Genomic DNA, 55,756 nt, shown 5'->3' on the forward strand with positions numbered 1-55,756 from the left:
AACATGCAGAGCGCCCCCCGCGTGTGTGGGGCGCGGCGGGGGCCGGATCATTTGGTAGCGGGGACAGGATTTGAACCTGCGACCTCTGGGTTATGAGCCCAGCGAGCTACCGAGCTGCTCCACCCCGCGTCGGTAAACCCAACTGTACGCGACGCGCGGCCCGCCTCACACCAATGTCGCGGCGCGGGTCCGGGTGGAGGTCCGGGAAGAAGCCCCGGAGGGAGCCCGGGAGGGAGCGGAGCCGGTCAGTTCGCTCGCGGATTGGGCTTGAGCAGGGCGAAGACCGCCCCGCTCGGGTCCGCCAGCCATGCGATCCGCCCGACGTCCGGCACGTCCGCCCCGGGCATCAGCACGCTCCCGCCGCTGGTCCGCGCGGTGTCCACCACGGCATCCACGTCGGCGACGGCGAAGTACGGGACCCAGCGCGCGTTCGTCTCCCCCTCCATCAGCGGCGCCACCCCGCCGAAGGAGCCCTCCTGCTGGTCCCCGTCGGCGATGCTGAGCACCCGGTAGGTCATGCCGGGGGCGTCCATGTCCTGCGAGCGCAGCCCGAAGAGACCGCCGTAGAACTCGACCGCCGCCAGCGGGTCCGGCACGTGCAGTTCGACCCAGCACAGGGTGTTGTCGGCGGACGTCAGCCCCAGGCCGGGCGTCTTGGCCGGCTTCCAGATGGCGAAGTCGGCGCCCTGCTGGTCGGTGTACTGGGCGAGCCACCCCTCCCCCATGACGTCCATCGGCTCGACGCGGACGGTTCCGCCACCGTCCCGCACGCCCCGGGTGGTCGCGTCCACGTCGTCGGACTGGAAGTACACCGTCCACGCGGAGCTCGCCCCCGGATCCAGCTGCCCCACCGCCCCGACGGTCTTGCCGTCGATCTGGAAGAACCCGTACCCGCCCGTCTCGGGTCCCAGCAGGTGGAACTCCCAGCCGAACACGGCCCGGTAGAAGGCCGCGGCCCGAGGGATGTCGGGGCTGCCGAGGTCGATCCAGTTGGGCGAGCCGGTGCGGTAGTCGGTGCCGAGCATGCGTTCCTCCTGCGATGCGGTTCCGGGCGCGAGGTACCCGCGTAGGAGCCCCTCACGTGTACCTCCATGGGTACACGTACGGGGCCCCCCACCACACCGCATTCGGCGGGCCCGGGGCCGCGCGGTTCACCCGTACGGGGGTACGGGTGCCACATCGGCCAGGAGGTTCCGGGCCTGGCCCCAGCGGCACGGCGAACCGCCGCACGATCAACACCGGCTGGGCCGGCCGGTGGTACGCGGTCTCCTGTACGGCGCCGGCCCGGACGCAGGTCCCGTGCCTTGACCTTGACGGAGGCCTCGCTCGGGCGAGCGTCGTAGGGTCGGACCCATGACGACGACGCTGATGACGTACGCGGGACCTGGCGAGCCCGATGCCCCGGTCACGCGTACCGGGGGGAATCCGCTGGCCCCGGCGGGGACGGCCTGGCCCGGCTGCGCGACGTGCGGGGGGCCGATGCGGTTCCTGGCCCAGATCGTGCTGGACGAGGAGGGCCGCCCGGTAGCGGCCGAAGGCCTCGCTCAGGGCGGCCGCGCCCAAGGCCGCGTCATGGCGGTCTTCATGTGCTGCAACAACCCCGGCATGTGCGAGGAGTGGAGCCCGACGGCGGGCGGCAACCGCGCCCTGCTGTTCCCCGCCGAAGCCCTGCGGCCGATGCCCGTGCCCGAGCCGGAGAAGGACGGGGACGGGGGCTCCCTCGTCCTCGGGGCCGTCAACTCCGTGGCCCTGGTGGTCATGGATTGTGCCGACTACGGGAGCGCGCGCGAGGAATGGGCCACCCGCGGCGGGAACAGCCCGGCGAACGTCCTGGGGCAGTTGGGCGGAGAGCCCGACTGGCTCCAGGGCGACGAAACCCCCTCGTGCCCGGCCTGCACCCGCCCCATGGACCTGATCGCCCAGCTGGAGGAGGGCCCCGACTACGCCACGGCCATGAACTTCGGCGGCGGGGGCAGCGCGTACTCCTTCGCCTGCGCCCCCTGCGCCCGGGCCGTCTTCCTGTGGCAGTGCTGACCGGACCTAGCTCGACCGGTCCCGCAGCTCCCGCTCCAGCCTGTCCACGGTGTGCGCGAAGGCACGCGGCCGGACCAGGGCCACCGGGGACCGCTTGGCCAGGAGCGTCCAGACCGCCGAACCGTCCTTGCGGACGATCCACAGGACGTCCCCCCGGACCGTCCCCCCGCTCCACGCGTGCAGCGGCCGCTCCTCGACACCCTTGACCTCGTCCCAAGGGACGACGGTCACGCGGGGGTTGATCACCTTGATCCCCGCGTCACCGAGGTATATCCCGACCCGGGTCAGCCTCCAGAGCAGGGTCCAGAGCTTGAGGAGCACGACCGCCACCAGAGGCATGATCACGTACCCCCAGGGTCCCGGTCGGCCGTGGACCGCCATGACCACGGGAACGACCAGGCAGCCCACCGGGAGCGCCAGCAAGGGTACGAAGAACACCCGCATGACGATCGCGGCAGGGTCGCGGTACACCCGCTCCCACTGCTCGGCTGTCATCCAGAACATCCAATCCCACAGATTCGGAGAGATGCCGGGCCGCATTCGTGTCGCTCTCCCCAGCGTGCCGGACATGGTGCCATGACTCGAACGGCATCTCGAACTCGGGTCCTCACCTGTCAGTTCACCCGCCGGCGAGTTCGCGCACCGTGGCCATATCGCTGAACGGGATGAGTTCCTCGCCGACGATCTGGTGCGGTTCGCTGCCCTTCCCCGCGACCAGGACGATGTCGTCCGGCCCGGCGGAGGCCAGGGCGAAGGCGATGGCGAGGCGGCGGTCGGCGAGGCGTTCGAAGGGTGTGCCGGTCGCGGTGAGGCCGGGGGTGATCTGGTCGAGGATCGCCTCGGGGTCCTCGGTACGCGGGTTGTCCGAGGTGAGGACGCAGAGATCGGAGTGGGTTCCGGCGATCTCGCCCATCTCGGCGCGCTTGGTCGTGTCGCGGTCCCCGCCGCAGCCGAAGACCGTGATGACCCGGCCGGTGGCGAAGCCCCGGATCGTGGTGAGGACGTTGCGCAGGGAGTCGGGAGAGTGCGCGTAGTCCACGATCACGGAGGTCTTGTCGGGGGTTTCGAAGCGTTCGAAACGGCCCGGGATCGGGGGCATCCGCTCCAGCGCCGCGACGAGCCCGGCCAGGTCGTGGCCCAGGGTGTGGCAAGCCGCCACGGTGGCGAGCGCGTTGGCCACCGAGTACCGGCCGGGGACGGGGATCGAGGCCGGGTACGCGCGGCCGCCGTGGTGCAGGGTGAACCGGGTGCCCGAGGCGTCCATGACGATGCCGGTCGCCCGGTAGTCCGCCTCGGCGTCGAGGGCGTACGTGGTCACCGCGCCCGGCATCATCGCCGGGATCGTGGCGCCGACCGGATCATCGGCGTTGACCACGGCGCGGCGGCACAGCCCCTGGAACAGACGGAGTTTCGCGTCCCGGTAGTTCGCCATCGTGCCGTGGTCGTCCAGATGGTCCTGGGTGAGGTTGGTGAAGACCCCGACATCGATGAACGCGCGGTCCACCCGGTGGGTCAGCAGGGCCATGGAGGTCGCCTCCAGCACCACGCCGGCGACCTCCCGGTCCCGCATGCACGCCAGCAGGTACTGGAGGTCGGGTGATTCCGGGGTGGTCAGGACCGAGGGCGGCATCGGGATCAGCTCGTCGCCGATCCGGCTACCGGCCGTGCCGATGACCCCGACCCGCGCGCCTTCGGCGATCCGGAGCACCGATTCGACCATGTACGAGACCGAGGTCTTCCCGTTCGTGCCGGTGATCGCCACCATGTCCATCCGGCGGCCCGGTTCACCGTAGTAGCGGGAGGAGGCGATCGCGGCCGCCTTCCGGGCGTCCGGCACCCGGACCACGCAGACCTCGGGGTTCGACGCCCGTACCGGTGCCGGGAGTTGCGGCGTTTCGCTCTCGACGAGGACCGCTACGGCGCCTCGTGCGATGGCCGCCGCGACGGACTCGGGACCACCCTCCCGGTGGCCCGGTACCGCGATGAACAGGGAGCCCGAGCTCACCCGGTGGACGTCGAAGGTCGTTCCGGCGGTGACGAGCACCTCGCCGTCGCCCCGGAGCACTTCGTGGTCGTGCCCGGCCAGCATGTCGCTGAGCTTCACAGTGATCCCTTCGAACATGGCGCGCGGCCCGGTCGCGCGACCGTCGCCGGACTGCAGCGGCGGCGGCGTGCCGGCGGCTGCGGTGGTGACGTGGAGCAGGCTGCCCGGCGAGCCGGACGCGAAAGGTCGCGCCCGGCGCGCGGAGCCGTGGTGCCTTTGGGGAAGGGAGGAGGAGAGACGGACCCACCGGGATCCCGGTGGTCACGGGCCGGTGCGTGCGATGCGCGAGGGCGGGCACCCGTGGACGGCGCCGGGGTTCGACGATCCGTCACACGGGGCGAATGCCCCAGCTAGCCGTGGCCGTGCAGGGCGCAGAGGCAGGGCTTCGGCGCCTCGGCCACGGCGGCGGCGGCCGGACCGGAACCGAGCACCGGAACCGGACCCGCCATGACGGCGGCCGGACGCGGCGCCGAGGCGGCCCGCAGGCTCTCGCTCTCAGCACCCAGGTGACTCATGCCGCCCAGTGTACGGCCCCGGACCCGCCGTCCCGGGCGCCTTGCGGACGGCCGCCGAATGACTGGTAGGAAAGTTTCCTGTTTGCTAGCATCCCGCACGGCGGCTTGGCGCGGTGCCCCGATCCCGTGGGCGTGACGCGCTCAGCGAGAGCTCTGACCCGGCCGCTGTGACTCCGTCCCGTCCTGCCCTGCCCGCACGCGGGGCCCGGTCGCGGGGCCACGTACCGGTGCCAGCTCTCGCCACCCCCAAGGCCAGGGAGTCAGGAATGCGCCTGAACACCCAAGCTCCACCCCGTACCGCCACATCGCCCCGCACCGTGGGCGTGGTCATCGCCGCCGTACTCCTCCTCGTCGGCGGCCTGCTGCTCGCCTACCCCGAGCGGGCCGGCGCCGCCGCCGACCCCCTCATCTCCCGCGGCAAGCCCGCCACCGCCTCCTCCACCGAAGGTTCCGACTTCGGCGCGCAGAACGCCTTCGACGGCGACGCCGCCACTCGCTGGGCGAGCGTGGAGGGCAAAGACCCGCAGTGGATCCGAGTGGACCTCGGTGCAACCGCCAACGTGACGCGCGTGCGGCTGAGTTGGGAGGCCGCGTACGCGAAGGCGTACCGGGTCGAGATTTCCGCCGACGGCACCGCCTGGACCCGGCTCGCCAACGAGACCGCCGGGAACGGCGGTTCGGACGACTGGACGGCCCTGTCCGGCAAGGGCCGCTACCTGCGCGTGTACGGAACCGCGCGCGGCACCGCCTACGGCTACTCGCTGCACGAGGTCGAGGTGTACGGCACCCTCGACGGCGGTCCGCCCCCGCAGACCGGCGCCTTCACCGTGGTGGCGGCCGGGGACATCGCCGCCCAGTGCACGGCCTCCGACAGTGCCTGCGCCCACCCCAAGACCGCCGTACAGGCCCAGAAGATCAACCCGAAGTTCTATCTGACGATGGGTGACAACCAGTACGACGACGCCCGGATCGCCGACTACCGCGCCTACTACGACAAGAGCTGGGGCGCCTTCAAGGACAAGACGCACCCGGTTCCGGGCAACCACGAGACGTACGACCCGGCGGGTTCCCTGGTCGGCTACAAGTCCTACTTCGGGGCCGTCGCCTACCCGCAGGGCAAGAGCTACTACAGCTTCGACGAAGGCAATTGGCACTTCATCGCCCTCGACTCCAACTCCTTCGACCAGAAGGCCCAGATCGACTGGCTGAAGGCCGACCTCGCCGCGAACGGCAAGTCCTGCATCGCCGCGTACTGGCACCACCCGCTGTACTCCTCGGGCGGTCACGGCAACGACCCGGTCAGCAAGCCGGTCTGGAACATCCTGTACGGCGCCAAGGCCGACCTCGTGCTGAACGGGCACGACCACCACTACGAGCGGTTCGCCCCGCAGAACCCCGAGGGCAAGGCGGCCTCCGACGGGATCGTCGAGATCGTCGGCGGCATGGGCGGCGCCGAGCCGTACCCCATCGAGAACGTCCAGCCCAACAGCCAGAAGCGGATCAGCGGTCAATACGGCGTCCTGAAGCTGGACTTCACGGACACCGGCTACAGCTGGAGCTACGTCGACACCGACGGCAAGACCCAGGACACCAGCCCGAAGTACACCTGCCACTGATGTACCTGGCGACCACAGGCCGCCGGGACACGTCGGTCCCGCCCCTTTCCCCAGGGGCGGGCCGGCGCATCCCCGGCACCGTCCTGGCACTCGGCGCGGTCAGCCTCGTCACCGACGTCTCCTCCGAGATGGTCACCGCCGTGCTACCGCTCTACCTCGTCCTCGGACTTGGTCTCTCCCCCCTCCAATTCGGCTTCCTGGACGGCCTGCTGAACGGCTCCGCCTCCCTCGTGCGGCTGCTCGGCGGGCACTTCGCCGACCGCGGCCAGCGGCACAAACGGGTGGCCGGCCTCGGCTACGCCCTCTCGGCCTGCTCCCGGCTCGGCCTGCTGCTCGCGGGCGGCGCCACCGGCGGGATCGCGGCGGCGCTGGCCGCCGACCGGGTCGGCAAGGGCATCCGGACGGCTCCCCGCGACGCCCTGATCACCCTGAGCAGCCACCCCGACGCCCTCGGCCGGTCCTTCGGCGTGCACCGGGCCATGGACACCACCGGCGCCCTGCTCGGCCCGCTGGCCGCGTTCGCCCTGCTCTGGGCGACCGCGGGCGCGTACGACACGGTGTTCGTCGTCAGCTTCTGCGTCGGCCTGCTCGGCGTACTGCTCCTCGTGCTCTACGTTCCCGGGCACCGGCATCCCGCTTCGCCGCCCCCGGGCCCGGTCCCCCGTACCGGGACACCGCTGCGCGCGCTGCGCGACCCCGCCTTCCGGCGGATCCTCGCGGCCGCCGCGCTGCTCGGCGCCGCCACCATCGGCGACGCCTTCGTCTACCTCCTGCTCCAGCGGCGCCTCGGCCTGTCCACCGCCTGGTTCCCGCTGCTCCCGCTCGGCGCGGCGGCCACGTACCTGCTGCTCGCCGTCCCGGCCGGCCGGATCGCGGACCGGATCGGGCGCAGGCTGCCGTTCCTGTACGGCCACCTCGCCCTGCTCGGCGCCTACGGGGCCCTGCTCGCCCCGGACCGGGGCCCGGCCGCGCTGCTCCTGGTGCCCGTCCTGGTGCTGCTCGGAGTCTTCTACGCCACCACCGACGGGGTGCTGATGGCCCTGGCCGGGCCCGTGCTGCCGGCCGAGGGCAGGGCGGGCGGACTCGCCCTGCTCCAGACCGGCCAGGCGCTGGCCCGGATGCTCGCCGCGGCGGGCTTCGGGGCCGCCTGGACGGCCTGGGGGCCGGGCCACGCGCTGTGGGCGGCGGTGGCTGCGCTGCTCGCCGCGCTCGCGGGCGGCTGGGCCCTGCTCCCCCGTGTTCCGTCGGGCGGCCCGGGTGCCGGCCCCGGCCCGGCAGCCGCCCCCGTACCCACACCCCTGAGAGGCGGACCGGATGACTGACAGGTTCCCGGGATCCATGCGCCGCCCGACCGGCCCGTGGACCCGTAGCGCCGTCGTGGCGGCCGCGGTGGTGCTCCTCACCGGCGGCTCCATCGGCTACGCCCTGCACGCGGGACACCGCTCGGACGTCACGCGCGCCGCCGCCTCCGACACCTCCTTCGTGCTCGGCGAACCCGCCCTGTACTTCCGGGACTCCGCCACGGGGCGCGTCGCACACCAGCCGCTGTCGGCAGGCTCACCGGCCCCCGTCCCCGGCGAGTCCCGGGTCTCCGGCGGCCCCGTCTGCGACCGGTTCCACGCCGCCGGGCCCACCGCCCTGTGCCTGCGCGCGGAGCCGGGGGTGCTGCCGAAGACGTACGCGATCGTTCTCGACCAGCGGCTGCGCGAGGTGCGCCGGATCACCGTGCCGGGCATCCCGACCAGGGCCCGGGTGTCCGCCTCCGGGCAGATGCTGGCGTGGACGGTGTTCGCGACGGGCGACTCCTACGCCACCACCGCGTTCTCCACCAGGACGGCCGTGCTCGACCTGCGTACCGGATACCTCGTCAAATCCCTGGAGGAGATCCCCCTCACCGTCGACGGGGTCCGCTACCACGCCCCCGACCTCAACTACTGGGGGGTGAGCTTCGCCCGCGACGACAGCCGCTTCTACGCGACGGTCTCCAGCAAGGGGCGTACGTACCTGGTCGAGGGGAACATGAAGGACTGGTCGGCGAAGGCCCTGCGGCAGAACGTCGAATGCCCGTCCCTGTCTCCCGACAACACCCGGATCGCCTTCAAGAAGAAGGTGTCCGAGGACCCGGCCGCGCCGTGGCGGCTGTACGTCCTGGACCTGGGAACCATGCGCGAGACCCCGCTCGCCGAGACGCGGAGCGTGGACGACCAGGCCGCCTGGACGGACGACGGCACGGTCGCCTACGCCCTCCCGGGCACGGACGGCCGCGCGAGCGACGTCTGGACCGTCCCGGCGGACGGCACCGGCGCACCCCGGCTCGCGGTCGCGGGCGGGTCGTCCCCCGTGGCCCGGTGAGGGCAGGCCGGCTCAGCGGCGGTAACCCGGCTTGGGGCGGCCCCGGTCGTCGCAGGGCAGTTGGTCCGCCTTGTAGTCGGCCAGGAAGTCTCGGGTCGACTCCTGCTCGATCTCCGCCATCTGCGTGGCCTTCACGATGATCACACCGCTGAAGGGGCGGTCCACATCACGGATGATGAGCAGGGTCGTGGTCAGCAGCGCGGTGACGACGATCAGGGCGGCGAGCGGGCCCCTGTTGTTGGCGCGGGGCAGGCACAGACCGAGGCCGATCACCGTCACGGCCATGGTCACCAGCATGAACCAGTAGATCAGGCCCGGGATCGTCGGGGTGGACTCGGCCATCCTCGCCTGCCGGCCCAGCGAGCGCTGGTTGTCCGCGTTGACCAGCAGCCCGAAGAGGGGACTGTTGTTGCCGAGCTCCTTGAAACCGGCCCGGAAGTCCCCGCTCCACACGCTGGGCACCGGGGAGCCCTTGCCCTCGGCCATGGCCGGCCATTCCTCGTGCTGGACGGCCCGCGCGTAGCAGACCGCGTCGGCGCGCAGTCGCTGGCGCAGCGCCGTGGGCGCGAAGTCGGCCACTTCGGCGAGGTGGTCCAGCGCGTGGGCCTCCGAGCGCGCCGCGTCGTCGGCCCTCCCGTTGGAGGCGGAGGCGGTGACGAGCATGAAGGCGAGGATGAGGATCGTCAGCGTCATCAGGGGCCCGACGAGGTCGCGTACGCCCATGCCCTCGTCGTCGGCCATCAACCTCGGGCGCAGGTACCGGTTCGCGGCGACGCCCGCGCCGAGCGCGAGGACTGCGACGACCAGGGTGACGATCATGGAGCAGGCTCCCAACCCTTGTGATGGGTGTGATCCTGGTGAGGCCCGCGTCCGGGCGCGGCATCGACCCGCGCGCGGCGCCCGGACACCACCCGTGCGGGCGAGCCGCGCGGCCGCGTCCGGCCCGTCCGGCGTTCAGCCGGTGGGACGGGCCGTGAGCCCTACGATCTCGACGCAGCGCAGCAGCTTGGCCTGGGCACGGGGCGAGTCGGCGGCGGGTACGACGATCTCGCACACGGCGAGGCCGCCGCTGTCGGCGGCCCTGTAGGACAGCGCCCTGACGGACATGTTGTTGAGCATCGCGGAGATGCGCGTGAGGGCGTGGCCCCCGTCCCGGACGGTGACGGTCAGCGTGTGGCAGCCGGTGGAGGTGGCCTCGGCGGGGAGAACGGCGCTGAGGGTCATGGGTGGGGGCTCCTGTCCTGGGCGGGGCGGGGCCCCGAAAAACAAGAAGACCCCTCGCGGGTGCGAGAGGTCTGCGTGCGGGCGGTGGACTGACGGGCGATCGCCCGGTCAGCTCGGGGCCGGCACGCCGGCGCTAATAATCAGCTGGCGCAGCATGCGGAGGATTCTGGCACGGGGCCGCCGGTCCGTGGAATCGCATCTCAGCATGCGGATGCACCACCCCAAGACGCGTCCAGCCGGGCGAAGCCCCGGTCGCCCAATGGCGCACCCGGGTCGCGAGGGGCCCTGGGCGGTGGTGGGCTGGCGGGGTGACCGTGCGGCCGACCGGGGCCGGGGCGGCCGGGCTGAGGAGACACGTCGTGGCGAAGGCCTATCTGGTGGGTGCGGGGATCGCTTCTCTGTCGGCGGCCGCGCTGCTGATCCGGGAGGGGAAGTTCGCGGGCGCGGACATCACCTTCCTGGAGGCCCAGGACCGTACCGGCGGCAGTCTGGACGCCTCCGGAGACCCCGAGAAGGGGTACACCATGCGCGGCGGGCGGATGTTCGAGCTGCACTTCGAGTGCACCTACGACCTGCTCCGCTCCATCCCCTCCCTGGACGCGCCGGGCACCTCGGTCACCGAGGACACCTTCGCCTTCCACGAGGACTTCGCCTGGAACGACAAGGCCCGCCTGGTCGACGCGGCCGGGCGCCGGGTCGACACCCGTTCCATGGGGTTCTCCGAGCGCGACCGGCTCGACCTCGTCGCGTGCGTGGCCACCCCCGAGTCCCGCCTCGACGGCAAGCGCATCTCGGACTGCTTCGCCCCGGAGTTCTTCACCACCAACTTCTGGTACATGTGGTGTACGACCTTCGCCTTCGAGCCGTGGCATTCGGCGATCGAGTTCCGCCGCTACCTCAACCGGTTCGTCCACCTGTTCAAGACCTTCGACACCATGTCGGGCATCTACCGCACCCGCTTCAACCAGTACGACTCGATCGTGCGCCCCCTCCAGTCGTGGCTGCGCGACCAGGGCGTGTCGTTCTCGATGAACACCACGGTGACCGACGTGGAGCTGGCCGAGGGCGACGGGATCACCGTCAGCGCCCTGGCCTGCACGCGCGAGGGCGCCGCCGAGCGGATCCCCGTGGCCCCCGAGGACCTGGTGTTCGTCACCAACGGTTCGATGACCGCGAACTCCACGCTGGGCACCACCGACACCCCCGCCGTACTGGACACCTCCGCGCCCGACGCCTCGTGGCGCCTGTGGCAGACCCTGGCGGCCAAACGCCCGGGACGGCTCGGCGACCCTTCCGTGTTCGACTCCTCCGTCGCGGACTCCACGTGGGGCTCCTTCACCGTGACCAGCCAGGACCCGGTGTTCTTCAAGGCCATGGAGGAGTTCTCCGGGAGCGAGGCCGGGAAGGGCGGGCTGATCACCTTCAAGGACTCCGGCTGGCTGCTGACCATCGTGCTCAACCACCAGCCGCACTTCCACGAGCAGCCCGACGGCACCTTCGTCTGGTGGGGCTACGCGCTGTTCCCCGACAAGCCGGGTGACCACGTCGGCAAGACGATGGCCGAGTGCACGGGCCGCGAGATCCTGACGGAGGTGCTCGGGCACCTGCGCCTCGCGCAGAGCGAGCAGATCCTCGAATCCTCCGTCGTACGGCCGGCGCTGATGCCCTACATCACCAGCCAGTTCCTGGTCCGCAAGGGCGGGGACCGGCCCGAGGTCGTCCCGGCGGGGTCCACCAACCTGGCCTTCATCGGGCAGTACGCCGAGGTCCCGGACGACGTGGTGTTCACCGTCGAGTACTCGGTCCGCACCGCCTGGACCGCCGTGGCGGGGCTGCTCCACCTGGACCGGCAGCCGCCGCCGGTCTACAAGGGCGGCCACGACCCCCGGGTTCTCCTGGAGGCCCTGCACACCATGCACCGCCGCTGAACCGGAGCCGGCGCGGCCGGGGTACCGTACGGCCTTCACCGACAGAGAGGTACGGCCATCGTGACCCGAATCCCGGCCGTGGGCGAAGTCGTGGGCGATTTCTCGCTCCCCGGCGGTCAGCTCACCGAAGACACCTTCGTCCGAGGCGAGTACACGCTCGGCGGGCAGCGCGGCAACCCGGTCGTTCTCGCCTTCTACCCCGGCGACAACACCCCCGTGTGCACGGCGCAGTTGTGCTCCTACTCCGACGGGCTCGAAGCGCTCGGCGCGTGCGGGGCGCAGGTGTGGGGCATCAGCCCGCAGGACGTCGACAGCCACGAGACCTTCGCACGGGCGCGCGGTCTGCGGATGCCGCTGCTCGCCGACACCGACCGCGAGGTGGCCCGCGCGCTGGGCATCGCGGCGCCCGTGATCGGCCTGCGCCGGGCCGTCTTCGTCATCGCGCCGGACGGCACCCTGCACTGGAAGCACGTCTCCACGCTGGGCATGAGGTTCCCCTCCGCCGAGGTGATCGCGGAGCAGCTCGCCGGAGTCACCGCCGTCGGCTGAGCCGGTGTCCAGTTCAGGCGGCGGGGGTCTTGGTGCCCTCGCCGTCGGGCGCGGGCATGAGGCGGCCGACCGATTTCACCATCTGACGGCGGGTCAGGAGGCGGCCGCCGACGGCCATCATCCGGTTGAGGGCGCCGGGGATCACGCTCGGGCCCGGGTTCTTGCGGTCGAGGGTCCTGAGCGTGGTGCGGACCACTTCCTCGCAGGTCTGGAAACTGGTGCCGCCGTTCACCTCGCGCGTGCCGATGACGTCGAAGAACTCGGTGGTCGTCGCGCCGGGAGAGAGCGCGAGCACGCGCAGCCCGGTGCCCTGGGATTCGTACCAGAGCGCCTCGGTGAAGCTCAGCACGAAGGCCTTGGTGGCGCCGTAGACGGCCATGTGGGGAACGGGCTGGTAGGCGCCCATGCTCGCGACGTTGACGAGGATCCCCTTGCCGTGGGCGCGCAGCGGCCCGATGAAGGCGCGGCTGATGTCGACCACCGCGCCCACGTTGACGGCGAGTTCCTGGCGCAGCCGCTCGGGATCCTCCAGGTGGAGCGGCCCGAGGGTGCCGAACCCGGCGTTGTTGATCACGCCGGTGACCGTGATGCCGCGCCGGGCGAGCTCCTCGGAGAGCACCTCTCCGACCCGGTCCACGCCGAGGTCCATCGGTACGGCGGTGGCCTTGATCCCGTGGGCCGCCGAGAGCTCCTCGGCCAGGCTGCGCAGGCGGTCCTCGCGGCGGGCGACCAGGACGAGGTCGGAGCCCCGTGCGGCGAGGCGGCGGGCGAACTCCTCGCCGAGACCGGAGCTGGCTCCGGTGATCAGCGTGGTCTGGCCCCGGTAGTCGACCGCGTTCATGGCGGGTCTCCCGATCGTGTGGTGGTGTACGTCCCCGTGCGGGGCCACCGTACGCGCACCTGGCCGAACAGGCCCCGGAGTCGGCCCGCGCGGGCGGGACCGCGGTGGGTGCGCGCGGACGCGTACGGGCGCACCCACCGCGGTCCCCGGATCAGCGGAGGTCGAAGCTGACGGAGGTGGCCTTGTCGTTCATGCCGTCACCGACATAGGCGTTGTAGCCGTAGTACGTCTGGTGGGCGCCGCGGAAGTCCTTGTGCTCCCAGAGGGTGATGGGGCAGGTGATGCCCTCGGCCGAGCTCACGGTGTCGTTCCAGCCCCACTTGGAGAGGTCGTTGAACTCCGGGTAGCGCCAGTTGCAGCCGACGCTCCCGCGGAAGGTGAACTCGCTGCCGCCGGAGTTGGCGTCGCTCCAGATCCGCCCCAGGTCCTTGTAATCGGCCTGCGCGCCCAGTTCGGCGGCCTGGGCCTTGGTGGCGAAGCAGCCGCCCTCGCCGGTGTCGACCACGTACGTGCAGAAGGTGGGCGCCTTGGGAGCGGGGGCGGGCAGGGGTTCGGCGGCCGATGCCGGGCCTGCGGCGGCCATCGCGAGTGCGGTGGCCGCGAGGGCGAGGGCGGGTCGGATCATGCGCATGGAGTCTCCTCGGAATCGTTGAGAGGGAGCTCGGTCCGCGTACGGCGCCGAGCTCCGGCTCGACTCAACAAGTCCGTCCGGGTCTCCGTCGAGGGGGCGAAAGTGACCGTGGCAAGTTCGGTGCACCTACCACCGATCCCGGGCCCGGCCGCCGACTGGCCCGATCGGGGCGCCACCCCGCCGGGTGGCCCCGTGCCTTGCGCGGATCCGCCGGCGGCGGTGCACGCGGCCGGCAACATACCTGGCCGAAGAGGCACGCACCGGGGCAGGCGGTCACCGGGTCGGCGTTTGTCGCATTCTCCGCGTCCGCCGAGGCGCTACCGCCTGGCGGCCACCGCTTGGGCGAGGGCGTCGGTGACGAGGCGGACGCCCCGGGCCAGGCGGGCCAGTTGTTCGAGCTCGACGGCGTACATCCGGATCGAGTTCTCGATGACCGCGTCGCCCACCCCGAGGGCGGGGAGTTCGGCCCGGCTGGTCTGCAGCGCCACCCGTACGGCCCGCATCTCGTGCTGCACCTGGAGCTGGGCGTGGCGGGCGAGGAGTACGGGGCTGCGGGTCAAGGTCACGTAGCCGGCGTAGCGGGCCGGCAGCAGGTCGCGCAGCCAGCGGACGGCGGTGCGTTCCCAGTCGTGGTTCCCGGGGCGTTTGACCTGGAGGGGCCAGTCCGGGCTGCGCGTGATGAGTGCCGTCTGAGACATTCTTGCCGCTTCCACAGGGTGTAGAGCTCTGGCTCTGATCGGGAGGGAGGTGTTCATGAGGGGTCTGCGGCGGCCTCGGCCCAGGGGTTGGCCGAGGCCGCAAAGGCGCTACGGAATCCGGAAGCCGGACGTGACACCTGGCGGGGCGTGAGGAGGAGGAACGTCACGCCGGGTGTCTGTTCTGGGAGGGCTTGGGGTCGCTCTCCCTGGCATCTTGACGGATGACCGCGCCGCCATCAGTAAACATATATACCGCAGAGTAGGCAAGGGTATGAAAATATTCATGCCTGGACATGGCGTGAATATATTGGCCGGATCGGCCCCACAAACAGCCCTAGAGGAAGAATCCGTGCTGGTCAGCGGCCTGCTCGTAGCCTTCGAGCCGCGCCTGTGTCCGCTCGGGATCGGCGTCCGCCATCGCCTGGAGCAGCGCCGCCGACAGGATGCCCGGCGCCGCGTAGGAGTCGAAGACCAGCCGCGACCCCGTACCGGCCGTCAGCGCCACGTCGGCCTCGTCCACCAGCGGCCCCAGCGTGCGGTCCGTGATCAGCGCGACGCGCAGTCCGGCGCTGCGGGCGGCCCGCAGGGCGGCCAGGGTCTCCTTGGCGTGCCGGGGCATGGCGAAGGCCAGTACCCAGCTGCCGCCCGCCGCACGGGCCTGCAACAGCGCGTCGTAGGCGACGCTGCCGCCGCCGGTCACCAGGCGTACGTCGGGGTGGATGCGGCGGGCCGCGTACGCGAAGTACTCCGCCAGGGAGACCGAGATCCGCAGTCCCAGAACCGTCAACGGCACCGAACGGGCCAGCTCACGGCCGATGTCGAGCACCTGGTTGGTGTCGGCGAAGAGCCTGCGCACGTTCTCCAGGTTCTCGATCTCGGCGTCGACGGCGGCCTGGAGCTCATTGCGGCGGGTCTGCTCGCGGCCGTCCGGGGCGCCGGCCACCGCGCTGAGCGCGATCGGCTGGAGCACCTCGCGCAGGGCCGGATAGCCGCTGAACCCGAGGGAGGCCGCGAACCGGGTCACCGACGGCTGGCTCACACCGGCCCGCTCGGCGAGTTCGGTGATCGAGAGGAACGCGGCCTCGGTGAGGTGGTCGACCAGGTACTGGGCGATCCGGCGCTGCCCCGGGGAGAGGGGATGTCCGTCGAAGAGAGCCTGGACCCGGTCGACCGGGACCCGCTCGTGATCGGCCGCTTGCCCGCTCGGCGTGATCGCGGCCGCCTGTGCGCGCGCCTGCTGCCCCGATGACACCGAAGGTCCTCCCTCTCGCACCCATCCCGTTCCAACATAGCTCACAGCACCCGGATGACCAGCGCTCTTACCGCCGGCCGACCCCCCGTCAGGCCCAGCGCCGGCGGGGCGGAGAGGAGGCCCCGTCAGCCGTCGTTGGCGTCACCCGCCCTTGGCCGCGAACGCGCCGCCGTCACCGAAGGCCAGCCGCGCGAAGCGCTCGCCGATCCGGCGGTGGGCGGCGGGGTCCGGATGCACGTCGTCGGGCAGCGGCAGTTCGGCGAAGTCCGCTTCGCCGTAGAGCGAGCGGCCGTCGAGGTAGTGGAGGTTCGGGTCCTGGGCCGCCCGCCGAGCCGTGATGCGGGAGAGTTCGTCGCGGATGACGGACAGGGTGAGCCGCCCGGCCGGAACCTCCGCCGGGTCGCCCAGGGCCCGGAAGCCCAGCTTCCCGCCGCTGAAGTCCGGCGCGATGGGCCCCGGGGTCTCCTCCTGGATGGGACACAGGACGGACGAGACCACCAGCAGCGGCGTGTCGGGGTGTCCTTCGCGCAGCGTGTCGAGGAATCCGTGGACCGCCGGCCCGAAGGCGCGCAGGCGCATCAGGTCGGTGTTGACCAGATTGATGCCGATCTTGACGCTGATCAGGTCGGCGGGCGTGTCCCGCATGGCGCGGGCCGTGAACGGGTCGAGCAGGGCGTTGCCGCCCAGTCCCAGGTTGATCAGCTCCACGCCGCCGAGCGCCGCGGCCAGCGCCGGCCAGGTCGTGGCCGGACTCACGGCGTTGGATCCGTGGCTGATCGAACTGCCGTGGTGCAGCCAGACCCTGCGACCGAGGTCCGGCGCGGGCTCGACCGGGGCGTCGGTGCGCAGGGCGATCAGCTCGGTGACCTCCGTGTGCGGGAGCCAGATCTCCACGTCCTTCATCTCGTCCGACAGGCCGTCGAACCGCAGGGTGCCGGGTGGGCCGGGCGTGAACTCCGAGGCCTGGGTGACCATGTCGACGACCGTACGGAGGTTGCCGCCGGGCACGCTGCCCCGCCCGGCCGGACGGCCGTCGACGAGCAGGTCGTACACCCCGTCCGGCCGCGCCGGCGCGCCCCGGTAGGCGGTCTTCGTGGGGAGCGCGTCCAGTTCGACGACGGTGGCGCGGGTGCGGAAGACCAGACGGACTCCGGAGGGCTGGGCCTCGACCATGGCGAGGTACGGGTCGGGGAACTGTGCGCGGGCCCGGGCGGGCAGCCGGTGGGGCAGCACGCCGTGCGCGGTGCGTTCCACGTCGAGCGCCCCGCGCAGGAGGCCGGGTTCCACGGGGGTGGTGATCAAGTCGGTCATGATCGTCCACCATACGGACCCAGACCCTCCGGCAGGCGCCCGGTGTGCACCACCCCGAGGGTCTGGGTGGCGCGCGTCAGGGCCACGTAGAGATCACTGGGCTCGTGGTCCGCCGGTTCCACGACGATCACGGTGTCGAACTCCAGCCCCTTGGCCTGGCGCGGCTCCAGCAGCACCACGGGGCGGGTGAGGTCGGGCTCCTCCCCCGCGCGCACGCCGGGCAGCGCGGCCGCCAGCGCCTCGTGCAGCGGGCGCGGGGCGATCACCGCGAGCCTGCCCTCGGCCGGGGTCCCCTCCCGTACCGCCTCGGCGACCGCGGCCGCCGGATCCCCGGTCGCGCGCACCCAGGGGCGCCGGCCCGTGGAGCGGATCGAGCGCGGCGGTTCGAAGCCGGGGTGGCGGGCCCGGAGCACGGCGGCCGCCACGTCCATGATCTCGGCGGGCGTGCGGTAGTTGACGCCCAGGCGCACGAGCTCCCAGCGGTCCTCGACGTAGGGGGCCAGGACCTGCTGCCAGGAGCCGCAGCCGGCCTCGTCGCCGGTCTGGGCCGGGTCGCCCACCAGGGTCATGGAGCGGGTCGGGCAGCGCCGCATCAGCAGGCGCCACGCCATCGCGGACAGCTCCTGCGCCTCGTCCACGATCACGTGCCCGAACGCCCAGGTCCGGTCAGCGGCGGCCCGCTCGGCGGCGCTGCGGTGGTCGTCCTCCTCCTGCCGCTCCGCCATCCGCTCGGCGTCGATGAGGTCGTGGGCCGCGAGGAACTCGTTCTCCATGTCCTCGAACTCGTACGACTCCGACCCCGCGGACAGGTCGAGGACGCCCTGCGCGTACGCGACGCGCTCCAGGCGCTCGCGCTCCTCGGCGGCGCGCCGCGCGGTGTCGTCGACCCCGAGCAGCTCGGCGGCCTCGTCGAGCAGCGGGACGTCGGCCGGTGTCCAGTCCGCGTCCCCCGTCGTCGTGCGGCGGATCAGCTCGGCTTCCCGTACCGGGAGGTGCGTGGGGTCGGCGAGGTAGTCGGAGATCAGCTGCCGCGGCGTGAGCGGCGGCCACAGCGTGTCGATGGCGGCGTGCACCTCGGCGCTGGTCGCGATCTCCTTGCCCAGCTGCGCGATGTCGTCCGGGCCCAGCAGGTTGGGGCCGCCGTAGGGGTCCGCGCCGAGCCGGTCGGCGAGCTGTTCGGTGAGCGCGTCGATGATCCGGAAGGCGAAGTAGGGGCGCGCCAGGTTGTGCGGCAGCCCGGTGGCGCGGGCCCGGTCCCGGGCCTCGTGGGCCATGGTCCGGTCGAGCAGCAGGGTCCCGTAGTCGTCGTGGTCGATCTCCAGGGCCGGTTCGGGCACCAGATCGGCTTCTTCGCCGCTGCCCGCCGGTACGGTCTCGGGCAGCGCCTGCCGGTCGCGCACGACCTGCGCGAGGACCTCCGCCATCGCGGCGCGGCCCTTGACCGCGGCGGCGCCGGGTCGGTCGGCGGCCGTCGCGCGGACGCCGGGGAAGAGTTCGCCGGGGGTGGCGAGCAGTACTCCGGTCTCGCCGAGGGCAGGGAGCACCTCGCCGATGTAGCCGAGGAAGGCCGGGTTCGGCCCGACGATCAGTACGCCGCGCTTGGCGAGCAGCTCGCGGTGCGCGTAGAGGAGGTACGCGGCCCGGTGCAGGGCCACGGCGGTCTTGCCGGTGCCCGGCCCGCCCTCCACGACCAGGATCCCGCGGTGGGTGGAGCGGATGATGCGGTCCTGTTCGGCCTGGATGGTTTGCACGATGTCGTGCATCCGGCCGGTGCGGGCGGCGTCGAGCGCGGAGAGCAGCACGGCGTCCGCGTCGGCCCCTTCGTGTCCCGTGCGCTCGGTGTCGGCGAGGTCGAGGATCTCGTCGTGCAGGGCCGTGACCTCGCGCCCCCGGGTGGTGATGTGGCGGCGCCGGCGCAGCCCCATGGGGTGATGGCCGGTCGCGAGATAGAAGGGGCGGGCGGCATCGGCCCGCCAGTCGAGTACGAGGGGCGTGCGCTCGGCGTCGTCCTGCCTGATCCCGATACGGCCGATGTGGTGGTCCTGCCCGTCGGAGAACTCCAGCCGGCCGAAGCAGAGGCCGTTCTCTCCGGAGTTCAGAGCGGAAAGCAGACCGGATTGCTCGGCGACCAGGACATCCCGCTCCAGCCGCGCCTGAAACCCGGTGCCGGCCGCGCCGAGGGCCGCTTGGACGGCATGTTCGGCCTGGTCACGCAGGTTGTCGAGGCGCGCGTAGAGGGCGGTGATGAATTGCTGCTCATTCCGGAATTCCTCGGTTGACAATTCCACTCCTGACGCGATATGGTGTCCTCATAAGCTTCTTCACGTCATCGCTCTGCGAGGATGTGAAACGTCAAATATACGCAGACGAACACCCCGGCCGTCAATCGGTCCGGGGTGTTTTTGCGTTAGTCCTGATGATCGGGCTTATTCGTGGCTTATTCGGTCCGCAGCATCCGGACCTTCTGATCGCGGAGGTCGTAGCGGGCCGCCACGACGGCCAGTCGGCCGGTGGCTATTCTGCGGGCGATGTCGGGCTCCGCCGCCAGCCGGGCCCGGGTGCTCCGCGCGTGGGCGTCGATGGTGGCGGCGATCCGGGCCGCGCCCTGAAGACCGTGGTCGATGGAGGGGCGGATCTGGTCGGCCAGGTACTGGATGTGGGCGGGCAGCCGGGCGCCGGTCTCATCGGCGTGCACGGCCGCGCCGACGGCCCCGCACGACTCGTGGCCGAGGACCAGGACCAGCGGGACGTCCAGCTCCAGGACCCCGTACGCGATGCTGCCGAGCACCGCCTCGTCCAGCACCTCTCCCGCCGCGCGCACGGTCAGCAGATCACCGAGCCCCTGGTCGAAGACCAGCTCCGGCGGCACCCTGGAGTCCACGCAGCCCAGCACGATCGCGAAGGGGTGCTGCTCCCGGGCCGCCCGGACACGTACCGAAGGCGACTCATCGGGGTGCCTCTGGCAGTACGCCGCCCAGCGGCGGTTTCCGGCCGTCAGGCGGCGCAACGCCTCGTCCGGGGTGGCGGGACGGGGACCGCCCCCGGATTCCGCGCCCGTGGCCGGTCCGCCGGAGGGGGCATCCGCGGAGGCCGGGAAGGCGGAGCCGAGGCCGAGGACGGATCCCGCGGCGGCGGTGCCGACCAGGGCCGTACGGAGGAGGGTCCGGCGGCTGGGCGGGGCCACGGGCGCGGCTACGGGTGAAGCGGCAGGTGAAGTGACGTATGACGTCCGTGTGTTCGAAGACATTGGGGGACGCTATCCGCGCGCTCCGCCATCTGGGGCCACACTGGCCGGATTTGGCGAATTTCCACCTGGATCCCGGCGCAGATCGGACCTCCGGCCCGGGGGCGGGTCCGGGTCCGGAGGCCGGGTCCGGAGGCCGGGTCCGAAGGCCGGGTCCGAAGGCTGGGTCCGAAGGCTGGTGGCACCCGGCTCGCCCCGCGATCGTCAGCCCGTGCCCAGCCGGTGCACGGCTTCCCGCCGGGCGACGGAGGCCGGGCCGACGGTGCCGGGCCCGTAGCGGGTGTTGAGGGCGTCCATGACGGGCTCCGCGCGCAGCCGGTTCTCCCGCTCGGCGTCCAGCGAGAGCTGGGTGGGGGCGTGGTGCCGGTCGCACAGGTCCTCGGCGGTCACCGTGACGCGGCGGATCCGGGCCCGCTGGAGGGCGAGGGCGTCCAGGCACTGGTAGACGGTCGCGCGCAGGTCCTCGGTGTGTGCGGAGGCGGCCGGAAGGGCGCGGGTGCACGTCACCTCGGCGCGGTCGGCGAGGCGCACCCGGACGGTGAGGGAGCGCGCGGCCTCGCCGCGGCCGCGCAGCCGCGTACCGAGCCCGGCGGCCAGCCCCAGCGCCTCGGCCCGCAGGCGGGGGCCGTCGAGGGTGTCGGCGGTGAAGTCCGTACGGGCGCTGGTGGACCTCGGGAGGAGTCCGGTGCGGGGTGTACGGGGGTCGGTGCCGCGGGCGCGTTCCTGGAGTTCGCGGCCGGCCCGGGCGCCGAGGATCCGGGCCACCGTGGCCCCGGGCGCGGCCGCCAGGAGTCCGACGGTCGACAGGCCCAGGCCCCGGAGGGCCGCCGCCTGGGCGCGGCGGATGCCGTACAGGTCCTCCACCGGCAGCGGGTCCAGGAACGTCGCGGTGCGAGACGGCGGAACGTAGAGCAGGCCGGTCGGACCGGGATGGGCGGAGGCCATCGCGGCGACCGCCCAGGACCGGCCGATGCCCACCGACAGCGGCATCCCGTACAGGGCCGCCGCCCGGAGCCGGAGCCGTTGCGCCAGCTCGACAGGTCCCACCCCGAAATAGCGCAGCGCGCCGGCGACCTCAGCGACCGCGGCGCGGGGCGGCAGGGCCTGGAAGACGGGGGTGAACCCGGGCAGCAGCTCCAGCAGTTCGGACAGTCCGGCGCCTCCGGCACCCCCGGCGGCTTCGCGGGACATGATCCGTACGTGCCACAGCGTCGCCGTGTCTGAGCACTTCACGGCGGTGGCCTCCTCGCTGCCTCTTGCTGTTCTCGGGTGCCCCGCCCTGCTTCCACTGTAGACCTGGTTCGAATGTTTGTGCGAATGATTTCGCCAGGCAAGGCCTCCTCGCCGTTCGGGAACGCGCGCGGGCTCGCGGCCGTCTCTACCCCCGGGTGGTGCGAGGAGAACCGGCCGCCGTCGACCGACCGACAGGAGCCCTCCATGCCCGCGCTACGCCGCCCGTCCCGCGTAACGGCGATCTACCTCACCCTGGCCGCCGTATTGCTGGCCGGCGTCTTCGCCGTTCGGCAGGGCACGGCGGCGGGCCTTCTCCCCGAAGCGACGTGGGGCGACCGGCAGTACCAGGACGTGCTGCACTGGTCGGCGTTCATCCGCGTCAACAATTGGTCGCACGCCGCCGAAGCGGATATCCAGATGGGCAAGGCCGAGTCGATCACACTCAAGGCGTACGGCGAGGACGCCCACGGCACCACGCACATGGACCCCACCACCTTCACCCTCACCCCCGACGGGAAGCTCACCGGGCGCCGACTCGCCGGCACTGACTGACACTTGACGCCGCTGAACAACACTTGACAGGTGACCGCTCGACCGCGGGGTGCTCCGGGGCGGCCAGGCGCTCTTCGTCCCCCGCCGCTCCACCTGCGCCCTGCTGCCCGAGCCCGGCTCCCGGCACGCGGTGCTGCGGATCTCGGCACCACGGGTACGTCTCAGCCCGGCGAACCGGGGCTGGTGTAGCCGAGGGACCTGAGGTCGGCGGAGCGGGTCCCGGCGGGCTGGAGGTCCGCGTAGGGGTGGAGGCGCGCCCCGCTGGTGCCGTTGGCGAGGGTGCGCGCCGGGGCGGCGCCCTGGGCGGGGGTGGGGGCCGGACCGGCGCGGCCGAGGAGGGCGAGGGCGGCCTCGGGGCCGTGGTCGCGGCGGGCGGCCGCGACCTCCTCCAGGTCCCAGACCATCCGGCCGACGACGGTACGGCGCGGGCCGCGGGCCTCGACCGTACCGCGGACCAGGAGCAGTCCGGAGTGGAAGACCGTGTGGGCGCAGGCTTCGTGGCTGTCTTCGAAGAAGGCGATGTCCACGAGGCCGTGGCCGTCCTCCAGGGTCACGAAGATGACGCGTTTCCCCGAGGGGATCGGGGGCGTCTGCGTAGAGGCCCGGACGCCCGCGACGAGCACCTGGCGTCCCGGGCCGAGCGCCGCGAGGTGGGCGGAGTCGGTGGCGCCGATCTCGCGGAGCAGCCGGTGGTGGTGGTCCATCAGGTGCTGGGAGACGTCGATGGACAGGACCTCGATCTCGGCGGCGAGGGCCTCGCGGCTGCTCATCTCCGGCAGTCCCGAGGATCCGGCGGTGACGAGTTCGCCACCGAGGGCGAGTTGGCCGTCGGTCGCGCGGGCCCGGGTGTGGCGGTGGAGCTCGGCGACCTGGAGCAGCAGGTCGCGGCGGGTGAGCGGGCCGCGCAGGGCGTCGAGGGCGCCGATCCGGATGAGGCGCTCGGCGATCGGCAGGGCCGGGCGGGCCCGCTCCCAGAAGTCCTGTAGTCCGGCGTACGGCCGCCCGGCCGCGATCCGGGCCACCTGTTCCTCGCTGATCCCCTTCACCGAGGACAGCGAGATGCGCACTCCCCACGCACCGTCCGGCACGCGCTCGACGTGGTAGCCGGGCTCGGAGCGGTTGACGTCCACGGGCAGGACCGGGACGCCGTGGCGGCGGGCGTCGGAGACGATCACCCGGGCGGGCCACATTCCGGGGTCGTGCTCCAGCAGGCCGGCGTAGAGGGCGGCGGGATGGTGGGCCTTGAGCCAGGCCGACTGCAGGGCGGGCACGGCGAAGGCGACGGCGTGCGCGCGGCAGAACCCGTACGCGCCGAACGCCGCGACGATCCCCCAGACCTCGTCGAGGACGGCCGGGCCGTAACCGCGGGCCCCGGCCTCGCGCCGGAACCACGCCTCCACCCGGGGCAGCCGGTCGGGGCCGGCGAGGGCGCGGCGGGCGAGCTCGCCCAGCGCCCGGTCGCAGCCGGTCATCACCGCGAAGATGTCGATGATCTGTTCGTGCCAGATGGTCACGCCGTAGGTGTCGGCGAGGACGGGCTCCAGGTCGCGGTGGGGGTAGCGGGGGGCGGCGCCGTGGCGGGCCGCGATGTAGAGGGCGGGCATGCCGCCCTGGACCGGGCCCGGCCGGAACAGGCTGATGTCGGCGATGACGTCCTGGACGCCGCGGGGCTGGAGGCGGCCCACGAGATCCTGCTGGCCGGGGCTCTCCAGCTGGAACATGCCCACGGTCCGGGCCTCCCGGATGAGCTCGAACGCCTCGGGGTCGTCCAGCGGGACGTGGTCGGGGTTGTCGAGGTCGAGCTGGCGGCCGGTGGTGCGGCGGATCTCGGCGACGGCGTGCGCCATCGCCGACTGCATCCGTACCCCCAGGACGTCCAGCTTGACGAGGCCGAGGGCTTCGACGTCGTACTTGTCCGCCTGGACCATCGGGTACCGGCCGCCCGGGGTGGGCTGCACGGGCAGCCGGTCCAGCAGGGCCGCGTCGGAGAGGATCACTCCGCACGGGTGCATGGCGTAGCCGCGCGGCAGGGCGTCCAGCCCCTCGGCGAGTTCCCACAGCGGGCCGAACCCGTCTGCCTCGGCGGCGAGTTGTCTGAGCTCGGGAAGTTCGGCGAGCGCGCCGCGGATGTCGCAGGCCCGGATGTGCGGGAACGATTTCGCGATCCGGTCCACCACCTGCGGGGCCAGTCCGAGGGCGAGACCGGTATCGCGCAGGGCGTGCCGGGCCCGGTACGTCTCCGGCATCGCGGCCACGGCCACGCGTGCGGGGCCGAAGCGTTCGATGATCCTGTCGTAGACCTCCAGCCGGCGGGCCGACTCCACGTCGAGATCGATGTCGGGGAGCGAGGCCCGCCGGACGCTGAGGAACCGTTCGAACAGCAGGTGGTGTTCGAGGGGGTTGGCCGTGGCGATGAAGAGCGCGTGGTTGACCATGCTGCCGGCGCCGGAGCCACGGGCGGCGACCCGGATGCCCAGGGCCCGGATGTCGGCGACGACCTGGGCGACCGCCAGGAAGTAGGACTCGAAGCCCATCTTCCCGATCACGGAGAGCTCGTACTCCAGCTGTTCGACCGCCCGCCGGTCGCGGTCCAGGCCGCGCGCGAACATCCCCTCCTCGCAGCGTCGGCGCAGGAAGGCCGCGGCGCCGCCCGGGCCGGGGTCCGCGCCCACCACCTCCGGCTCGGGGAAGCTGCGGCGCCCGAGCTTTCCGGGCCGCGCGATGCCGAGTCCGGCCACCGGATCGATCACGCACTGTTCCGCCGTACGCACGGTCTCCGCGAGCAGCTCCGCCGCCCGGCCCCGGCCCGCTCCGGCCGCCTCCGCGATCCGCTCGGCGGCCGTCGACATCGCGGCCGGGCCCTTCAGCCAGCGCTCGCCGCAGTCGAGCCGGCGGCGGTCGACGGGGCGCAGCAGCCGGGCCGCGTCCAGGACGTCGGCGAGCCGGTGCTGGGCGGGGTCGGCGTAGCGGACGGCGTTGGTGAGGACCGCGGGGATGCCGAGCCGGTCGGCGAGTCCGAGGGTACGGGCGGCCAGGCGCAACGAGCCCGGTCCGGTGCCGGGGAGTCCGTACCAGAGCACCTCCAGGCGCAGGCCGGGGCCGACGGTCTCGCGCCACGGGGCGAGGAGCCGCTCGGCCAGGTCGGTCCGGCCGGCCGCGAGGGCCCGTACGGGCTCGGACGCCGGGCCGAGCATGACCGTCAGCCCTTGGTCCGCGTACTGCCGCAGCGCGGGCCAGGAGACGACCGGCGGCCCGTCGGCGGTGCCCGCGTGGGCGGCGGAGACCAGCCGGCACAGCCGGGCCCAGCCGCCCGTGTCCCGCGCGAGGAGGGTGACCCGCAGCGGCGGCTCGACGACGTGCGCGCCGCCCCTGGCGGGCGTACGTGGTCGGGGGTGGGGGTGGTACTGGGCGTGGGGCTGGGCGTGGGCGGCGGATACGCCGATGGCGATGGCGGCGGATGCGAACGGGGCGACGGCCACGTCCACGCCGAAGACCGGCCGGATCCCGGCCCCGCCGGCGGCCTTCGCGAAGCGGACGGCACCGGCGACGGTGTCGCGGTCGGTGAGCGCGAGGGTGCCGACATCCCGCTCGGCAGCCCGTTTCACCAGGTCAGAGGGGTGCGATACGCCGTAGCGGGCGGAGTAGCCGCTCATGGCATGAAGGTGCACGCCGACGCCCATGCGCCACCTCCGATCGACTGGCCACCCCTTTCCAGCCACCCTGGCCAGATGCGTTCACCGTATCGAACAATAATCGAACAGTGCGACTCTGGTCGCCTGGGCGAATCAGCGGGCCGGCCTGATGAGACTTAGCGTTCTAGTCGGCATGCGAGGTGGACAACGCCCGCCTCTACCAGCGATGACTTCGACGAAATGCCTGTGCGGTCCGTCCCGGGTCTACTGTGCTGGCTGCATGGACTCAGCAGAGTCACGAGATCCCGGACTCCAGCCCGTGTGGTCGCACCTCTGCACCCTTGACGATCTTGTCTTGCATCATGGCGTTGATCCGGCTGCCTCCGGATGCCTGGATACGGGTCCGGGATGGGCACGGCGGTGGACGGCGAGGTGGAAGACCTCGGGCGCCGAGGTGATGTGTTCCGTTCGAGACCTCAGCAGCAGGCCTGCCTGGCCTTGGACTTCACCGGTGGGATGGGGGAGGTGCTGTCCCAACCGTTCAAGCTTCGGTTCTCCGTCGATGGCGGCTGGATGGAGCACACACCGGACTTCCTGGCGGTCCTCCCTGGGACGGCGATTCTCATCGATGTCCGGCCAGGCCATCTGATCAAGGACCGGGATGCGATGAAGTTCGCCGCGGCGGCGGTGGACGCGGCCGCAGCAGGGTGGCGCTACGGGGTGGTGGCGGGGTGGCGCCGTCAGGTGGGTGCGGGGCTCGACGCGCTGTCCGCGCGGCGTCGCCCGATGGCCGATCCCCTCGACCTCCAAGGCCAAGTCCTCGATCTGGTTGAGGAACGCCCTCGGCTGTTCGGGGACCTGGTCGCAGCGACGTCGGTGCCGGCGGCCGCCCGTGCGTACGCCATGCGTCTGCTGTGGCACCGACGGCTGGCCATGGACTTAGCCCAGCCGCTCGCAGACGCCACCTGGATCTATCCCGCCGGGAGGACGGTGTGAGCGCAGCACGGCAGCAACCTCGTCCCGAAGACCTGGACGGCATTCAGCTTGAGCAAGCGAGGCTTCGAGCGGCGCACCTGCTCGAAGTGGAGACGGGATACCGCAGCGGCAGCCGGTACTGGGCCCTACCAGGTGAGCCCCGACCTGCGTACGACCCGGCTCGTACGTCCTTGGGGAGCGTCGCCGGGCGAAGGTGGCCGAGCTGGAGGCGATGAGACGCCAGGAGGCCCGGCACCTGGGCCTTGTTTCGGTCAGCGAGCGCACCCTGCAGCGGATGGCCGCCCGGTACGCTGAGCATGGGCTGATCGGGATGGCGGACGGACGGTGGACCCCGACGCCGACCGGGCACCGGGTGATCACCAAGGAGGTCGCGGAGGCGATCCGGGCAGTGCACGCCGAGTCGTTGCACCGATCGAAGCTGAGCATGAAGACCCGGGAGCGGCTGGTCCACCGGTACGTGCGGGAGAAGTTCTCCGGGAAGGAGGTTGCGCGGCCGTAACAGCCGGCTTCCCGCGGTGAAGGGCCACCCGCTCTACGACCCCGTAGGTGGCCATGTAGCCACGATCACCTCGTTCGACCTGACTGGCCTGCCGCTCCTTGACCGCCCACTCAACGCGACCGCACCGCACATCGACGTGAAGGTGCCCTCTCCGGGAGACCAAGGCACCGCCCAGCTCAAGGTCGTCCTGTACGTACCTCCCCATTCAGGAGCAGTGACTCCAAGTGCTCCCAGTGGCCGGTGACGCCGGCCACTGGAGGGTGGTGTCGAGGTCGCGCGGGAACGGGTCCCGTGGCGGGCCGTGCAGCGGGCTCAGGGGTTGTCGTACCCCGCTCTTATGCTCGCCCGATGACGGCTTACGAAGGCACCCACCCCACCGTTCTTGTCCGAGTGGGCGACCAGCAGGCACAGATCGACGAGCAGCTCGCACCCGCCATCCAGGCCATGTGGGAATGCGGGTTCGACACTTACACCTGTTGCCAGGACGTGGGTGAGAGCAACGCGGACTGGCCGGCGAAGCTGCCGCACATGGCGGAGTGGGTGGAGTCCAGGCGCGGCTGGATACTCGTCGACTTCCCGGTCGACAGCGGCCTCGCCTTCCTCTCGGCCGTGGCGAACGCCGGCCCGCGGGACGCGTTCTACGTCCGGATGACGCACTGGGCGGCTCCGGACGCGTGGGACGTGACGGTCAAGCCGATGGACGTGGCGATGTTCGAGGAGGAGCTGCCATCGAGGTTTCGCCTACAGCTTCTCCAGGTGAGCTTGCCGGCGTACGATCTGCCGGAGCTGATCCGGCGCCTTCACGAGCACGCTGCGGACCGCTCGGTATCGCCCGCCCCCACCGACTGGAGCACCGTCGGCCGATAGGGCCCTTTTGTGAGAGTCCCGGTCCTGTGGGATCTGGCGTCGCCATGCCGATCACAAACCAGCAGGTAGCGGGACACGCGTTCCTGCGGCAGATGTACGACGACTCATATTTCCAGATCGTGTAGTCGACCAAGGTAAGGCGATCCTGCTGAGGCTGTGCGAACGAATGGAGACCGAGAAGCCGTCCGACCTGGGGATCTTGTATCCGCTCACCCAGGCCGCGACGGAGGAATTCAACCTGCTGGAGCGGGAGTTCGCGGCGGCCGGAAGCGGGATCGAGACGGCTGCACGTGAGTGGATCTGTGACGAGTTTCGTCGCGTCGCGTCGGCATACGGGTTCACGGATGCGGATTCGGAGATGCTGGCCGCTGGCCAGGGCTGGTGAACGATGGCGGGACCGCGCCCTCGACGTTCTGTGGGCCCTCATCCGCGACCAAATCCGATCGCCAGTCCAGCCACCGCGGCCGGGCGTGACACCCACCGCACGAACCCTGTCGGCCTGGTGAGGGTAGGTTGATCACCAGGTGGCCGGAGGCCCTGGGGAGGAGCTGCTGTGACAGAGATCGAGGTCCCGAGTCCTGAGCCCGACTGGCAGCCGGCAACGCAACCGCCCTACTACACCGGCAAGAACCCCGCCAACCAGTACAGCGTCTGGCAGCACTCCGCTCCACTGTTCCAGATGATCGGAGCGCTGGCGCTGTCGGTACAGTCCATTGCCCAGCGGCTACGTCTGCACGTGGAGCGGTCGTGGGACGGGCTCGACGAGCTGGACGTCGTTCTGTTCCGGCTGGACGGTTTCAGCTTCGCGATCAGCAAGCACGATGGCAATCCACTCGGCGTGTCGTACGTCTGGCTCACCCAACCGCACGAGCGGGCAGACACGGCCCTGGATGCCCTCCTGACGGTAGTCGGGATCGGCGAGGACGCCGTCGCGTTCCGCGGAGACGCTCATGATTTTCGGGCAGAGCGGATCGCCACAGCACCGGAGACCGACTCCCCTGACGCGGTTTCGGCCATCACTTTGCCGGCCTCGCTGTGGGCAAGGTTCCGCCGTGCCATCGGCACGACATCAGTCGCCCAAAAGACACCCTCAACACTTCAGTCACGGCTGTGACTCTGCGCTACAGTTGACCCCTGAGCCTCACTGCAAGCGGGATCGAGACGGCTGCACGTGAGTGGATCTGTGACGAGTTTCGTTTCGTCGCGTCGGCATCGGAATCCGAAACTCCTACGGCTTCCGCCCCCTGGCAGAAGATCGTGGCTTCCGGACGATGCCTCGGATGTGCTGCGCGGTGTGTTCGCCGGCTACGGCGGCCCCCACGATGTGCACGGGACCACCTGGCTAACCTGGGCCGAGCTGGACACCACGGACTGGCAGGAAACCAACGCCTCAGACACACGAACCCGCGCCTCAGCCGCAGGGATCGACACCGACTGGGGCCGGGTCTGGAGCGTCATGAGCATCCTCAGCGAAGTCCACGGAGCCGAGAACGTACGCCTCGTCGTCTGGTTCCACTGATCCATGGCTGAGCGCTGTACTCGGCCAGGCGGGCCAAGTACAGCGCTAAGTCACACCTCTTGATGTCCTGTGCCGGCGAAGGCTGCTCTTTGCCACCGAAGGCCGATGATCAGTAGGTTCGTGCCATCGAATTTTGAGCGGCGTCCGGCCTCCAGGCCGCCCTTCGACAACCAGGAGCCTGCATGTCGATCGCACTCGACTTCCCGGAATTTCCCTTTGAGGAGCCTCCCGGGTCGATCAACTGCCTGCAGAAGCCCTGGAATGGCGTCCTCGTCAAGGTGGACGGAATACCCTTCACGACCGGCGACAAGGTCACCTTCGAGGTCACGGTCTACAGCGACGCCACCGGGCAGACCTTGGCCGCGAAGACCCAGGGTGTCGTGAGCGTCACCGCTGACGCCACCTCCGTCAGCTACACCATCCCCTGGGACGGCGTCCTGGACGCCGTCACCGAGGGCTCCATCACGGTCTCCTACACCCTCAGCCCCGCCGACGGCACCACGCCATCGACCTCGCAGGAAGCCATGGTCCAGTACTCCCGCCAGCAGCCCGGCGGCACCGTCTGCGGTCCGGACAGCTGAGCCGCGTCGGGCAAGTCCTCGCGCCAGCGACCGCAGAACCCCCGCATCGCCATCTGCGCGGGCGACGGCGCAGCACCAGGACTGCCCTTCCCGACGTCGCCGTGACTGCTCAGGGCGCGGGCGAATCACGAATGCGCCCGGATCGGTCGAGTGCGAACATGCCGCATGAGCAGCTTCCTTCCCACCCTCACCGAACGCCGATCGCCCTGGGTCACCTTTACCTCCTCGGCCGATCCCTGGGTCACTACGGCCGTGGCCGAGCTGCGAGCCCGGGGTGGGATTGTGTTGCGGTTGGACGGCAAGGAGCTACACGAAAAGGGATGCATGTTCCGGGCATTCGCCCGTGAGCTGGGCTTCCCCGGCTACTTCGGGCACAACTGGAACGCCTTGGTGGACTGCCTCGGCGACTGGCACGGGCCCGGGCACGGCAAACAGGACGTGGCGGTGTTGATCGACGGCGCGGACACACTGCTGGACGTGGAGTTCCTCGGTGACCTCGTATCTGTCTTGTGTGACGGCGCCTGGCGGGCCAACTTCATGGTCGACCTTGATGGTGAGCCACACTTGTACGGTTCCCCTTTCGCGCTCCACTTCGTCTTCCTCCTCGACCACGTAGCACCCGCCGAGTTCACCGAGGCCGCCGCGACAGACGAGGACGTGTCCGCGGCCATGGTGGACGGCAGACTGGTCCTCACCCTGACCGCCTGGGCGGAGACCCTGTCTGGCCGCCGGCTGGTTACGGCTCCCGGACACCCTGAGCGGATCACCCCGCCGACGGCAGCGAGCCCTCGACCTCGGAGGCCGCCATGGTCTAGTGCTCCCGCCAGCGACCGAGGAAGCAACGCATCGCCATCTGCGCGGGCGCCGGCGCAGCCGCTCAACACTTGAGATTTAGCGTTCTAGTTGACGTTTTAGCGTCGTAGTTGGCCTCGATGCGCGTTCTAGTTGGCCTTGAGCGTCATGGTTGGCCCGACGTCTGCACGCTCGTTGGCACGTACTGCTCGGTGATGCTCAGTGGCCTGCCCGCGGCATGTGGGGCCGGTGCCTTCTGATGTCAGCGGCCCCGCGTACGGTCTGCGCATGGTTGATCAGCGGTTCTCCACGGCATCGATAGGCGACTTCGCGACCTGGGAGCCGGTGCTGCGGCTCCTTCTGGCCGAACAGGCGCGGGGGCGTGTTGCCAGGCCCGTTCGAGTAGCCGGGCGTATAGGGCGAGGGGGCTGGAGCCTGGCTCTGACGCGACGGATGCCGCCGCCGGGCCGGGCCGCGCAGGTGGAGGACATGCGGGAGGAGCTCGACGCGGTGGAGCGGGTGCAGGGCGCGCTCGCGGCCGCTGGAGTCGACGACGTCTCGTTCACGGCGGAGATACACCCGACCGGGAAGACCGTGCTCCGCCTGCTCGGTCCCAGCCCCGCCGTCGAACCCGGCATAGGTACCCCGCACCCGGGGGCGCTCATCCTGGTCGACGGCGCTCTCCCCGAGCCCTGGCGCCGCCTCCCCGAACCGGCTCCCGGGGCAGCGCCGGCCCCTTCGTCGGACCTGGCGTTGCTGGAGCGGACACTGCGTGAACGCCTGCCGCACGCCATCGGCGCGACGGAGGAAGAGATATCCGCCGCCGAATCGCGCCTGGGCGTCGCGCTCCCCGACGAGCTCAAGGCCCTCTACCGGGTGACACGGGCACGGTGGGAGGACCTGGGTGACGACTACGAGGCAGCGATAAGCGAGTGCGAAGCGGTCGGCTGCGAACTGTTCGATCTCGACAGCTTGTACGTCGCCGACGCGGCGTCGCGCGACTGTCGCTGGGAGTTCGCGGCGATGAAGGCGGTCGTCACCCGGCCCGACGCCATGGTGCAGGGCCTCGTCGGCTCACCGGGCTGGATCGCCTTCGGTGACAACGGGGGCGGAGACCGGCTGGCCGTCGATCTGACACCCGGCCCCCGCGGACACAAGGGCCAAGTCATCATGCTCTCCCACGAGGAAAGCATCGGCGCCGAACTCGTTGCCCCCTCCCTCACCGACCTGGTGCTGGGCCGACTCGGCGCGGAGCCCAGCGGACCCCGAGAGCAGCGGCCACCGGCCGTTGCCAGGGTCAACATCGCAAGCCTGACCAGCATCCAGGCCGCCGCGCACCCCGGCCTGGAGGCCCTGTCCATAGGCGTGTGGGACGATGCGCCGCTCAGCCTCGCCCCCGTCACCGGGCTGCCCCGCCTACGCACTCTCACCGCTTACCCCGGCACCCTGGCCGACCCGTTGGAGATCGCCGAGCTCACGGGGCTGGAGTTCCTGGAGCTCGGCCCGGAAGAGTGGAGGGTCCTCCTGGACGCTGGAGCCGTACCGCGCAGCCTGTCGGCCGCAGCCATCAAGGTGCACGGCGATCAGGACCCCCTGCCGATCGTGGCCATCGCGAACGAGATCCTGGCCCTTTGGGACCGGCCCAAGATCGTACGAACACTCCTCGTGGGAGACCTCGGCCCTCCGGCCTAGTGCTGTGACCGGCAAGGTTCGCCGGGTTGCTCGTGGCGCTGGTTGGAAATGAGTTCTCCAATCGGCGTGGGGAGGCGGGATGGCGCAACCGAAACGCCCGCCACCTCGACGTCCTCGCAGCACAACGACGCGAACGCGCCCGCATCCGTAGCGAGAGAGGCGTCCGCTTCGGCGGACGGACCGGTACTGAAGCGGCCTGACCTCACCGCGTGGACCACCGGAACTGCTCGTCCGGCTCTTCCCGCCGCCCCAACACTCCGGCGGCGGCCAGTTGCAGAAGTACCTCATGCAGAGCATTCCCCAACGGATTGTCCGTCCAGAACACTCCTTTGACCTGTGTGAACGTCTGGGACTCGCTGAAGATCCCCAGCGAGTGGCCTACCAGGAAGGCGGCACCGTCCCAGTCCGTCCACTCAGCCATCCCCTCAGAAAGGTCCACGGAATGATCCTGCCAGCACAGCATTAGAGCTGGTGAACCATTCCGGTCACAGCACCAGCCAGCGGGGCCCGACGATGATCGAGATCCTCGAAAACCTGGACCTGCTGTCCCGGCCGAACCTCGACCTCGCCGGCGTCGAGGTGAACGGCATCGCCCTGGGAGCGCCAGCCTCCAGCGTTCCACGGCAGCGCATCGTGGGCGGCCTGTCCTCCGTCATCGCCCGGTACCGGGGTGGGACCAACATCGAAAGTGAGTACTACGACGCTGTTGGACGGAGCCTGACGCTGGACGAGGTCATCGAAGACGTTGCCCGGTCGGACGGATTCCTCTACGGCGCCGACAAGATCAACTACAAAGTGTGCGCCGGAGCAGTGGTCGGCTTCGCGATCAGCGGCCCACATCTGTCCCACTTCGCACACTTGGCCTCGTACGAGGAGTTCCTGACGGTGTTCGGCCAACCTGATCGAATACACGAGAACGAGGCATATGGCGACCTCATGAGCTACGAGACCTACTACTGGGGTGCCCGGAAGCATGTGACGTGGGACGTCTGGGAGGACCGGGTGAGCTTCATCAACCTGGGCGACTTCGAGGGGAACCGTGGCCCCTGACCACACACCTTGAAGTAAACTCCTCGCTCTCCAGACCGGTCAGGATCACGCACGCGATCCTCTGAGACGTGTCATCGAGCTCACCGTGCGCCGGTTCAAGTGTCTGGGCAGCCGGTGCCCTGCCGTGACGTTCGCCGGGCAGACCGAGGGGCTGACCAGGCCGTATGCCCGGAAGACGCAGGTGCTGCGGTCGATGCTCACCTCGATCGTTCTGTGCCTGGCGGGCCGTCCCAGCGCCCGCTTGGCGGCGGCCCTCGGGATCCGCATCACCAAGGACGCACTGCTGGACCTCCTCCGCTCGGTTCCGCGGCCACCAGTTGGCTCAGATTGACGGCACGCTCGACGTCAGCGGCCAACCCCGGCGTCTGGTGGCCCGCACGACAGGAGATACACGGCGGTCCAGGCATTGCTGGACGAGGGAGAGTCCCTGGCTGCGATCGGCCGGACACTGCGGCTGGACCACTCCACCGCACAGGCCTGTCCTCGCCGATCCCGCCCGTTGCTACGCGGACTACACGCGCTTCCGCAGGGAGTTCTTGATCGCTTGGAGTTCACCCATCAGGCGATCCACTGCGGCGTCCAGGACGAGGACCGAGTCCCGTGCTGACCAGAACCGGAGCGTTCGCTCCAACTCCTCCTGCCAGAAGGTGGCATCGTCCTCAACCTTGAGCTTGAGGTGCCGGGCGAGGTCGGCGAATCCCGAGCCTGGCGCATGTGAGCTCTCGGACACAACCAGCGCCGAGAGCATCGGTCGACCGTGCTCGACCTCGTACATGCTGACGTGACCGAGGGCCGGGAACATCGTTCGGAAGGGTGGCCGGCTCATCCCAGTGTTGATCCCCTCCGGGTCAATCACGAGGCCGAGCGCCTTGTAGCTCAGACAGGCATCCAAGGGCTTCGCCGGGTCGGCAGCCCGGCTCCGGTCCAGTAGTACTCGGTGGATCGCCTTCTCATCTGGCGTAAGTGTGATCACGAAGACTCCTCGTGGGGAGGTGGCCCGTAGGCCAGTAGGCCCGGAGACGGTGCCGCCCGTGGGCGGTGGATCGACAGTAGGGCCTCAGGTCTGGCCGATGCCAGGGTTCGGACGAACGGAAGTTGGGCCCCCGGTTCGATGTGACTGCTCATCAGCTGCCCTCCTCCTGAACACGGTTGGCGTTAGCACGCCACCAGGGGAGGCAGGTCTGGTCAAGGACGTCGCCGACCTGTTCACGCTGACCCGCGAGCAGCTCCTCGGTCTGGAGCGGATGGGCGAGACCAGCGCAGCCAACCTCCTCGCCGAACGATCGAGACTTCCCGCGGGGCCGCATTGAGCCGCGTGTTCTGCGCCCTCGGTTTCCGCGGCACCGGGCGTACGATGTCCCGCCGGTTTGCCGCGCGCCTGGCGGACCCGCGACGTGTGCGCACGAGGCAATCTCGCATGCGGCTCTGGCGTGGTGTCCTGCACGGCCGGTCGGTCTGGCCGGTCACAAGCCTTGGCAATCGACCCGCAAAGCGGCCGCTTTCTACAAGACCCGGAATTTCGCCGCTGATCCCATGGCGGGGGCTGGCAGCACCATGCTCCGGCCCCAAGCGGCGCGCTGAGCGCTGCGACCAGACGGGGAAAGGGATCCACCATGCAGATCAAGAAGAGGGCGGCCGTCCTGGCGTCCACGATGCTGCTGCTCGGCAGCCTCGGAGCGCTACAAGCCCCGACCGCATCCGCCGCGGTCATCTGTACGACGCAGAACGCGATCACCGCGAAGTCCACCACCCTGGACGGGGTCCACATCGAGCTGCGGTACAGCACGTCGTGGCGGTGTGCCTGGGCTCGGATCACGAACGCTCACGTGGGTGACCAGGTGTGGCTCGACCAGTCCGCCGACAGCGGGAAGAACTGGGCGACCATGGAGGTGAACACCGTCACGAGCGGAACCGACGCCTTCACCAATCCCGACCCCGACAAGGGCATCGTATCGCGGGCATGCGTGTGGATCCGTAGCAGCAACCACCACAAGTGCACCGGGGCGTACTGATCCTTCCCTCGGGAATCCGGCGCTGGGGAGCGCAACCCCCGAGGAACGCCTGACCTGCTGTTTCATCCTCGGCTGTGGAGTCACGGCCGGGGGTGAACGGCCGCCCGGTCCCGCGAGCTACCTGGCCTTTGGGGAGGATCGGACCGGTCAGTAGTGGCTCCGCTACGAGTTGGTGGGCGGGGTCGTTGAGCGCTGGCGCAGGGCCGCGAAGTCGGCCTGGGCCGCCTCGACGGCTTCGGGGTGCGGTCGCCTCCGCGCGGCCCGGGCGGTCGCGCCCCACAGCAGGCCCCAGACCAGGAAGTAGGGGGACCAGAGCAGCAGATCCACGCGGGAGAGGTGGTGCGCGATCTCGGTGTCGGACGGGTCCACGTGCACGTTGCCCGTCAGCACCATGGCGTCGCCGACGAAGCCGAAGCCCAGCGCGCCGCAGGCTCGCAGCACCATGAGGGCGCCGATGATCCACATCGGCACGGTCAGGAGCCGGCGTGGCAGCAAGCGCCCCCAGGGCCGGACCGTGGCGAGCGCCGCCAAGGCCCCCAAGACGACCAGGCCGACCGATGTCCAGTGACCGGCCATCGCACCCGGGGTTTGCGCGACGAGCTCTTCACGGCCCGACCGGGGCAGAGGGGCGCTGGAGGTGAGCGCCGTGCCGCCCAGCGCCCAATAGAGTTTCAGCGCTCCGTAGCCGGCGAGGGTCCAGGCGCAGGTCGCGTAGGCGGCCCATCGGCGTACTGGCAGGGCGCGGCGTCGCGCGGTGGGCCGGCCATCCGTCACCTCTTTCATTCCGTGCCTCGCACCGTCTTCGCTGCGGCTGTGGCGCTCTGTCCCCGTCGGCGGGTGAAGAGCCAGGCCATGGCCAGCCACAGGCACAGGCCCACGACGCCCTGCACCGCGGCCCGCCCCGACCAGCCGGCGGGACCGGAGTCGGAGCCAGAGCCGGAGCCGAAAAGGGCTTCATGGACCACGTGGATCTGACTGACGGCTGCCAGGGCGGCCGTTCCCCACAACCCGAGGAGCAGCAGCGGGCGCGGCACCAGGCCGCCCCATCGCCGTACGGCGGCGAGCGCCATGACGGCGGACAACACGCCCAGTGAGGCCAGAGTCCACTGCGCGAGCGCGACGCTGGGGGTGTCCGCGTACTGCGAGGCGGTGACCTGCGGTCCACCGGGAACGCCGAGGCGTCCTTGGGTCGCGTAGTAGCCCTTCTCCGCCGCGTAGACCAGTTGGTCGAAGGCGGACAGGTACGCGGGCCAGGCCCATTTCAGAGGCACCACGGCCGGGCGGCGCGCCGGCCGCCATCGCCGGGCGGCGTGCACCGTTGCCATCGCGTTCATGCGCCCGGCACCTGGGTCGGATCAGGAGAACTCGTCATGCGTTCACGATCACGCGTCCACCCGCGTCAGGTCTTCGTACCCGAGAGTGATCCGCCTCCCCCGCACGGGGGAGGCGGACGGAGAAGGCGCCTGGACGTCCCGGCCCGGCCGCCGAATTCCTCTCCCGAGTAGCAGTTCTGACTGCCTGTCAGCCGGAGTGGAGGATTCGAAAGCGCTCGGGTTCCGACGGGTCCCGGTCGGCGACTTGGACCGGCGGCCAGGCCCATTGCCACACGCTGATGCCCTGCGTGCGGGCGAACCGGATCTGCCCGCGGGTGCCTTCGACCGCCACGCGCGACCAGGATTCGGCCGTGCTCGCCCGGTCCGTGCCGTGAGAGCGCAACAGCTCGGCGAGGACGGCGATCGTGTCGTAGCCCTCGAAGGCGACGAAGGACGGCGCTTCGGCCAGCCGCTCGCGGAGGGCCGCCTCGACTCGTGCGCCGAGTGGGCCCGGGCGCTCGGGCAGGTAGCGCAGGAACGGGATCCCGGCGCCGTCGGCGCCCAACAGCGTCGCCCATTCGGCGAACTCCGGCTGACCGGCCGGAGCGCCCATCATGATCTCGGCGAGGCGAGGGTCGCTGCGGACGGCCTTGACGATCGCCGCCGCCGGCTCCGGGAAGCCGGTCAGGAGGAGGAGGGCCGTCGCGCCGGTGTCGACGAGTGCGTCGCACGCCTCCGCGGGCGAGAGCGCGCTCATGTCGAGTTCGACGACGGTGCCGCCGCGCGGAGCGAGGTGGTCCCGCAGGATCCGGGTCCCCGATGCCCAGTAGACGCTCGGGTCGGCCGCTACGGCGATTCGGCTGTGGCCCGCGCCGAGGAGGAAGTCCGCGTAGATCCGCCAGCCGTGGGACTGCGCCGGGGCGAGGCGTGCGACCCATTCCGTCGGCTGTTCGGTGAGCGCGTCGAGAACCGCGGACGAGCAGAGGAACGGCAGGCCGAGGGCGTCGGCCCTGGCGGCGGCGGAGCGGGCGACGACGCTGTGGTACTCCCCCGCCAAGGCGGCCACGCCCAGGCCGGCCAGTTCGTCCACGGCCGCCGCGGCCTTCAACGGATCGGCCGCGGTGTCCCGGACCACCAGTTCGAGCGGCCTTCCGCCGATCCCGCCCGCCTCGTTGACTTCGCGGACGGCCAACTCAAGTCCAGCGAGCAAGTGCCGGCCCGCCCCGACCCAGCCGGGCCGGGTCAGCGGTACGAGAGCGCCGATCTGGATCGCAGATCCATCGGTTCGCTCCGCTCCAGATCCCGATGGTGGCGGCGTATTCATGGTTGGCGTCTCCCGAGCGACGATTTGGCTTTGCGGTGTGACCGGATCGAAAAATGATCATCGGTGCGCCGAGAGTAGCCGAGCCGGCTCCCGGCCCCTTCTCGACCAGGGGTTTCGCTTGATCGAGTCGCCCGTCCGGGAGGAGCGCCGTTAGCATCGGAACGGTTCGAGCCGTGTGGGGGAATCCGTTCCAGACGGGAGTCCGACCTGATGGCCGCACAACGCCGCATCGCCCGTATCGCCCGTTTCGTCGCCGCCGGCGCCCTGTCCGCAGCCCTGCTGATCGGCGGAGGCCTCGCGGCCGCCGCCACGTCCGCCGCCGCCGCGACCCCGACTCCGTCGGCCTCGAAGTCGGCCGCCGGGGAGATCACTCTCAAGGCCACGCCGACCGAGGTGAAGGCCGGCGAGAAGGTTACCTTCACCGGCCGCACCAAGGGCCTGCCGATCGGCACGAAGGTGGTCCTGCAGCACAAGAACGGGTCCAAGTGGACCACCCTGCACGCCAATACCCTGATCAAGCAGGGCTCCAGCTTCTCCTTCGACAACACCTTCAAGAACAAGGGCAAGGAAGAGCTACGCGTGACGGCCGGCGACTCGACCTCGCCCTCCGTGACCGTCACCGTCCGCTGACCACGACTCCCCCGGGCTCCGGTGGTCCTGCGGTCTAAAACCCCTGGCAGGGCCGGAGGCGGGGCGTTACGATCACCGCGATGACCACTTACTTCGTTATGAGATCGGGGGACCCGTCCGCGCAAGGTGAGTGCTGATGCTCACTCAGACCGCATACGGGGATTCCCGCCCTTCCTTCTGGCTGCGCGTGCGCGAGTTCGCAGTGCCGCCGTCCATGATCGAGACTGCTACCGCCCGCCGGCTCGCCGGCGACTGGGCGGGGGCTTGCGCCGCCGCAGCCGTCGACATCGATTTCAATCTACGTTTCGTCGCACGCGCCCACGGCCGGGAACTGGCGGCCCGGCTCCGCGCCGATCTCCGCCACCTGGCTCCCGACCTGCTGCGCTGGCACATGCCGAGGATCGCTCCCGACGGACTGTTGCGCCCGGGGCTGACCATCACCCTGGCCCGGTACGAGGCCGCGCGGCGCGAGGGCGAACGCCCCGTGCACCTCGTCGCCCGGACTCCACCGGCCTGGGCGGACGCGGGCCAGCGGATCAGCCTCGCGCTGTGGGACGGATCCCGCGCACTCCACGAGACCGGCGCCGGCCACCATCCGCACGCCCGTCCCGACCGGCGGTTCCGTCTGGATCTGCACCGCCACCTGTGGGACGCGCGCAGGGCCGATGAGCTCCGGATCCGCTCCGGGGCCGGTCCGCTGACGGATCCCGGCCCGGGTCCGCACCGCGCTCCGCACCGCGATCCGGACCCCGAGGGGCTGGTGCCGCCGGGGCTGCGCTGTGCCGTCGGCCGTTGGGCGGCCGAGGCGGGGATCGTGCTCCGCTCCGAGGGGGGTTCCGATACCCAACCCGGCGGGACCGTCACCGTACGGGTCGGGGCGCGGCGCCGGCTGGACCTGCGTCTGGTCCCGGCCGGGGACGGCACCGGGCCGCCGGAGCTGCGGATCACGGCTGCTTCCGCCGACGCCCGCTCCGCTCCGTTGCCGGTGCTGCCCGACGCGGCGACCTGGGTGCTGCCCGACCTGGAACTGCTCCGCGACGGGCTCATCGACGCCGAGCGGCTGCATCCGCTGGTCGCCTCGGCCCTGGTCGCGGACCATGCGCCGGCCGGACCGGCGCCGGCCGCCGGCCGGGCGGGTGCGCCACACCTCGTGGAGTGCCGGGGCGCCGTGCACCGGATCGGGCTGGCCGACGGGGTACTGGTCCCGCTGGACCACGATCCGGCCGAGATCCGGCGAGAGGAACTGCTGGTCTCGCTGACCGGAACTCCGCTGCCCTGCCTCCAGGCCATCGACGCGGCCCACCGCCGTCCGGACTGCCTCACCGGCGTCCGCGAACGCCTCGACCACGGCGACACCGCCGGTGCGCTGGCCGTCGTAGAGGGTTTGTTGGGCCCTGACGCGCTGCTGCGCACCGGAGCCCTGCTGGACGAACTGGAGAGGGCCGCGCAACGGCGGATCGCGTACGGACTGTTCAGGGCGGGCCTCGCCGGACGGGGACCCGACCGGCTGCCTCCGAGGTCTCCCCGTCCCCGTGGCCACCGCTCGCACCCCAGGCACACGAACTCCCGCTGACCGGGGCCTCCTCCCCGTCCCTCCCCCATCGGCGCCCTCCCCTACCCAAAGGTGATCACGCATGCCCGAATTCAGCACATCTGCCACTCCCGAAGCTCCCGCGACCGCGACCGCGGCCGCGGCCGTGACCGTGACCGCCGCCACGGCCTCGGCCACGCCCCACGCCTCCCAACTCGACGTAGCCGGCGAGCTGCTGGCCCTGCTGCGCGACTCGGCCACCGAGCCACGCGCCGACAGCCAGCTGGAGGCGCTGACCCTGGCCGTCGCCGCCGACCTGCCCGTACTCCTGTGGGGCGAACCGGGCATCGGCAAGACCGCGGCCCTGACCCAGCTCGCCGCGTCCCTGGACCTTCCACTGACCACGGTGATCGCCAGCGTCCACGAGCCGTCCGACTTCTCCGGCCTGCCCGTCGTCGGAGACGATCCCGCGGTGCAGGGCGTCCCGATGGCCCCGCCGGACTGGGCGGTCCGCCTGGTGCGGGAGGGCCGGGGGCTGCTGTTCCTCGACGAGCTGTCCACCGCGCCGCCCGCCGTCCAGGCGGCCCTGCTCCGGCTCGTCCTCGAACGGCGCGTCGGCGCCCTGCGACTGCCGCCCGAGGTGCGGATCGTGGCTGCCGCCAACCCGCGGTCCTCGGCGGCCGACGGCTGGGAGCTGAGCCCGCCGCTGGCCAACCGGTTCGTCCACCTCCAGTGGGTCCACGACCACGAGGTCGTCGTACGGGGCCTCGGCGGGACCTGGCCCCGGGCGACCCTGCCCCGCCTCGATCCCGGGCGGCTGCCGGGAGCCGTGGACTTCGCCCGGCGTGCGGTGTGCGGGCTGCTCTCCGCCCGCCCCGGGCTCGTACACCGGCTGCCCAGTGGTGAAGCCCGCCGGGGCGGACCCTGGCCGTCGCCCCGCAGCTGGGAGATGACCCTGCGCCTGATCGCCTTCGCGACGGCCGCCGGATCCTCCCGGGACGTGCTGTCACTGCTGGTCAGGGGCACGGTCGGAGACGGTCCGGGGCTGGAGCTGCTGGCGGGCCTGGACCGGATGGACCTACCGGATCCCGAGGTGCTGCTGGCCGACCCGGCGGGCGCCGCCCTGCCCGAGCGCGGCGATCTGCGTCAGGCCGTGCTCGACGGGGTGGTCGAGGCGGTCCGCAACCGCCCCGAGAAGTCCAGGTGGGACGCGGCGTGGGCCCTGCTGGTCCGGGCGCTGGAGACCGGGGCCCCCGACCTGGTGGTCGTCCCCGCGACCGCGCTCGCCGCGCTGCGCCGTCCGGACTGGGACGTACCGGAGTCGATCGAGCGGCTCGCCGGCGTGGTCACCCTGTCCCGGCGGGCGGACCGGGCGACGGCCCGGGTCATGGCGGCCGCCTCGCAGGCCGGCTGATGGCCCGCGACGCGGACCCCGGCGCACCGGGGGCACTGGACCTCGACAAGCTCTTCGCCGCCCGGCTGCAGGCCGCCCGGGTCCGGCCCTACCTGGCGACGGCCCTGTTCGCCCTGAACGTCGTGGAGTCGCGGCGGGTGCCGACGATGGCCGTCGACCGGCACTGGCGTTGCTACGTCTCGCCGGCGTTCGTGGACCGGACCCCGCTGGAGGAACTGGCCGGGGTGTGGGTGCACGAGGTCTCGCACCTGCTGCGCGACCACCACGGCCGCGGTGACCGGGTCGCGCGGGAGCGGGGGCTGACCGGCCCGGGAGAACGGCTGCGGATGAACATCGCGGCGGACTTCGAGATCAACGACGACGTGTACGGCGACGGGCTCGCCCGGCCCCTGGGGGCGATCGATCCCGGTTCGCTCAGGCTGCCCCGGGGCCTCCTGATGGAGGAGTACCTGAGACTGTTCGGGCTCGGGCCGAGCACCCAGGACATGGCCTGGCTGGACTGCGGCAGCGGCGCCGACGGCCTGGAACGGGAGTGGGACCTGGGACCGGACGGCGCGCACGGTCTCAGCGAGCAGGAACGGGACGCGGTCCGCTTCCGTGTCGCGCAGGGCATCAGGGGCCGCCCCGGGGACACCCCGCAGGGGTGGAAGCGGTGGGCCGAGGAGGCGTTCCACCCGCCGCAGCAGTGGCGGGAGTTGCTGGGTGCGGCGGTGCGTTCGGCCACCTCCGGCTCCGGCGCGGGCGAGGACTACACCTACGGCCGGCCGTCGCGGCGCTCGGCCGGGCTGCCGGGCGTGGTCCTGCCGAGCCTGCGCCGCAAGCCGCCCCGGGTCTCCGTGATCATCGACACCTCGGCGTCGGTCAGTGACGCCGAGCTGGGCAGCGCGCTCCACGAGGTCGCCGCGATCTCCCGCGCCGTGGGCGGGCGCCGCGACCTGATCACCGTACTGCCGTGCGACGCGTCGGCCGAGATCGCACATACGTTGTCCCGTGCCGAGGGGATACCGCTGATCGGCGGCGGCGGTACGGATCTGCGGACGGGTTTCGCCAGGGCGGTGCGTGCTCAGGCCCGGCCCGACGTCATCGTGGTCCTGACCGACGGGCAGACTCCGTGGCCGAGCGCACAACCGTCGTGCCGGACGGTGGTGGGGCTGTTCCCCCGGTCGGGCGGGTCGTGGAGCGAGGACGATCCCTCCTACGTACCGGACGGGCCGCCCGCGTGGGCGCGCGTGGTCGACATCGGCTGACCTCAGGACGGGCCTCGCGTTCACTCTGCACACTGGGGCAATGATCGATGGTGACCCGAACCTGTGGCTGGAAGACCTGCGCGGCGAGGAATCCCTCGCCTGGGTGCGGGAGCGAAACGCCGAGACCGCCGAGCGGCTCACGACGGATCCCGGATTCCCGCGGCTGGCGGCGGAGTTGCGGGAGGTCCTGGACGACGAGGGGCGGATCCCCTACGTCCGCCGGCGCGGGAAGTACCTCTACGACTTCCGGCAGGACGCCGCGCACGTCCGGGGCGTCTGGCGCCGGACGGTCCTTGAGGAGTACCGCCTTGAGCAGCCCGCTTGGGAGACCGTGCTGGATCTCGACGCCCTGGCCGCGGCGGAGGGCCGGGAGTGGGTGTGGGCGGGGGCCGAGGTGCTGCGCCCCGGGTACCGCCACGCGCTGGTTCAGCTCTCCCTCGGCGGGTCCGATGCCGTGACGGTGCGCGAGTTCGACCTGGAGACCCTGCGGTTCGTCGAGGACGGGTTCCAGGTGGACGAGGCGAAGACCCAGATCGGCTGGATCGACGCCGATCACGTCTACGTCGGGACCGATCTCGGTCCCGGCTCCCTCACCGCCTCCGGCTACCCGCGCACCGTACGGCGGTGGCGGCGCGGCACCCCGCTCGCCGAGTCGGAGCTGGTCTTCGAAGGCGCGGCCGACGACCTGTCCGTGGGCGGCTGGTACGACCCGACGGAGGGGTACGGCCGTCATTTCCTGTCCCTGCAAAGGGACTTCTGGCACCGCGAGCTGTTCCTCCTCACGGACGGGAACCGGCTGACGAAGGTGGACGTGCCGGACGACGCCGAGAAGTACGTCCACCGGCAATGGCTGTTGGTCGTCCCGAAGACCCCTTGGTCGGGTCATCCGGCGGGTTCCCTGCTGGCGTTCGACTTCGAGGCCTTCCTCGGCGGAAACCGGGAAGCGGCCGCGGTCCTGTTCACTCCGGACGAGGCGACGTCGCTCGCCGGGCACTCCTGGACCCGCCACCACCTGATCCTCAAGACCCTCCACCACGTCGCGACCCGCATCGAGGTCCTCACCCCCGAGGCCGAAGGGCCCTGGACCCGCCGCCCGCTCGCGGAGGTTCCGTCGCTGGCCACCGCCACCATCACCGCCACCGACCCCCACGAGAGCGACGAGTACTTCCTCTGCGTCTCCGGGTTCCTCCAGCCGCCCACCCTGTACCGGGGCGAGATCGGCGGAGCCACCGAGGCGGTGAAACGGGCGTCCGTGCTCTTCGGCACCGAAGGCCTGTCCGTACGGCAGCACTTCGCCACCTCCGCGGACGGCACCCGCGTCCCCTACTTCGTGGTCGGACCCGACCGGGCCGAACCGGGACCGACCCTGCTGTACGGGTACGGGGGCTTCGAGGTCACCTTGACCCCCGAGTACGACGCGGTCCGCGGGCGGGCCTGGCTCGCTCGCGGCGGCACCTACGCGGTCGCCGGAATCCGGGGCGGCGGCGAGTACGGCCCCGGCTGGCACCACGCGGCCCTCAAGGCCGACCGGGAACGGGCCTTCGAGGACTTCGCCGCCGTCGCCCAGGACCTCGTGGACCGCAAGATCACCACCCCCGGACGGCTCGGCATCGAAGGGCGCAGCAACGGCGGGCTCCTCATGGGCGCGGTGACCGTGCGCTACCCCCACCTCTTCGGAGCCGTGGTCATCGGCTTCCCGCTCCTGGACCTCCTGCGCTTCCACCTGCTGCTCGCGGGCGCCTCCTGGACCGCCGAGTACGGCAACCCCGAGGACCCGGCGGACCTCCCGCACCTCGAAGCCCTCTCCCCGTACCACGGCTTCCGGGCGGACCGGGCGTACCCGCCGGTCCTCGTCATCACCGCGACCAGCGACGACCGCGTACACCCCGGGCACGCCCGCAAGGCGGCCGCCCGTCTGCGGGAACTGGGCCACCAGGTCCTCTTCCACGAGACCACCGCGGGCGGGCACGCCGGATCCACCGACAACGAACAGGCCGCCCGGGTCGAAGCGCTGACCCACACCTTCCTGTGGCAGCACCTCGCGGGCGGGGCCTGACCGGGTCCACTGGGTCGGCGAATCGGCGGATCGTGCACGCCGGCGACCGGACACAAAGGTTAATACGTTTCCATCATGACAGGTCAGACGCTGTTTTTGTAGGACGGAGGGCACATCCGATTTCCCTTGTTCAAGGCCCCGTTGGGATTTGAGAATCACCGTTATGAATTCCTCGGTGAACATCAATCACGACGCGGTACTGCGAGCCCGAGTGGCTCTTCTCGGATCGGGAACGATGCCGGCCAAGGAGGAAGTCGCGGCCTACCGGGTGCTCATCCACGTCAGCCCGCTCGCCTATCTGCCCCGAATCGTCGTGGCTCTCTGGGACTACAGCCGCCAGGAGTTCTCCGACCGGCCCGAAATCGTGCTGGCCCTGCACGCCGAATCCGTCGCGGCCGCACGGCGGTTGTACGCGATGGAACCGGAACGGGCCGGGCTGCTCGTCACATCTCTGGCCAAGTACCGGAAGAAGCTGGTGCTCTTCGGCCGCACCGGCGAACTCCGCGCGGTGGACGAGGAGATCGCCCTCGTCGTCCGGGCGGCGGACCTCATGTGATCCGGATCCGGCGGCGGGCCCGGCCCGTTGGCCGAATAGGCGGCCTGGCCGGGGGCAGCGAAGGGGCTGCCGAGCCGGGCGGTGCCGGGGAGCCTGGTGTCCGCGGACCGCACCGACGGGCGGATCAGCCAGGTGCGGCTCTTCTACGACGCCACGGCCACAGGGGGCCTGCCCTTCGTCTGGCAGCGCGAGCAGGACGCGCCGGACACCGCGTACGGGCCGTGGCGGCGGGTGAGCGCGGTGCCTGTGGGTGAGGTGCCCGCGGGTACGCAGCACCACGCCGTCGGCGCCGTCGAGAACGCGGCGGGCTCCCTGGAGGTGCGGTTCGCCGGCCGCGGCGGGTTCTGCCGAACGGTCCAGGACGGCGGTGCGGGTGGTGGCGGTACTGGACGGGGACATCGTCAGGTTCGCGCTCGCGGGCGGCCCGCCCAAGGCGTACGTCTGGGTCAAGCAGTGCGGACCCTCGGCGTCGGCGGCCACCTGCGACGATGCCACCGGCCGCCAGTTCCGGGTGTACCCGGACGGCACCTACGAGCTCGCGCCGAAGAAGCTGTACGCCCGGCTCGACACGCCGGCCGGGAGCTTCGACTGCCGTGCGGCATCGGCGGACCGTCCGTGTTCGCTCGCCCTCACGGACAACGACGGGGTCGTGCTCACCACCGTCTTTCGCTGCATTTCCGCCCGCACGGCGGCCCGGAAGCCCCGCCCACCCTCCGCGTGAGCCCGGACGGCGGGCTGGTGGACGGCAGTACGGTACGCGCGACGGGCAAGGGCTACGAGCCGCAGTACCACTCCCTGGTCATGGAGTGCGCCGCCGGCTCGACCGACACCCTCGGCTGCCGCCCCCGTAGCAGGCCCCCGGCCACCGACGACCACGGACGGCTCGACGAGCAGGTCGTCCTGTCGGCGGCCTTCACCAGCATCGACGGCCGCACCGTCGACTGCCGCGTCGCCGGCGCCTGCGAGCTGGTGGTGTTCGGCACCCGCGTCCGCGGCCCGGAGTGGGTCCGCCGGGCGCTGGAGTTCGCGCCCGCGACGGGGTGACCGGTCAGGCGTCCAGTACGAGGTCGGCGGCCGGGACGGACTGGCAGGTCAGGCAGTTGTCCTCGGGGAGGTCCTCGGACGGGGCGACGAGGTGGGTGACGGCCCCGTCGAGGACGGGGACGGCGCAGCTTTCGCACTGGCCGACCCGGCAGCCGTTGGGGAGTTCCAGTTCGGCCTTCTCGGCGGCGGCCAGGAGGGTGCCGTCGCCCTTGCGCCAGGTGAGTTCCCTGCCGGAACGGGCGAAGCGGACGGTGAACTCGGCGTCGTCGGGGACGGCGACCTCGCGGGTGGCCGCCTGGAACCTCTCGCTGAAGATCTCGAAGCGGGGTACTCCGCGCTCCTTCAGGGCGGCGGTGAGGGCGTCGATCATGGGCGGGGGGCCGCAGAGGTAGAAACGGGCTCGGCGGTCCACGAGCCCGGGGTCGATGTCGTCGACGGTGACGAATCCGGCCCGGTCGTAGTCCTCCCCCGCCACGTCCGCGGGCAGCGGGTTCGCGTAGTGCGTGACGACGCGCAGGACGGGGATCCGCGCGGCGAGCTCGTGGATCCGGTCCCGGAAGGGGTGGTCGGCGGAGTTCTCGCTCCCGTAGTGCAGGACGACCTCGGGGACGGTTCCGCCGGTGGCCGCGAGGGTTTCCAGATAACTCATGAAGGGGGTGATCCCGATGCCGCCCGCCATCAGCACCACGGGGGCGTCGGTGTGGGTGGGGAGGGCGAACCCGCCGCCGGGGGTGGCCAGATGGAGCCGGTCGCCGACCTTCAGCCGCCGGTGGACGTACGTGGAGAAGGTGCCGTCGGGGACGTGCCGGACGGCCAGGCGGTACGCCCGGCGCTCCGGGTCGATCGCCGGTCCGGTCAGGGAGTAGCTGCGCCCGCTCGGCGCGTCCATGACGGCGCCGTCCTCGTCCTCGGCGCGGACCGTCAGGTGCTGGCCGGGCCGGAAGTCGGGCAGGCGTCCGCCGTCGGCGGGCACCATGCGCAGGGTGCGCACGCCTTCGCCCTGGGGCTCGATGGCGGTGACGGTGAAGGGGCGGGTGCCGGCCCAGGCGCCGTCCGCCGGCGCCGGGGCGATCTCGCACACCGAGGAGCGCAGGGGTACCGATCCGCTGAGGGGGTCGGTGACGGTGTGGTCGACGAGGAGGTTGAAGTTGCTGCCCGACCCGCTGACCGGGTCGGCGCCGGGCAGGGCCAGGTCGGGGGCGTCCTGCCACCAGCCGAACTCGGCCACCACGACGGCCGGATGGAGCGAGGCGTCGTAACGGGCCCGCATGCGGATGCTGCCGCGCGGGGTGGCGAGGTCGACCCATTGACCCTCGCCGATGCCGCGCGCCCGGGCGGTCTCGGGGCTGATGTCCACGCTGGGTTCGGGTGAGCGGCGGCGCAGTGAGGTGATGCCGCGGTGCTGGCTGTGGACGAAGTAGCCGTTCTTCGCGCAGGAAAGCACCAGGGGGTGGTGCGGTCCGGGCGCGGCGGGTTCGCTGTGCTCGGGGACCGCCGGGTAGCCGTGCTCGGCCAGGCGCTCCGAGTAGAGCTCGACGCGGCGGGTGGGGGTCGCGAAGCCGCGTACGGCCGTCTCGTTCCCTGCGGCTTCCACCTCCGCGGCCGCCTCCGCTTCCGCGTACTTGCGGTGGCGGGCCGGCTGGGCGACCCGTACGCCGCCCTGTTCCTCGCGGAGCCGGTCGGTGGTCAGGCCCAGGGGGGCCAGCTGGTGGTTCCAGGCGGCCTCGATGTCCCCGTCGAAGAACTGCGCACCGAAGCCGAGGCGTTGGGCGAGGTCGAACACGATCTCCATGTCGGAGCGGGTCCCCCGCTGGGGCTCGACCATGCGCGGGCGTAGCTGTACGTGTTCGGCAGCGCGCTGGTCGATCTCGAAGCCGAAGCGCAGGGCTTCGTGTTCCCAGGCACTGTTGACGGGCAGCACGATGTCGGCGGTGGCGCTGGTCGGGTTGTGGAACATGTCGATGTGGACCTGGAAGTCCAGGGCGGACAGGGCGCGCGCGGTGTGGTCCGAACCGGGCTGTGAGACCACGAGGTTGGCGCCGAAGCCGATCAACGCCCTTACCCGGTACGGATCCGCGTGCTCGATCGCGCGCCGCAGGTCCCCGGCGTTGATCCAGCCCATGGCCTGCGGGCCGAGCGGGTGCTTGTCGAGGCCGAGGGCCTTGGCGCGCTGCCGGGGGTCGAACTGCCCCGGGTGGGAGGCGCCGTTGTAGGGCGGGGTGGAGAGCGGGACGTTGCCGCCGGGTGTGTCGTAGCTGCCGGTCAGCGCGTAGAGGGTGGCCATGGCCCGGTCGGTCTGGGTGGCGCCCGCGTGCTGGCCGACTCCCGTCCAGCCGTAGTACGCCACGGAGGAGGCCGACGCGATCGCGTCGGCGAGGGCCCGTATCTCCCGTTCGGGGATCCAGGTGGTGCGGGCCGTGCGGTCGGCGGGCCAGGCCGCGCAGGCGTCGGCGTAGTGCGCGAAGGCGGGGCGGCAGACGAGGCGCCCGGCCGGGGTGTCCACCTGGAAGTCCCCGCGCAGGGCGAACCGTTCGGGGCGCTCGGCCTTCCGCGAGGTGTCGTAGGGCGCGGGCGCAGCGGCGGTCTCGTCCCAGACGGCGAAGCCCTCGGCGTCCGCGCTTCCCGTCAGTTCGGCGGCGCGCAGGAACCGGCCGGTGTCCCCGCGCACGAGCAGCGGGCCGTTGGTCCAGGCCCGGACGAACTCCTCGTCGTACCGGCCTTGTTCGATGAGCAGGTTCGCCAGTCCGAGGGCGAGGGCGGCGTCGGTTCCGGGGCGCACGCGGAGCCATTGGTCGGCGTCGAGGGCGCTGGTGGAGCGGCGGGGGTCGACCACGGCCAGTTTCATGCCGCGTGCGTGGGCCCGGGCGATGGCGGCCGACTGCGAGAGCCAGGTCTTGGCGGGGTTGAAGCCCCACAGGACGGCCAGGTCCGCGTGGGCGTAGTCGGGCACGGGCAGCGGGGCGCCGAAGGTGAAGGCGTGGGCGCCGTCCTTGTGCCAGTTGCAGATCTCGGTGCTGTAGCAGGTGTTCGGGCTGCCGAAGTGGCGTACGAGGCGCTCGATCCACTCCAGGGAGTCGGCGAGTGCGGTGGCGGACGGCGAGGTCAGGGCGAAGGCCACGGCCTCGGGGCCGCTCTCGGCCGCGATCGAGGTCATCCGCGCGGCGATCTCGGTCATCGCCTCGTCCCAGCCGATCTTCTCCCAGCCGGGGTCCGGGTCCGTCTTGGGACGGGTGCGGCGCAGCGGGGAGGTCAGCCGGCGGGTGCTGTGCGCGATCTCCGGCGCCGAGCGGCCCTTGGGGCACATCGCGGCGCCCGTCGGATGCCCGCCGTCGGGCCGGACGCCGGTGAGCCGGCCGTTCTCGATCGTGTACACCGCACCGCAGCGGGATTTGCAGAGCGCGCAGAAACCGCGCTTTTCCTCGATCATCCTGCACACCTCTCGGGCTCGGGCACCGCGGTTTCCCATGAACATCGAAACATCCCGGGTCCGGCGGGTGGGCAGGCGAAGGTCCCGACGGGCGGTGCCGTCCGCCCCTTCCGGGCCCCGTCCCCCTGCCGGACGTGCTCCGTACGAGTTCTCTTCCGCGCCCGTTCGGCCCCACCGGCCGAGTACATGATCATCAGGCTGCCCGGAAATCGTTTTGATGCTGTCATCCGGCCGTGGGCGATCTGGGAGGGCTGCGTGACGACGATGCCATCGACACACCGAGCACGACTGCGGCGACGGGGCAGGACCTGGAGCATGGCCGGAGTGGCGGCCGGGGCGCTGCTCGTCGTCGCCGCCGCGCCGCAGCCCGATGGCGGGAGGCGGGCGGACACCGATCCCGCGGCCTCCGTGGAGCTGCTGGTCGGCCGGGTGCTGGACGAGGGTGACCGGCGGTGTGCGGTGGAGGCCTCCCGCGCCGAGCTGTGCGGCGGGCTCGAACAGGAACTGGTCCGGGCCACCGCGCGCGGAGCCGGTTCCGTGGTGCGCGATCCCGCTTCGCGGGGTGCGGCCCGGGCCGCCGCGCACACGGTCGTGCTGCCCACCGACGCCGCGGGCCCCCTCGACATCACCCTCGCCGGGCCGGGTCTGCTCACGTACGTCACCGTCCACGACGGGCACGGGCGCTATGTGGGCGGCGCGCTCGGCGCCCGGGGGCACCACTGGACCAACACCGAGCCGTTGCGGGCCGGCGAGACCTACACCGTCCGGGTCGGCGCGCAGAACGCGGCGGGTACGCCGGTGGGCGTGACCATGGCGTTCCGGACCGCTCCGCCGCCCGAGGACGGCAGGCTCACCGTCGAGTTCGGGCCCAGGCCCGGTACGTACGGGGCGGGGCAGATCGTCACGGCCTCCCTCAGCCACCCGGTCTCCGCCACCGACCCGGCCGCGCGGGCCAGGGTGGAGCGGGCGCTGCAGGTGACCTCGGAGCCGGCGGTCGAAGGGTCCTGGCACTGGGTCGACGAATCGACTCTGCACTACCGGCCGCGTACGTACTGGCCCGCGCACGCCGTGGTGAACGTACTCAGCGGGCTCGACGGGGTGGAGGTCGGCGAGCGGGAGTACGGCGGGCCCTCGGAGTCCCTGCGGTTCACCGTCGGGGAGCGGATCGAGGCGGTCACCGACGCCGCCGCCCACGAGATGACCGTACGGCGCAACGGCAAGGTCGTGCGGACCATCCCGGTGACCACCGGCAAGGCCGGATTCCTGACGCGCAGCGGCATCAAGGTCGTCCTGGGCAAGGAGCAGAAGGTCCGGATGCGCGGGGACACGGTGGGGATCAAGCGCGGCACGAGCGAGTTCTACGACCTGCCCGTCCTCTACGCGACCCGGGTGACCTGGAGCGGCGAGTACGTGCACGCCGCGCCCTGGTCGGTGGACGCGCAGGGCGAGGAGAACGTCAGCCACGGCTGCACGGGCATGAGCACGGCGGACGCGGCCTGGTTCTTCGACATGGTGCGCGAGGGCGACGTCGTGGAGGTGGTGAACAGCGGCGGCGAGCGGATGGCCCCCTTCGACAACGGCTTCGGGGACTGGAACCTGGACTGGGCGGCGTGGCGGGCGGGCAGCGCCCTGGGCGCCGCCGCTGAGTCCCCGCTCGCGTCGCACGCGTCGGCCTCCTCGGCCGGCTCTGCGGGCTCCGCCGCCTCTCGGGCCTCGGGCACTCCGGGCACGCAACTCGCGTCGGTGCACGGGCCGTCCCGGCTGCGGCCCCTGACCTGAGACGGGACGGGACGGGCGGGCCGGTGTGGCGCGGCGCTCGGGGCCGGTCGGCCGGTCCGGTCGTGCTCAGCGGCGTCCGGCGGGCGGCCCGGCGCGCCCCGTTCCGGGCCCGGTTCCGGGCCCCGGTCCGCTCCGGCGGACCGCGTCGTACGCCGTGAGGGCGGCCGCCAGCCGGCCGGCCTCGGTGGGGTCGGTGGCGTCGTGGCCGGTGAGGAGCCGGATCCGGCCCAGCCGGTAGGTCAGGGTGTTGCGGTGGACGGTGAGGGCCTCGGCGGCCTCGGCGCGCCGGTACCCGGCGGCGATGAACTCCCGCAGGGTGGCGATCAGATGGGGCTGCCCGTCGAGCGGAGCGAGGGTGCGGGCCAGGGCGTCGCGGGCGGGTCCCGGCTGGACGAGCTGGTACTCGACCGCCAGGTCGGCCAGCCGGTAGATCCCCGGGGCCCGCCCCAGGTCCTCGGCCAGGGAGAGGACTTCGGAGGCTTCGAGCTGCGCCCGCGGGATCGCGGCGTGGTCCTCGGCGGTGGGGGGGGGCGCCCGGGCGCCCCCCCCCCCCCCCCCCCCGCCGCGGGGGGGCGCCCCCCCGCGGCGCCCCCCCGCCCCCCCCCGCGCCCGGGCGCCCCCCCCCCCGCACCGCGCGCGCCCCCCGGCCTCGGGGGGGTGGCCCCCGCCGGGGGCCCCCGCGGCCGCCCAGCCCCCCCCCGCCCCCACGTCGAGGCGGGCGAGCAGCCGCCGGGTCCCGCCGTCCTGCCCCTCGGGGACGAGCAGGACCCCGCCGTCGCCCTTGAAGGTGGCCAGCACCTCGGGGTTGCGGTCCAGTTCGGAGCGGACCGCGCGCAGTATGCGGGTGGTGGCGCCGCCGGGCGGATCGGGGAGCCGCAGGACCACCACCTCGTACCGCTCGGCGAGGGTGCGTCCGTACCGCTCCGCCGCGCGCCGTGCGGGGCGGCCGGCGAGCAGCACCCCGGCAAGGTTGCGGCCGTGTTCGCGCTGTTCCCAGTCGAGGTCGGCCTGTTCCCTGAGGTAGGCCTCGGCCACCTTGGGCATGACCTCGCCGAGGAAGGCGAGCAACCCGGTGACCAGGGCGTACGGGCCTGCGGCGGGCTCGGGTCCGGCCATCGCCAGCTCCCAGGCCTGGCGGGCGCCGAGCGGGTAGACCCGTAGCACCGCCTCCAGGGGGACTCCGTCCCTGGCCCGCTCGGCTCCCCAGGCCACGGGCGCCGCGAGTTCGTGGTCGGCGGGCGGGCGGCCTTCGGCGAGGGTGGTGAGGAACAGCTCCAGGACGGCCTCGGTGTTCGCGACCAGATCGCCGCCGAGGACGCTGTCGGGAAGCAGCCGGTACGCCGGGATCTCGGTGGTCAGGCGGGCCACGGTCGCCGCGGCCAGCTCCGGGATCCGGGGCAGCAGGGAGGCCGCGAACGCGGGCGTGGCCTCTGGGACGGAGAACGCGCCCGCCACCATATCCGTCACCGCGTCCGCCGCGCCGCCTGCCCCGGTGTCGTCCATTCCCGCATTGTCACGGTGCACAAACGCGGGAGGAAGCATTCTGCGCGTACCGCCAGGGGACACGGGCGGTGCGCCGGAGCATTCTGTGCAGTCCGACCAGAACCCCACCCCCCGTCAGGAGATGTCGCATGCCACGCAGCACCCGCGCGTCCCGCACCCGCAGATGGCTCGCCAGGGCCGGTCTCCCGCTGGCCCTGCTCCTCGGCGCCGCCTTCCCCGCGCACGCCGCGGCCGAGGGCGCTGGTGCGGGCGGGATCAACGACTTCTCCTGCCGGCCGAGCTCCGCGCACCCCGAGCCGGTGGTGCTGCTCCACGGCACCTTCGCCACCTGGTACGAGGACCTCAACTTCCTCCAGGCCGACCTGGCCGCCCGCGGCTACTGCACCTTCGCCCTGACCTACGGCGCCTACGACGGCTTCCCGCTGGTCGGCGGCCTGAAGCCGGTCGCCGTCTCCAACGTGGAGATCAAGGAGTACGTGGAGAAGGTGCGCGCGGCCACCGGCGCCGCGCAGGTCTCCGTGGTCGGCCACTCCGAGGGCGGGCTCCAGTCGCTGTACCTCGCGAAGATGCAGGGCATCCAGCCGCACATCAAGGCGGTGGTCGCCATCGCGCCGCCGACGCACGGCACCGATGCCTCCCGGCTCGTGGACCTCGGCGACACGGTCCTCGGCCGGGGCACTCTGGACGGCATCGCGGCCACCCTCGGATTCCCGGTGCTGTCCGACGAGTTCCCCGGGGGCTCCGCCATCAACGCGCTCAACGACGGTCCGGTGGCCCAGCCGGGGATCTCCTACACCATCATCTCCTCGCGCTACGACGAGCTCGTGACCCCGACGGAGACGGCGTTCGTCCGCGAGCCGGGGGTCAGGAACCAGTACGTGCAGGACTTCTGTCCCCTCGACCCGGTGGGCCACATCGGCGAGGCCTACGACCTCAACGTGTGGCACATGGTGCGCAACGCGCTGGACCCGCGCCGCGCCACCCCGATCCTGGTCTGCGCGGTCGGCTCGCCGGGCTGAGCCGGGAGAGACGGCCCAGGCCGGAGGCTACGGGAGCGGCGCGCCCCGGGCCGTCAGCCACAGGGAGTACCACTCCTCGTGGCTGAGCTCGGGGGCGCGCAGCGCCGCGTCGCGGCAGGCCCGGATGCGCTCCGGGCGGCCGGTGCCGACGACGGGGGCGATCCGGGCCGGGTGGCGTTGCAGCCACCACAGCAGGATGGTCTCCGGTGTGGTGCCCTTCGCCTTCGCGAGGGCGCTCACGAGCTCGGCGGTCTCGTGGTCGCCCACGCTCTCCTGCCGTCCGGTGAACCGGCCTTGGGCCAGGGCGCCCCAGGCCTGGATGCGGACCCCGTTGGCCACGCAGTGCTCGACGGTCCCGGCCGGGAAGCCGACGGCCGCCGAGGCCGGGGTGTTGACGAGGACCCCGTCTTCGAGCCAGTCCCGCCGGTGCAGGCTCATTTCCAGCTGGTTGGCGACCAGCTGGAAGTCCAGGTGGTGCTGGAGCCGCGCGGTCTGCGCGGCGTTCATGTTGGAGACGCCGAACTCCCGTACGAGGCCCTGCCGACGCAGTGAGGTGAGGGCCTCGGCGGTCTCCTGCGGGTCGGCCAGGGGGTCGGGCCGGTGCAGGAGCAGGACGTCGATGACGTCGGTGCGCAGCCGGGTGAGGCTCTCCTCGACGCGGCGGGTGATGGTGGCCCCGCGCAGGTCGTAGATGCCGGGCCGGTCGCCGTCGGCGAGGCGGATCCCGCACTTGGTCTGGAGCGTGATGCGTTCGCGCAGACCGGGGGTGCGGGCGAGCACCTCGCCGAAGACCGCTTCGGCCTTTCCGTGCCGGTAGATGTCGGCGTGGTCGAACATGGTGATGCCGCTGTCGAGGGCCGCTTCCACCACCGCCTCGGCGGCGTCGATGTCGGCGGCCCCGTACGGGCTCCCGTCCCAGCTGCCGCCGAGCGCCATGCAGCCGTAGAGCAGTCGGGTGTTGCCTGTCTCTGTCGCGGGATCCGTGATCGCAGCCATGCGCCCACCCTATGAGGCGGACGCCCGCCACAGCACCCGGTCGCCGTCCAGGATCACCAGCTCTCCGCTGGGGCGCAGCAGCAGCCGTGCCCCCGCGTGGCCGGCGGTGTCGCTGGACCAGGCCGGGCGGCCCTCGGCGGTCCGCACCACCAGTTCGCCGTCGGAGGTGAGGACGGCGTCGTGGCCGGAGCCACCGGTGTCGGAGTGCCACAGGCGGCGGCCCTGGGAGTCGAGCAGCGCGAGGTCGCCGGTG

53 protein-coding genes, 1 tRNA gene and 2 pseudogenes (1 of these 56 running past the window's edge) are annotated in these 55,756 nt (G+C 71.8%); 31 read left to right on the top strand and 25 right to left on the bottom strand.

Translation table 11 applies throughout. The annotated features are described in order from the left end of the window. Positions 1-52: 52 nt before the first annotated feature. A tRNA-Met gene (locus tag ACFXDJ_RS07150) sits at positions 53-129 on the bottom strand. Between the two features lie 116 nt (positions 130-245). Then, entirely contained in the window at positions 246-1,025 is a 780-nt protein-coding gene (locus ACFXDJ_RS07155) for a VOC family protein (protein ID WP_384659681.1), read from the bottom strand. A gap of 328 nt (positions 1,026-1,353) precedes the next feature. Between ACFXDJ_RS07155 and ACFXDJ_RS07160 the strand changes: the two genes are divergently transcribed. Next, positions 1,354-2,034 (top strand): hypothetical protein, encoded by a 681-nt coding sequence (locus tag ACFXDJ_RS07160; protein WP_384659678.1) that lies wholly within the window; start codon positions 1,354-1,356, stop codon positions 2,032-2,034. Positions 2,035-2,040: 6 nt separating this feature from the next. On the opposite strand, the gene ACFXDJ_RS07165 is transcribed toward ACFXDJ_RS07160, so the two are convergent. The 3 genes from ACFXDJ_RS07165 to ACFXDJ_RS07175 all read right to left on the bottom strand — a co-directional run bounded on the left by ACFXDJ_RS07165 (position 2,041) and on the right by ACFXDJ_RS07175 (position 4,593). Then, a complete protein-coding gene (locus ACFXDJ_RS07165) occupies positions 2,041-2,529 on the bottom strand; it encodes a hypothetical protein (RefSeq protein ID WP_384659675.1) in 489 nt (162 codons plus the stop codon). Positions 2,530-2,653: 124 nt separating this feature from the next. Then, on the bottom strand, positions 2,654-4,138 hold the full coding sequence (locus ACFXDJ_RS07170; protein WP_384659673.1) for a UDP-N-acetylmuramoyl-L-alanyl-D-glutamate--2,6-diaminopimelate ligase: 1,485 nt from the start codon (positions 4,136-4,138) through the stop codon (positions 2,654-2,656). A 290-nt stretch (positions 4,139-4,428) separates the two neighbouring features. Then, positions 4,429-4,593, bottom strand: a complete 165-nt coding sequence (locus ACFXDJ_RS07175; RefSeq protein ID WP_384659671.1) for a hypothetical protein — start codon at positions 4,591-4,593, stop codon at positions 4,429-4,431. A gap of 266 nt (positions 4,594-4,859) precedes the next feature. Here ACFXDJ_RS07175 and ACFXDJ_RS07180 point away from each other — a divergent pair, with 266 nt between their 5' ends. Genes ACFXDJ_RS07180 through ACFXDJ_RS07190 form a run of 3 tightly spaced genes read left to right on the top strand, consistent with a single transcriptional unit; the run spans position 4,860 to position 8,561 of the window. After that, positions 4,860-6,209 carry a discoidin domain-containing protein gene (locus tag ACFXDJ_RS07180; protein WP_384659668.1) on the top strand — a complete coding sequence of 450 codons (1,350 nt, stop codon included), beginning with the start codon at positions 4,860-4,862 and terminating at the stop codon, positions 6,207-6,209. Then, positions 6,209-7,531, top strand: a complete 1,323-nt coding sequence (locus tag ACFXDJ_RS07185) for an MFS transporter (RefSeq protein WP_384659666.1) — start codon at positions 6,209-6,211, stop codon at positions 7,529-7,531. Before ACFXDJ_RS07180 ends, ACFXDJ_RS07185 begins: the two co-directional genes overlap by 1 nt. Next, positions 7,524-8,561 carry a TolB family protein gene (locus ACFXDJ_RS07190; RefSeq protein WP_384659662.1) on the top strand — a complete coding sequence of 346 codons (1,038 nt, stop codon included), beginning with the start codon at positions 7,524-7,526 and terminating at the stop codon, positions 8,559-8,561. Before ACFXDJ_RS07185 ends, ACFXDJ_RS07190 begins: the two co-directional genes overlap by 8 nt. 12 nt (positions 8,562-8,573) lie before the next feature. Here ACFXDJ_RS07190 and ACFXDJ_RS07195 read toward each other — a convergent pair whose 3' ends face one another. Then, a complete protein-coding gene (locus ACFXDJ_RS07195) occupies positions 8,574-9,380 on the bottom strand; it encodes a hypothetical protein (protein ID WP_384848269.1) in 807 nt (268 codons plus the stop codon). A gap of 135 nt (positions 9,381-9,515) precedes the next feature. Beyond that, entirely contained in the window at positions 9,516-9,785 is a 270-nt protein-coding gene (locus tag ACFXDJ_RS07200) for a hypothetical protein (RefSeq protein ID WP_384659656.1), read from the bottom strand. Between the two features lie 359 nt (positions 9,786-10,144). On the opposite strand from ACFXDJ_RS07200, the gene ACFXDJ_RS07205 reads away from it, so the two are divergent. Both ACFXDJ_RS07205 and ACFXDJ_RS07210 read left to right on the top strand, forming a co-directional pair. Beyond that, positions 10,145-11,713, top strand: a complete 1,569-nt coding sequence (locus ACFXDJ_RS07205; protein ID WP_384659654.1) for an oleate hydratase — start codon at positions 10,145-10,147, stop codon at positions 11,711-11,713. 60 nt (positions 11,714-11,773) lie between these two features. Continuing rightward, a complete protein-coding gene (locus tag ACFXDJ_RS07210) occupies positions 11,774-12,262 on the top strand; it encodes a peroxiredoxin (RefSeq protein ID WP_384659651.1) in 489 nt (162 codons plus the stop codon). A gap of 13 nt (positions 12,263-12,275) precedes the next feature. On the opposite strand, the gene ACFXDJ_RS07215 is transcribed toward ACFXDJ_RS07210, so the two are convergent. From ACFXDJ_RS07215 to ACFXDJ_RS07250, 8 genes are all read right to left on the bottom strand, one after another. Next, positions 12,276-13,103, bottom strand: coding sequence for an SDR family NAD(P)-dependent oxidoreductase (locus tag ACFXDJ_RS07215; RefSeq protein WP_384659648.1), 828 nt, complete (start codon positions 13,101-13,103; stop codon positions 12,276-12,278). Positions 13,104-13,254: 151 nt separating this feature from the next. Continuing rightward, the gene (locus ACFXDJ_RS07220; RefSeq protein WP_384661861.1) at positions 13,255-13,734 is read right to left on the bottom strand and encodes a hypothetical protein; all 480 of its coding nucleotides are present in this window, start codon (positions 13,732-13,734) and stop codon (positions 13,255-13,257) included. Between the two features lie 317 nt (positions 13,735-14,051). Continuing rightward, the gene (locus ACFXDJ_RS07225) at positions 14,052-14,432 is read right to left on the bottom strand and encodes a hypothetical protein (protein ID WP_384661858.1); all 381 of its coding nucleotides are present in this window, start codon (positions 14,430-14,432) and stop codon (positions 14,052-14,054) included. 334 nt (positions 14,433-14,766) lie between these two features. After that, positions 14,767-15,684 carry a MurR/RpiR family transcriptional regulator gene (locus ACFXDJ_RS07230; RefSeq protein WP_384661855.1) on the bottom strand — a complete coding sequence of 306 codons (918 nt, stop codon included), beginning with the start codon at positions 15,682-15,684 and terminating at the stop codon, positions 14,767-14,769. A 141-nt stretch (positions 15,685-15,825) separates the two neighbouring features. Next, positions 15,826-16,995 carry a GDSL-type esterase/lipase family protein gene (locus ACFXDJ_RS07235; RefSeq protein ID WP_384661852.1) on the bottom strand — a complete coding sequence of 390 codons (1,170 nt, stop codon included), beginning with the start codon at positions 16,993-16,995 and terminating at the stop codon, positions 15,826-15,828. Continuing rightward, complete coding sequence (locus ACFXDJ_RS07240) at positions 16,992-19,277, bottom strand: HelD family protein (RefSeq protein ID WP_384661849.1); 2,286 nt, start codon at positions 19,275-19,277, stop codon at positions 16,992-16,994. The genes ACFXDJ_RS07235 and ACFXDJ_RS07240 overlap by 4 nt, the downstream gene beginning before the upstream one ends. 155 nt (positions 19,278-19,432) lie before the next feature. Further along, positions 19,433-20,242 (bottom strand): carbonic anhydrase, encoded by an 810-nt coding sequence (locus ACFXDJ_RS07245; RefSeq protein ID WP_384661846.1) that lies wholly within the window; start codon positions 20,240-20,242, stop codon positions 19,433-19,435. A gap of 201 nt (positions 20,243-20,443) precedes the next feature. Next, entirely contained in the window at positions 20,444-21,472 is a 1,029-nt protein-coding gene (locus ACFXDJ_RS07250; protein WP_384661843.1) for a hypothetical protein, read from the bottom strand. Positions 21,473-21,676: 204 nt separating this feature from the next. On the opposite strand from ACFXDJ_RS07250, the gene ACFXDJ_RS07255 reads away from it, so the two are divergent. Further along, entirely contained in the window at positions 21,677-22,024 is a 348-nt protein-coding gene (locus ACFXDJ_RS07255; protein ID WP_384661840.1) for a hypothetical protein, read from the top strand. Between the two features lie 161 nt (positions 22,025-22,185). On the opposite strand, the gene ACFXDJ_RS07260 is transcribed toward ACFXDJ_RS07255, so the two are convergent. Then, entirely contained in the window at positions 22,186-25,704 is a 3,519-nt protein-coding gene (locus ACFXDJ_RS07260) for a DNA polymerase III subunit alpha (protein ID WP_384848272.1), read from the bottom strand. A 360-nt stretch (positions 25,705-26,064) separates the two neighbouring features. On the opposite strand from ACFXDJ_RS07260, the gene ACFXDJ_RS07265 reads away from it, so the two are divergent. From ACFXDJ_RS07265 to ACFXDJ_RS07310, 10 genes and pseudogenes are all read left to right on the top strand, one after another. Continuing rightward, entirely contained in the window at positions 26,065-26,652 is a 588-nt protein-coding gene (locus tag ACFXDJ_RS07265) for a hypothetical protein (RefSeq protein ID WP_384658621.1), read from the top strand. A gap of 211 nt (positions 26,653-26,863) precedes the next feature. After that, a complete protein-coding gene (locus ACFXDJ_RS07270; RefSeq protein ID WP_384658624.1) occupies positions 26,864-27,151 on the top strand; it encodes a hypothetical protein in 288 nt (95 codons plus the stop codon). Positions 27,152-27,499: 348 nt separating this feature from the next. Then, positions 27,500-28,018: a hypothetical protein gene (locus ACFXDJ_RS07275; protein WP_384658627.1), complete on the top strand. Its 519-nt coding sequence runs from the start codon at positions 27,500-27,502 to the stop codon at positions 28,016-28,018. 166 nt (positions 28,019-28,184) lie between these two features. After that, positions 28,185-28,403 carry a DUF5713 family protein gene (locus tag ACFXDJ_RS07280; protein WP_384658630.1) on the top strand — a complete coding sequence of 73 codons (219 nt, stop codon included), beginning with the start codon at positions 28,185-28,187 and terminating at the stop codon, positions 28,401-28,403. Positions 28,404-28,571: 168 nt separating this feature from the next. Beyond that, positions 28,572-29,132 carry a hypothetical protein gene (locus tag ACFXDJ_RS07285; RefSeq protein WP_384658633.1) on the top strand — a complete coding sequence of 187 codons (561 nt, stop codon included), beginning with the start codon at positions 28,572-28,574 and terminating at the stop codon, positions 29,130-29,132. A gap of 168 nt (positions 29,133-29,300) precedes the next feature. Beyond that, positions 29,301-29,537: a hypothetical protein gene (locus tag ACFXDJ_RS07290; protein WP_384658636.1), complete on the top strand. Its 237-nt coding sequence runs from the start codon at positions 29,301-29,303 to the stop codon at positions 29,535-29,537. A gap of 182 nt (positions 29,538-29,719) precedes the next feature. After that, positions 29,720-30,118 (top strand): hypothetical protein, encoded by a 399-nt coding sequence (locus tag ACFXDJ_RS07295; RefSeq protein ID WP_384658639.1) that lies wholly within the window; start codon positions 29,720-29,722, stop codon positions 30,116-30,118. A 165-nt stretch (positions 30,119-30,283) separates the two neighbouring features. Next, a complete protein-coding gene (locus tag ACFXDJ_RS07300; RefSeq protein WP_384658642.1) occupies positions 30,284-31,006 on the top strand; it encodes a barstar family protein in 723 nt (240 codons plus the stop codon). Positions 31,007-31,198: 192 nt separating this feature from the next. Then, positions 31,199-32,602 (top strand): SMI1/KNR4 family protein, encoded by a 1,404-nt coding sequence (locus ACFXDJ_RS07305; RefSeq protein WP_384658645.1) that lies wholly within the window; start codon positions 31,199-31,201, stop codon positions 32,600-32,602. A gap of 80 nt (positions 32,603-32,682) precedes the next feature. Continuing rightward, a pseudogene (locus tag ACFXDJ_RS07310) lies at positions 32,683-32,802 on the top strand (IS630 family transposase); the annotation flags it as partial. A gap of 2 nt (positions 32,803-32,804) precedes the next feature. On the opposite strand, the gene ACFXDJ_RS07315 reads toward ACFXDJ_RS07310, so the two are convergent. Next, on the bottom strand, positions 32,805-33,041 hold the full coding sequence (locus tag ACFXDJ_RS07315) for a hypothetical protein (RefSeq protein WP_384658648.1): 237 nt from the start codon (positions 33,039-33,041) through the stop codon (positions 32,805-32,807). 32 nt (positions 33,042-33,073) lie between these two features. Between ACFXDJ_RS07315 and ACFXDJ_RS07320 the strand changes: the two genes are divergently transcribed. Both ACFXDJ_RS07320 and ACFXDJ_RS07325 read left to right on the top strand, forming a co-directional pair. Next, positions 33,074-33,652, top strand: coding sequence for a hypothetical protein (locus ACFXDJ_RS07320; RefSeq protein ID WP_384658650.1), 579 nt, complete (start codon positions 33,074-33,076; stop codon positions 33,650-33,652). 124 nt (positions 33,653-33,776) lie between these two features. Next, positions 33,777-33,983, top strand: coding sequence for a hypothetical protein (locus ACFXDJ_RS07325; RefSeq protein ID WP_384658652.1), 207 nt, complete (start codon positions 33,777-33,779; stop codon positions 33,981-33,983). 180 nt (positions 33,984-34,163) lie between these two features. On the opposite strand, the gene ACFXDJ_RS07330 is transcribed toward ACFXDJ_RS07325, so the two are convergent. Next, positions 34,164-34,625, bottom strand: coding sequence for a hypothetical protein (locus ACFXDJ_RS07330; protein WP_384658655.1), 462 nt, complete (start codon positions 34,623-34,625; stop codon positions 34,164-34,166). A 199-nt stretch (positions 34,626-34,824) separates the two neighbouring features. Between ACFXDJ_RS07330 and ACFXDJ_RS07335 the strand changes: the two are divergent. Both ACFXDJ_RS07335 and ACFXDJ_RS07340 read left to right on the top strand, forming a co-directional pair. After that, positions 34,825-35,028: pseudogene (locus ACFXDJ_RS07335) on the top strand (hypothetical protein); the annotation flags it as partial. A gap of 237 nt (positions 35,029-35,265) precedes the next feature. After that, on the top strand, positions 35,266-35,664 hold the full coding sequence (locus ACFXDJ_RS07340) for a DUF2690 domain-containing protein (RefSeq protein WP_384658658.1): 399 nt from the start codon (positions 35,266-35,268) through the stop codon (positions 35,662-35,664). 162 nt (positions 35,665-35,826) lie between these two features. Here the strand turns inward: ACFXDJ_RS07340 and ACFXDJ_RS07345 are convergent, their stop codons facing one another. The 3 genes from ACFXDJ_RS07345 to ACFXDJ_RS07355 form a co-directional block, all read right to left on the bottom strand. Then, the gene (locus ACFXDJ_RS07345) at positions 35,827-36,438 is read right to left on the bottom strand and encodes a DUF3995 domain-containing protein (RefSeq protein WP_384658661.1); all 612 of its coding nucleotides are present in this window, start codon (positions 36,436-36,438) and stop codon (positions 35,827-35,829) included. Between the two features lie 5 nt (positions 36,439-36,443). Then, positions 36,444-36,998, bottom strand: a complete 555-nt coding sequence (locus tag ACFXDJ_RS07350; protein WP_384658663.1) for a hypothetical protein — start codon at positions 36,996-36,998, stop codon at positions 36,444-36,446. Between the two features lie 187 nt (positions 36,999-37,185). Continuing rightward, entirely contained in the window at positions 37,186-38,301 is a 1,116-nt protein-coding gene (locus ACFXDJ_RS07355; protein WP_384848275.1) for an ABC transporter substrate-binding protein, read from the bottom strand. Between the two features lie 210 nt (positions 38,302-38,511). Between ACFXDJ_RS07355 and ACFXDJ_RS07360 the strand changes: the two genes are divergently transcribed. The 8 genes from ACFXDJ_RS07360 to ACFXDJ_RS07395 all read left to right on the top strand — a co-directional run bounded on the left by ACFXDJ_RS07360 (position 38,512) and on the right by ACFXDJ_RS07395 (position 46,779). After that, positions 38,512-38,931: a hypothetical protein gene (locus ACFXDJ_RS07360; protein WP_384848278.1), complete on the top strand. Its 420-nt coding sequence runs from the start codon at positions 38,512-38,514 to the stop codon at positions 38,929-38,931. Between the two features lie 136 nt (positions 38,932-39,067). Then, entirely contained in the window at positions 39,068-40,504 is a 1,437-nt protein-coding gene (locus ACFXDJ_RS07365; protein ID WP_384662988.1) for a hypothetical protein, read from the top strand. A 61-nt stretch (positions 40,505-40,565) separates the two neighbouring features. Next, positions 40,566-41,876 (top strand): AAA family ATPase, encoded by a 1,311-nt coding sequence (locus ACFXDJ_RS07370; RefSeq protein ID WP_384662987.1) that lies wholly within the window; start codon positions 40,566-40,568, stop codon positions 41,874-41,876. Beyond that, positions 41,876-43,123, top strand: coding sequence for a VWA-like domain-containing protein (locus ACFXDJ_RS07375; RefSeq protein WP_384848281.1), 1,248 nt, complete (start codon positions 41,876-41,878; stop codon positions 43,121-43,123). Before ACFXDJ_RS07370 ends, ACFXDJ_RS07375 begins: the two co-directional genes overlap by 1 nt. Before the next feature lie 40 nt (positions 43,124-43,163). Beyond that, the gene (locus ACFXDJ_RS07380; RefSeq protein WP_384848284.1) at positions 43,164-45,179 is read left to right on the top strand and encodes a prolyl oligopeptidase family protein; all 2,016 of its coding nucleotides are present in this window, start codon (positions 43,164-43,166) and stop codon (positions 45,177-45,179) included. A gap of 235 nt (positions 45,180-45,414) precedes the next feature. Continuing rightward, positions 45,415-45,735: a hypothetical protein gene (locus tag ACFXDJ_RS07385; RefSeq protein ID WP_384848287.1), complete on the top strand. Its 321-nt coding sequence runs from the start codon at positions 45,415-45,417 to the stop codon at positions 45,733-45,735. 373 nt (positions 45,736-46,108) lie between these two features. After that, positions 46,109-46,456, top strand: a complete 348-nt coding sequence (locus tag ACFXDJ_RS07390; RefSeq protein ID WP_384658140.1) for a hypothetical protein — start codon at positions 46,109-46,111, stop codon at positions 46,454-46,456. Beyond that, positions 46,453-46,779, top strand: coding sequence for a neocarzinostatin apoprotein domain-containing protein (locus tag ACFXDJ_RS07395; protein WP_384658143.1), 327 nt, complete (start codon positions 46,453-46,455; stop codon positions 46,777-46,779). The genes ACFXDJ_RS07390 and ACFXDJ_RS07395 overlap by 4 nt, the downstream gene beginning before the upstream one ends. Positions 46,780-46,783: 4 nt before the next feature. Here ACFXDJ_RS07395 and ACFXDJ_RS07400 read toward each other — a convergent pair whose 3' ends face one another. Then, a complete protein-coding gene (locus tag ACFXDJ_RS07400) occupies positions 46,784-50,206 on the bottom strand; it encodes a molybdopterin-dependent oxidoreductase (RefSeq protein ID WP_384848290.1) in 3,423 nt (1,140 codons plus the stop codon). A gap of 315 nt (positions 50,207-50,521) precedes the next feature. Between ACFXDJ_RS07400 and ACFXDJ_RS07405 the strand changes: the two genes are divergently transcribed. After that, positions 50,522-51,985 carry an Ig-like domain-containing protein gene (locus ACFXDJ_RS07405; protein ID WP_384658149.1) on the top strand — a complete coding sequence of 488 codons (1,464 nt, stop codon included), beginning with the start codon at positions 50,522-50,524 and terminating at the stop codon, positions 51,983-51,985. A 66-nt stretch (positions 51,986-52,051) separates the two neighbouring features. Here ACFXDJ_RS07405 and ACFXDJ_RS07410 read toward each other — a convergent pair whose 3' ends face one another. Further along, positions 52,052-53,488 (bottom strand): PucR family transcriptional regulator, encoded by a 1,437-nt coding sequence (locus tag ACFXDJ_RS07410; protein WP_384848293.1) that lies wholly within the window; start codon positions 53,486-53,488, stop codon positions 52,052-52,054. Positions 53,489-53,616: 128 nt separating this feature from the next. Here ACFXDJ_RS07410 and ACFXDJ_RS07415 point away from each other — a divergent pair, with 128 nt between their 5' ends. Continuing rightward, the gene (locus ACFXDJ_RS07415) at positions 53,617-54,507 is read left to right on the top strand and encodes an esterase/lipase family protein (RefSeq protein WP_384658155.1); all 891 of its coding nucleotides are present in this window, start codon (positions 53,617-53,619) and stop codon (positions 54,505-54,507) included. Positions 54,508-54,534: 27 nt separating this feature from the next. On the opposite strand, the gene ACFXDJ_RS07420 is transcribed toward ACFXDJ_RS07415, so the two are convergent. Beyond that, positions 54,535-55,503 carry an aldo/keto reductase family oxidoreductase gene (locus ACFXDJ_RS07420; protein ID WP_384848296.1) on the bottom strand — a complete coding sequence of 323 codons (969 nt, stop codon included), beginning with the start codon at positions 55,501-55,503 and terminating at the stop codon, positions 54,535-54,537. 9 nt (positions 55,504-55,512) lie between these two features. Next, positions 55,513-55,756 carry the 3' end of a peroxidase gene (locus ACFXDJ_RS07425; protein WP_384848299.1) on the bottom strand. It continues 1,886 nt past the right edge of the window, so only the last 244 of its 2,130 coding nucleotides appear in the window; its start codon lies beyond the right edge, outside the window; its stop codon occupies positions 55,513-55,515.

The sequence above is a fragment of the Streptomyces sp. NPDC059443 genome (assembly GCF_042750105.1).
In the GTDB taxonomy this organism is placed as follows: domain Bacteria; phylum Actinomycetota; class Actinomycetes; order Streptomycetales; family Streptomycetaceae; genus Streptomyces.

Bases quoted from the DNA above. Each gene is read 5' to 3' on its own strand.
- ACFXDJ_RS07360 (WP_384848278.1), top strand. From the start codon at position 38,512: ATGGCCGCACAACGCCGCATCGCCCGTATCGCCCGTTTCGTCGCCGCC.
- ACFXDJ_RS07225 (WP_384661858.1), bottom strand. From the start codon at position 14,432: ATGTCTCAGACGGCACTCATCACGCGCAGCCCGGACTGGCCCCTCCAG.
- ACFXDJ_RS07375 (WP_384848281.1), top strand. From the start codon at position 41,876: ATGGCCCGCGACGCGGACCCCGGCGCACCGGGGGCACTGGACCTCGAC.
- ACFXDJ_RS07340 (WP_384658658.1), top strand. From the start codon at position 35,266: ATGCAGATCAAGAAGAGGGCGGCCGTCCTGGCGTCCACGATGCTGCTG.
- ACFXDJ_RS07180 (WP_384659668.1), top strand. From the start codon at position 4,860: ATGCGCCTGAACACCCAAGCTCCACCCCGTACCGCCACATCGCCCCGC.
- ACFXDJ_RS07275 (WP_384658627.1), top strand. From the start codon at position 27,500: ATGACGGCTTACGAAGGCACCCACCCCACCGTTCTTGTCCGAGTGGGC.
- ACFXDJ_RS07235 (WP_384661852.1), bottom strand. From the start codon at position 16,995: ATGACCGACTTGATCACCACCCCCGTGGAACCCGGCCTCCTGCGCGGG.
- ACFXDJ_RS07420 (WP_384848296.1), bottom strand. From the start codon at position 55,503: ATGGCTGCGATCACGGATCCCGCGACAGAGACAGGCAACACCCGACTG.
- ACFXDJ_RS07265 (WP_384658621.1), top strand. From the start codon at position 26,065: ATGGGCACGGCGGTGGACGGCGAGGTGGAAGACCTCGGGCGCCGAGGT.
- ACFXDJ_RS07280 (WP_384658630.1), top strand. From the start codon at position 28,185: ATGGAGACCGAGAAGCCGTCCGACCTGGGGATCTTGTATCCGCTCACC.
- ACFXDJ_RS07305 (WP_384658645.1), top strand. From the start codon at position 31,199: ATGGTTGATCAGCGGTTCTCCACGGCATCGATAGGCGACTTCGCGACC.
- ACFXDJ_RS07270 (WP_384658624.1), top strand. From the start codon at position 26,864: ATGAGACGCCAGGAGGCCCGGCACCTGGGCCTTGTTTCGGTCAGCGAG.
- ACFXDJ_RS07190 (WP_384659662.1), top strand. From the start codon at position 7,524: ATGACTGACAGGTTCCCGGGATCCATGCGCCGCCCGACCGGCCCGTGG.
- ACFXDJ_RS07380 (WP_384848284.1), top strand. From the start codon at position 43,164: ATGATCGATGGTGACCCGAACCTGTGGCTGGAAGACCTGCGCGGCGAG.
- ACFXDJ_RS07400 (WP_384848290.1), bottom strand. From the start codon at position 50,206: ATGATCGAGGAAAAGCGCGGTTTCTGCGCGCTCTGCAAATCCCGCTGC.
- ACFXDJ_RS07165 (WP_384659675.1), bottom strand. From the start codon at position 2,529: ATGACAGCCGAGCAGTGGGAGCGGGTGTACCGCGACCCTGCCGCGATC.
- ACFXDJ_RS07385 (WP_384848287.1), top strand. From the start codon at position 45,415: ATGCCGGCCAAGGAGGAAGTCGCGGCCTACCGGGTGCTCATCCACGTC.
- ACFXDJ_RS07175 (WP_384659671.1), bottom strand. From the start codon at position 4,593: ATGAGTCACCTGGGTGCTGAGAGCGAGAGCCTGCGGGCCGCCTCGGCG.
- ACFXDJ_RS07245 (WP_384661846.1), bottom strand. From the start codon at position 20,242: ATGTCTTCGAACACACGGACGTCATACGTCACTTCACCTGCCGCTTCA.
- ACFXDJ_RS07185 (WP_384659666.1), top strand. From the start codon at position 6,209: ATGTACCTGGCGACCACAGGCCGCCGGGACACGTCGGTCCCGCCCCTT.
- ACFXDJ_RS07195 (WP_384848269.1), bottom strand. From the start codon at position 9,380: ATGATCGTCACCCTGGTCGTCGCAGTCCTCGCGCTCGGCGCGGGCGTC.
- ACFXDJ_RS07405 (WP_384658149.1), top strand. From the start codon at position 50,522: ATGGCCGGAGTGGCGGCCGGGGCGCTGCTCGTCGTCGCCGCCGCGCCG.
- ACFXDJ_RS07160 (WP_384659678.1), top strand. From the start codon at position 1,354: ATGACGACGACGCTGATGACGTACGCGGGACCTGGCGAGCCCGATGCC.
- ACFXDJ_RS07255 (WP_384661840.1), top strand. From the start codon at position 21,677: ATGCCCGCGCTACGCCGCCCGTCCCGCGTAACGGCGATCTACCTCACC.
- ACFXDJ_RS07295 (WP_384658639.1), top strand. From the start codon at position 29,720: ATGTCGATCGCACTCGACTTCCCGGAATTTCCCTTTGAGGAGCCTCCC.
- ACFXDJ_RS07370 (WP_384662987.1), top strand. From the start codon at position 40,566: ATGCCCGAATTCAGCACATCTGCCACTCCCGAAGCTCCCGCGACCGCG.
- ACFXDJ_RS07410 (WP_384848293.1), bottom strand. From the start codon at position 53,488: ATGGACGACACCGGGGCAGGCGGCGCGGCGGACGCGGTGACGGATATG.
- ACFXDJ_RS07155 (WP_384659681.1), bottom strand. From the start codon at position 1,025: ATGCTCGGCACCGACTACCGCACCGGCTCGCCCAACTGGATCGACCTC.
- ACFXDJ_RS07200 (WP_384659656.1), bottom strand. From the start codon at position 9,785: ATGACCCTCAGCGCCGTTCTCCCCGCCGAGGCCACCTCCACCGGCTGC.
- ACFXDJ_RS07415 (WP_384658155.1), top strand. From the start codon at position 53,617: ATGCCACGCAGCACCCGCGCGTCCCGCACCCGCAGATGGCTCGCCAGG.
- ACFXDJ_RS07350 (WP_384658663.1), bottom strand. From the start codon at position 36,998: ATGAACGCGATGGCAACGGTGCACGCCGCCCGGCGATGGCGGCCGGCG.
- ACFXDJ_RS07260 (WP_384848272.1), bottom strand. From the start codon at position 25,704: ATGGGCGTCGGCGTGCACCTTCATGCCATGAGCGGCTACTCCGCCCGC.
- ACFXDJ_RS07355 (WP_384848275.1), bottom strand. From the start codon at position 38,301: ATGAATACGCCGCCACCATCGGGATCTGGAGCGGAGCGAACCGATGGA.
- ACFXDJ_RS07365 (WP_384662988.1), top strand. From the start codon at position 39,068: ATGCTCACTCAGACCGCATACGGGGATTCCCGCCCTTCCTTCTGGCTG.
- ACFXDJ_RS07300 (WP_384658642.1), top strand. From the start codon at position 30,284: ATGAGCAGCTTCCTTCCCACCCTCACCGAACGCCGATCGCCCTGGGTC.
- ACFXDJ_RS07220 (WP_384661861.1), bottom strand. From the start codon at position 13,734: ATGCGCATGATCCGACCCGCCCTCGCCCTCGCGGCCACCGCACTCGCG.
- ACFXDJ_RS07215 (WP_384659648.1), bottom strand. From the start codon at position 13,103: ATGAACGCGGTCGACTACCGGGGCCAGACCACGCTGATCACCGGAGCC.